48 protein-coding genes and 1 pseudogene (1 of these 49 running past the window's edge) are annotated in these 57,671 nt (G+C 63.3%); 30 read left to right on the forward strand and 19 right to left on the reverse strand.

All coding sequences use genetic code 11. The annotated features are described in order from the left end of the window. The first annotated feature begins 235 nt into the window (after positions 1-235). The 5 genes from FJV77_RS18300 to FJV77_RS18320 all read left to right on the forward strand — a co-directional run bounded on the left by FJV77_RS18300 (position 236) and on the right by FJV77_RS18320 (position 7,231). Complete coding sequence (locus FJV77_RS18300) at positions 236-1,525, forward strand: D-arabinono-1,4-lactone oxidase (RefSeq protein ID WP_142868169.1); 1,290 nt, start codon at positions 236-238, stop codon at positions 1,523-1,525. After that, on the forward strand, positions 1,522-2,694 hold the full coding sequence (locus FJV77_RS18305) for an alanine racemase (protein WP_142868170.1): 1,173 nt from the start codon (positions 1,522-1,524) through the stop codon (positions 2,692-2,694). Before FJV77_RS18300 ends, FJV77_RS18305 begins: the two co-directional genes overlap by 4 nt. An 80-nt stretch (positions 2,695-2,774) precedes the next feature. Then, the gene (locus tag FJV77_RS18310; RefSeq protein WP_142868171.1) at positions 2,775-4,487 is read left to right on the forward strand and encodes an aldehyde dehydrogenase family protein; all 1,713 of its coding nucleotides are present in this window, start codon (positions 2,775-2,777) and stop codon (positions 4,485-4,487) included. 49 nt (positions 4,488-4,536) lie between these two features. Further along, positions 4,537-6,189, forward strand: coding sequence for an FAD-binding dehydrogenase (locus tag FJV77_RS18315; RefSeq protein WP_142868172.1), 1,653 nt, complete (start codon positions 4,537-4,539; stop codon positions 6,187-6,189). Positions 6,190-6,466: 277 nt separating this feature from the next. Further along, entirely contained in the window at positions 6,467-7,231 is a 765-nt protein-coding gene (locus FJV77_RS18320; protein ID WP_185970375.1) for a hypothetical protein, read from the forward strand. A gap of 43 nt (positions 7,232-7,274) precedes the next feature. On the opposite strand, the gene FJV77_RS18325 is transcribed toward FJV77_RS18320, so the two are convergent. From FJV77_RS18325 to FJV77_RS18335, 3 genes are read right to left on the reverse strand one after another with little or no spacing between them, the layout of a single operon-like run. Beyond that, positions 7,275-8,807, reverse strand: a complete 1,533-nt coding sequence (locus tag FJV77_RS18325) for a hypothetical protein (RefSeq protein ID WP_142868174.1) — start codon at positions 8,805-8,807, stop codon at positions 7,275-7,277. Continuing rightward, complete coding sequence (locus tag FJV77_RS18330) at positions 8,804-9,931, reverse strand: cellulase family glycosylhydrolase (RefSeq protein ID WP_246691302.1); 1,128 nt, start codon at positions 9,929-9,931, stop codon at positions 8,804-8,806. Before FJV77_RS18330 ends, FJV77_RS18325 begins: the two co-directional genes overlap by 4 nt. Before the next feature lie 3 nt (positions 9,932-9,934). Then, positions 9,935-12,082: a GumC family protein gene (locus FJV77_RS18335; RefSeq protein ID WP_142868175.1), complete on the reverse strand. Its 2,148-nt coding sequence runs from the start codon at positions 12,080-12,082 to the stop codon at positions 9,935-9,937. 233 nt (positions 12,083-12,315) lie between these two features. Between FJV77_RS18335 and FJV77_RS18340 the strand changes: the two genes are divergently transcribed. Together FJV77_RS18340 and FJV77_RS18345 are read left to right on the forward strand one after the other, a co-directional pair. Next, positions 12,316-13,728, forward strand: a complete 1,413-nt coding sequence (locus FJV77_RS18340; protein ID WP_246691303.1) for a lipopolysaccharide biosynthesis protein — start codon at positions 12,316-12,318, stop codon at positions 13,726-13,728. Beyond that, on the forward strand, positions 13,725-14,819 hold the full coding sequence (locus FJV77_RS18345) for a glycosyltransferase family 4 protein (protein ID WP_142868176.1): 1,095 nt from the start codon (positions 13,725-13,727) through the stop codon (positions 14,817-14,819). Before FJV77_RS18340 ends, FJV77_RS18345 begins: the two co-directional genes overlap by 4 nt. Before the next feature lie 121 nt (positions 14,820-14,940). On the opposite strand, the gene FJV77_RS18350 is transcribed toward FJV77_RS18345, so the two are convergent. Further along, entirely contained in the window at positions 14,941-16,443 is a 1,503-nt protein-coding gene (locus FJV77_RS18350) for a hypothetical protein (RefSeq protein ID WP_246691304.1), read from the reverse strand. A gap of 258 nt (positions 16,444-16,701) precedes the next feature. Here FJV77_RS18350 and FJV77_RS18355 point away from each other — a divergent pair, with 258 nt between their 5' ends. Then, complete coding sequence (locus FJV77_RS18355) at positions 16,702-17,850, forward strand: GNAT family N-acetyltransferase (RefSeq protein WP_142868177.1); 1,149 nt, start codon at positions 16,702-16,704, stop codon at positions 17,848-17,850. Between the two features lie 198 nt (positions 17,851-18,048). Here the strand turns inward: FJV77_RS18355 and FJV77_RS18360 are convergent, their stop codons facing one another. Both FJV77_RS18360 and FJV77_RS18365 read right to left on the reverse strand, forming a co-directional pair. After that, complete coding sequence (locus FJV77_RS18360; RefSeq protein WP_142868178.1) at positions 18,049-19,275, reverse strand: FAD-dependent monooxygenase; 1,227 nt, start codon at positions 19,273-19,275, stop codon at positions 18,049-18,051. Continuing rightward, positions 19,272-20,177, reverse strand: a complete 906-nt coding sequence (locus tag FJV77_RS18365) for a WecB/TagA/CpsF family glycosyltransferase (RefSeq protein ID WP_142868179.1) — start codon at positions 20,175-20,177, stop codon at positions 19,272-19,274. The genes FJV77_RS18360 and FJV77_RS18365 overlap by 4 nt, the downstream gene beginning before the upstream one ends. A gap of 747 nt (positions 20,178-20,924) precedes the next feature. Here FJV77_RS18365 and FJV77_RS18370 point away from each other — a divergent pair. After that, entirely contained in the window at positions 20,925-21,977 is a 1,053-nt protein-coding gene (locus FJV77_RS18370; protein ID WP_185970371.1) for a Dyp-type peroxidase, read from the forward strand. Next, positions 21,974-22,444, forward strand: a pseudogene (locus tag FJV77_RS18375) (family 1 encapsulin nanocompartment shell protein); the annotation flags it as partial. The gene FJV77_RS18370 and the pseudogene FJV77_RS18375, both read left to right, overlap by 4 nt. Positions 22,445-22,485: 41 nt before the next feature. On the opposite strand, the gene FJV77_RS18380 reads toward FJV77_RS18375, so the two are convergent. After that, positions 22,486-23,433, reverse strand: coding sequence for a GlxA family transcriptional regulator (locus FJV77_RS18380; protein ID WP_142868182.1), 948 nt, complete (start codon positions 23,431-23,433; stop codon positions 22,486-22,488). Between the two features lie 87 nt (positions 23,434-23,520). On the opposite strand from FJV77_RS18380, the gene FJV77_RS18385 reads away from it, so the two are divergent. The 7 genes from FJV77_RS18385 (at position 23,521) to ugpC (ending at position 30,638) form a co-directional block, all read left to right on the forward strand. After that, positions 23,521-24,228, forward strand: coding sequence for a DJ-1/PfpI family protein (locus tag FJV77_RS18385; RefSeq protein ID WP_142868183.1), 708 nt, complete (start codon positions 23,521-23,523; stop codon positions 24,226-24,228). A 122-nt stretch (positions 24,229-24,350) separates the two neighbouring features. After that, the gene (locus FJV77_RS18390; protein WP_142868184.1) at positions 24,351-25,085 is read left to right on the forward strand and encodes a FadR/GntR family transcriptional regulator; all 735 of its coding nucleotides are present in this window, start codon (positions 24,351-24,353) and stop codon (positions 25,083-25,085) included. Continuing rightward, entirely contained in the window at positions 25,082-26,278 is a 1,197-nt protein-coding gene (locus FJV77_RS18395; RefSeq protein WP_142868185.1) for a PLP-dependent transferase, read from the forward strand. Before FJV77_RS18390 ends, FJV77_RS18395 begins: the two co-directional genes overlap by 4 nt. 26 nt (positions 26,279-26,304) lie before the next feature. Further along, positions 26,305-27,582: a sugar ABC transporter substrate-binding protein gene (locus tag FJV77_RS18400; RefSeq protein WP_142868186.1), complete on the forward strand. Its 1,278-nt coding sequence runs from the start codon at positions 26,305-26,307 to the stop codon at positions 27,580-27,582. A 213-nt stretch (positions 27,583-27,795) separates the two neighbouring features. Beyond that, complete coding sequence (locus tag FJV77_RS18405) at positions 27,796-28,719, forward strand: sugar ABC transporter permease (RefSeq protein WP_142868187.1); 924 nt, start codon at positions 27,796-27,798, stop codon at positions 28,717-28,719. Continuing rightward, positions 28,719-29,567, forward strand: coding sequence for a carbohydrate ABC transporter permease (locus tag FJV77_RS18410; protein ID WP_142868188.1), 849 nt, complete (start codon positions 28,719-28,721; stop codon positions 29,565-29,567). The genes FJV77_RS18405 and FJV77_RS18410 overlap by 1 nt, the downstream gene beginning before the upstream one ends. A gap of 3 nt (positions 29,568-29,570) precedes the next feature. Next, positions 29,571-30,638 (forward strand): sn-glycerol-3-phosphate ABC transporter ATP-binding protein UgpC, encoded by a 1,068-nt coding sequence (gene ugpC, locus FJV77_RS18415; protein WP_142868189.1) that lies wholly within the window; start codon positions 29,571-29,573, stop codon positions 30,636-30,638. Between the two features lie 25 nt (positions 30,639-30,663). Here the strand turns inward: ugpC and FJV77_RS18420 are convergent, their stop codons facing one another. Beyond that, positions 30,664-31,506, reverse strand: a complete 843-nt coding sequence (locus FJV77_RS18420) for an AraC family transcriptional regulator (protein ID WP_142868284.1) — start codon at positions 31,504-31,506, stop codon at positions 30,664-30,666. A 17-nt stretch (positions 31,507-31,523) separates the two neighbouring features. Further along, on the reverse strand, positions 31,524-31,763 hold the full coding sequence (locus FJV77_RS18425; RefSeq protein ID WP_142868190.1) for a hypothetical protein: 240 nt from the start codon (positions 31,761-31,763) through the stop codon (positions 31,524-31,526). On the opposite strand from FJV77_RS18425, the gene FJV77_RS18430 reads away from it, so the two are divergent. The 6 genes from FJV77_RS18430 to FJV77_RS18455 all read left to right on the forward strand — a co-directional run bounded on the left by FJV77_RS18430 (position 31,753) and on the right by FJV77_RS18455 (position 40,741). Then, on the forward strand, positions 31,753-33,219 hold the full coding sequence (locus FJV77_RS18430) for an alpha-glucosidase/alpha-galactosidase (RefSeq protein ID WP_142868191.1): 1,467 nt from the start codon (positions 31,753-31,755) through the stop codon (positions 33,217-33,219). The genes FJV77_RS18425 and FJV77_RS18430 overlap by 11 nt on opposite strands. Before the next feature lie 97 nt (positions 33,220-33,316). Further along, positions 33,317-35,428: an ABC transporter substrate-binding protein gene (locus FJV77_RS18435; RefSeq protein ID WP_142868192.1), complete on the forward strand. Its 2,112-nt coding sequence runs from the start codon at positions 33,317-33,319 to the stop codon at positions 35,426-35,428. A 102-nt stretch (positions 35,429-35,530) separates the two neighbouring features. Next, positions 35,531-36,538: an ABC transporter permease gene (locus FJV77_RS18440; protein WP_142868193.1), complete on the forward strand. Its 1,008-nt coding sequence runs from the start codon at positions 35,531-35,533 to the stop codon at positions 36,536-36,538. Continuing rightward, the gene (locus FJV77_RS18445; protein WP_142868194.1) at positions 36,539-37,672 is read left to right on the forward strand and encodes an ABC transporter permease; all 1,134 of its coding nucleotides are present in this window, start codon (positions 36,539-36,541) and stop codon (positions 37,670-37,672) included. Between the two features lie 10 nt (positions 37,673-37,682). Next, positions 37,683-39,350 carry an ABC transporter ATP-binding protein gene (locus FJV77_RS18450; RefSeq protein WP_142868195.1) on the forward strand — a complete coding sequence of 556 codons (1,668 nt, stop codon included), beginning with the start codon at positions 37,683-37,685 and terminating at the stop codon, positions 39,348-39,350. Positions 39,351-39,370: 20 nt separating this feature from the next. Beyond that, on the forward strand, positions 39,371-40,741 hold the full coding sequence (locus FJV77_RS18455) for an alpha-glucosidase/alpha-galactosidase (RefSeq protein WP_142868196.1): 1,371 nt from the start codon (positions 39,371-39,373) through the stop codon (positions 40,739-40,741). 33 nt (positions 40,742-40,774) lie between these two features. Here FJV77_RS18455 and FJV77_RS18460 read toward each other — a convergent pair whose 3' ends face one another. Then, positions 40,775-42,421, reverse strand: coding sequence for an acetolactate synthase large subunit (locus tag FJV77_RS18460; protein ID WP_142868197.1), 1,647 nt, complete (start codon positions 42,419-42,421; stop codon positions 40,775-40,777). Positions 42,422-42,698: 277 nt separating this feature from the next. On the opposite strand from FJV77_RS18460, the gene msuE reads away from it, so the two are divergent. Then, a complete protein-coding gene (gene msuE / locus FJV77_RS18465; protein WP_142868198.1) occupies positions 42,699-43,259 on the forward strand; it encodes an FMN reductase in 561 nt (186 codons plus the stop codon). 370 nt (positions 43,260-43,629) lie between these two features. On the opposite strand, the gene FJV77_RS18470 is transcribed toward msuE, so the two are convergent. Beyond that, a complete protein-coding gene (locus tag FJV77_RS18470; protein ID WP_142868199.1) occupies positions 43,630-44,661 on the reverse strand; it encodes a hydroxyacid dehydrogenase in 1,032 nt (343 codons plus the stop codon). A 199-nt stretch (positions 44,662-44,860) separates the two neighbouring features. Here FJV77_RS18470 and FJV77_RS18475 point away from each other — a divergent pair, with 199 nt between their 5' ends. Next, positions 44,861-45,916, forward strand: coding sequence for a LacI family DNA-binding transcriptional regulator (locus tag FJV77_RS18475; protein WP_142868200.1), 1,056 nt, complete (start codon positions 44,861-44,863; stop codon positions 45,914-45,916). Between the two features lie 95 nt (positions 45,917-46,011). Here the strand turns inward: FJV77_RS18475 and FJV77_RS18485 are convergent, their stop codons facing one another. From FJV77_RS18485 to pcaQ, 8 genes are all read right to left on the reverse strand, one after another. Next, complete coding sequence (locus tag FJV77_RS18485; protein ID WP_142868201.1) at positions 46,012-47,457, reverse strand: aldehyde dehydrogenase; 1,446 nt, start codon at positions 47,455-47,457, stop codon at positions 46,012-46,014. Between the two features lie 96 nt (positions 47,458-47,553). Further along, positions 47,554-48,339 (reverse strand): coniferyl-alcohol dehydrogenase, encoded by a 786-nt coding sequence (locus FJV77_RS18490; protein ID WP_142868285.1) that lies wholly within the window; start codon positions 48,337-48,339, stop codon positions 47,554-47,556. A 2-nt stretch (positions 48,340-48,341) separates the two neighbouring features. Continuing rightward, positions 48,342-49,406 (reverse strand): branched-chain amino acid ABC transporter permease, encoded by a 1,065-nt coding sequence (locus tag FJV77_RS18495; RefSeq protein WP_142868202.1) that lies wholly within the window; start codon positions 49,404-49,406, stop codon positions 48,342-48,344. Continuing rightward, positions 49,403-50,299 carry a branched-chain amino acid ABC transporter permease gene (locus FJV77_RS18500; RefSeq protein WP_142868203.1) on the reverse strand — a complete coding sequence of 299 codons (897 nt, stop codon included), beginning with the start codon at positions 50,297-50,299 and terminating at the stop codon, positions 49,403-49,405. The genes FJV77_RS18495 and FJV77_RS18500 overlap by 4 nt, the downstream gene beginning before the upstream one ends. Continuing rightward, a complete protein-coding gene (locus FJV77_RS18505; RefSeq protein ID WP_142868204.1) occupies positions 50,296-51,024 on the reverse strand; it encodes an ABC transporter ATP-binding protein in 729 nt (242 codons plus the stop codon). The genes FJV77_RS18500 and FJV77_RS18505 overlap by 4 nt, the downstream gene beginning before the upstream one ends. Beyond that, positions 51,021-51,761 (reverse strand): ABC transporter ATP-binding protein, encoded by a 741-nt coding sequence (locus tag FJV77_RS18510; RefSeq protein WP_281408588.1) that lies wholly within the window; start codon positions 51,759-51,761, stop codon positions 51,021-51,023. Before FJV77_RS18510 ends, FJV77_RS18505 begins: the two co-directional genes overlap by 4 nt. A 23-nt stretch (positions 51,762-51,784) precedes the next feature. Beyond that, positions 51,785-53,083 carry an ABC transporter substrate-binding protein gene (locus FJV77_RS18515; protein ID WP_142868205.1) on the reverse strand — a complete coding sequence of 433 codons (1,299 nt, stop codon included), beginning with the start codon at positions 53,081-53,083 and terminating at the stop codon, positions 51,785-51,787. Between the two features lie 296 nt (positions 53,084-53,379). After that, positions 53,380-54,297 (reverse strand): pca operon transcription factor PcaQ, encoded by a 918-nt coding sequence (pcaQ, locus tag FJV77_RS18520; RefSeq protein WP_142868206.1) that lies wholly within the window; start codon positions 54,295-54,297, stop codon positions 53,380-53,382. A 93-nt stretch (positions 54,298-54,390) separates the two neighbouring features. Between pcaQ and pcaD the strand changes: the two genes are divergently transcribed. The 5 genes in view from pcaD to FJV77_RS18545 are tightly spaced (at most 12 nt apart) and all read left to right on the forward strand, a layout consistent with a single transcriptional unit that may run on beyond the window. After that, positions 54,391-55,200 carry a 3-oxoadipate enol-lactonase gene (pcaD, locus tag FJV77_RS18525; RefSeq protein WP_142868207.1) on the forward strand — a complete coding sequence of 270 codons (810 nt, stop codon included), beginning with the start codon at positions 54,391-54,393 and terminating at the stop codon, positions 55,198-55,200. After that, positions 55,193-55,606, forward strand: coding sequence for a 4-carboxymuconolactone decarboxylase (gene pcaC, locus FJV77_RS18530; protein WP_142868208.1), 414 nt, complete (start codon positions 55,193-55,195; stop codon positions 55,604-55,606). The genes pcaD and pcaC overlap by 8 nt, the downstream gene beginning before the upstream one ends. After that, positions 55,596-56,351 carry a protocatechuate 3,4-dioxygenase subunit beta gene (gene pcaH, locus FJV77_RS18535; RefSeq protein WP_142868209.1) on the forward strand — a complete coding sequence of 252 codons (756 nt, stop codon included), beginning with the start codon at positions 55,596-55,598 and terminating at the stop codon, positions 56,349-56,351. Before pcaC ends, pcaH begins: the two co-directional genes overlap by 11 nt. Further along, a complete protein-coding gene (gene pcaG, locus FJV77_RS18540) occupies positions 56,351-56,965 on the forward strand; it encodes a protocatechuate 3,4-dioxygenase subunit alpha (RefSeq protein WP_142868210.1) in 615 nt (204 codons plus the stop codon). The genes pcaH and pcaG overlap by 1 nt, the downstream gene beginning before the upstream one ends. 12 nt (positions 56,966-56,977) lie before the next feature. Beyond that, positions 56,978-57,671, forward strand: partial view of a 3-carboxy-cis,cis-muconate cycloisomerase gene (locus FJV77_RS18545; RefSeq protein ID WP_142868211.1) — the 5' portion only. 359 nt of this gene lie beyond the right edge of the window; the window shows 694 of its 1,053 coding nt (coding positions 1-694); the start codon lies at positions 56,978-56,980; the stop codon falls past the right edge of the window.

Consider the following 57,671-nt stretch of genomic DNA (forward strand, 5'->3'; position numbering starts at 1 on the left):
TCCTGTTCGAGCCAGCCGAATGCAGAAACTTCTTCAAGGCTGCCGGATATGAGGCCAATTAATAGCGACACGCTTTAACCCGGACAACTCATGTGCTTACGACACGTGGCGTACCGTTCGATTGCCAGCTTGACAGAAAGCTGACAATGTATCATATCCAAAAAGCTGACTATGTGTCATATTATTCCGTGCGGCGATCAAGACCGGTCAAGCCGGCCGTTCCAGGGAGGCGATTGTGGGAGAGGCGACCAGCCAGTGGAGCAATTGGTCGGGCTATGTCACGGCCACGCCGCAGGCTTTTGCCGAACCGCAAACTCTCGATGCGTTGAGCGTCGCCATTCGTAATTCGCCGGGACCGGTTCGTTTCGCTGGCACGGGGCACTCCTTCACGCCACTGGTCAAGAATGACGGAACCATCCTGTCGCTCGACCGCTTCGAAGGCCTGAAGGCGCATGATCCCGAAAGTCTGACGGCGCGGGTCGGCGCCGGCACCAAGATCGGCACGATGGCCGAGCTGCTGCACGGCGTCGGCCAAGCGCTGCCGAATATGGGCGACATCGACAAGCAAGCGTTTGGCGGGGCGCTGGGCACCGCGACGCATGGCTCGGGCATCACACTCGGCGCCTACCATACGCAGCTCGAGGCGATACAGATCGTCGACGGGCGCGGCGAGGTCAAGGAGTTCGACCGCGCCAAGAGCCCCGACATGGTCGATGCCATGGGCGCCTCGCTCGGCGCCTTCGGCGCCGTCACCGAGGTGACGATCCGCAACATGGCGAATTACCGGATGCGGCACCGCCGCTGGACGGCGCCGATCGGCGATGTGCTGTCGCAATTCGAAAGCATCATGACGGCGCATCGTTCCGCCGAGTTCTACTACGTGCCGTTCTCCGGCCAGGCGCTGCTGATCGCCAGCGATATCACCGAGGCGCCGGCGACGGTGCGCCCGCCGACGGAAGACGACGATGCCGTCACCACGCTGAGGAAACTGCGCGACTATCTCAGCTGGTTCCCCTGGCTGCGCCGCCGTCTCATCGGCTCGGCCTTCGCCAAGGTGCCGGCCGAGGACTATGTCGAGGACTGGCTGAATGTCTTCACCTCCGAGCGCAACGTCAAGTTCAACGAGATGGAGTACCACCTTCCGTTCGAGGAAGGGGCGGCGGCGCTCGGCGAAATCATCGCGATGCTCGAGACGCGGTTTCCGGAGGTCTACTTTCCGATCGAAGTTCGCGTCGTCGCGCCTGACAACATCTGGCTGAGCCCGTTCTACAAGCGCCCGACCTGTTCCATCGCCATCCATCACGGCGTCGAGCGCGATCCGATGGCGTACTTCAACGCCGCCGAGCCGATCTTCCGCAAGCGCGGCGGCCGCCCGCACTGGGGCAAGATGCACAGCCTCAGCGCCAAAGAGCTGAGCACGCTCTATCCGCGCTGGAATGATGCCATGGCGGCGCGCCGGGAGATGGACCCGGACAACCGTTTCGTGTCGCCCTACATGGCCAGGCTGCTCGGCGTCGCGGGATGAACCTGACCGACACCTATTTCGCTGAACTATCGGGTGCGCTCAAGGCGGCCGGGATCTTCCAACCTTGCCTGGTGCTCGATCTCGACCGGCTCGATCACAACATCGCCGCGATCAAGGCGAAGTTCGCCACGGGCCTCGACCTGCGCATCGTCGACAAGTCGCTGCCTTGCCTGCCACTCATCGAGCACATCCGTGCGGCATTCGCGACCGACAGGCTGATGACCTTCCATCTGCCGATCAGCGCCGAAATGCTGAAAGCCTTTCCCTATGTCGATCTGCTGCTTGGCAAGCCGATGCCGGTCGACGGCGCAAGGCACGCGCTGACCAAGGGTGTTCTCGCCGGTCTTGGCGAAGCGACGTCGCGCATCGTCTGGCTGATCGATACGGAAGAACGGCTTGCCGCCTATGGCGCGCTTGCCGCCGAACTCGACCGCGAGCTTCGGATCTGCTTCGAGGTGGATGTCGGGCTGCATCGCGGCGGCATCGGCAACCCCGATGTGCTGGCGCGCGCGGTGGCCACATTGGCGAACTATCCACGGCTGAAATGCGAAGGCGTCATGGCCTACGAGGCGCATATCGGCCACATCCCCAAACTGCTGGGCGGACCGGTGAAAGCGCGCGCCAAAGCGGTCAGCCTGTTTCGTCAGTACGTTGCCTGCCTTGCCCCCGACCAGCGCAGGATCCTCAATCTTGGTGGCAGCAGCACCGCATTGCTTTACGACAGCTGGGTCGGCGCCAATGAATTGTCGATCGGATCGGCCTTCGTGCTGCCGACCGATTTCGATGTCCCCAGCCTCAGCCAGTTGCAGCCGGCTGCTTTCATCGCGACGCCGATCCTGAAGGTGGTCGACGTCCAGCTGCCGGGCCTCGACCAGCGCTCCTGGCTGCTGCAGAAGCTCGGCCTGCTGCCACGGCGCGGCTGTTTTCTCTATGGCGGCAAATGGATGGCAAAGCCGGTCCATCCCGCCGGGATGAAGACCGACAAGACGTTCGGCTTTTCGACCAATCAGCAATTCATGGCGCTGCCCAACGATGCCAATGTCGGACCCGATGACTACGCCTTCCTGCGTCCGACGCAGAGCGAATTCGTGCTACAGCAATTCGGTTCGATCCAGGTTTATTCCGGCGGCAAGATCGCCGCGCAATGGGCCGCGCTGCCGTCTTCGTAGGAGCAATTCCAGGAAAAGTGTGAAGCGGTTTTCCGTCCGGAATTGCGACAAACAAAGAGATCGAAGTGGAGGAGGATAGGATGGTCGCCAAGGCAGTCAAAACCCAGCCCGTGCAGCCTGAATGGGCCGCCGAACTCGACCTCGCGCTAGCCGATCTCGACGCCAGGAAGGACGGCTGGGCGCAGACCTCGAATAGCGAGCGGATCGCCTTGCTGCGGCAGATCAAGGGCCATATCCGCGAGGTCGCCGAGGCATGGGTCAAGACGGCGACGCGCAAAAAGGGCATTCCGACCGGCTCGCCGCTGGAAGGCGAGGAATGGCTGGCCGGTCCGGCGGCGCTGATGGACGGCTGCAGCCAGTTCATCCACACACTGAGCCTGATGGAGGGCAAGACATTCCTCGACAGGCTGCCGGTCCGCACTTTGCCCAACGGACAGGTGGCGGTGACGGTGGTTCCGAACTCGGTCTGGGACAAGGTGCTGTTCACCGGTCTGAAGGCCGAGATCTGGATGCAGCCCGGCGTGACCAAAGCCAACCTCGCCGAGAACACCGCATCGGCCTATGACGCGCCGGCGAGCAGCCGCAAAGGCAAGATCGGCCTCGTGCTCGGCGCCGGCAACGTCGCTTCGATCGCGCCGCTCGACTGCCTGCACAAACTGCTCGTCGAACACCAGGTCGTTCTTCTCAAGATGAACCCGGTCAATGACTATCTTATCGATTTCCTGCGGCCGGCGCTGCGGCCGCTGATCGAGTTCGGAGCGCTGCGCATCGTGCGCGGCGGCGCCGACGTCGGCGCTTATCTCTGTAACCACGATCTCGTCGACGACATCCACATCACCGGTGCCGCCGCCTCGCATGACGCCATCGTCTGGGCTCCCGGCGAAGAAGGCCGCAAGAACAAGGCAGCGGGCACGCCAAGGAACAGCCGGCGCATCACCTCGGAACTCGGCGGCGTGGCGCCGACCGTCGTGGTTCCCGGCCCATGGTCGAATGCCGACATCGCCTATCATGCCGAACTGATCGCGACCCAGAAGCTCAACAATTCCGGCTTCAACTGCATCGCCTGCCAGATGCTGGTGCTGCCCGAGAATTGGGACAAATCCGACGCGCTTCTGGCAGCGCTCGAAAAGGTCATGCAGAAGGCTCCGTCACGCCCGGCCTACTATCCGGGCGCCACCGAGCGCCTCGCCGCCTTCGAAGCGCATGCCGACAGCGTGCAGAAATTCGAGCGGCCCGGCGGGCCGGCCTGTGTGGTGGTGCCGTTCCGGCCAGGCACTGACGCCTATCTCGAAAATGCCGAAGTGTTCGCGCCGGCGCTCAGCGTCTTGCGGCTGCCGGCCGCCAACGCCGAATCCTATCTGCGCGCTGCTGTCGCCTACGCCAATGAAAAGCTGCACGGCACGCTGGCCGCCAATATTCTCATCCATCCCAAGACGATCGCCGAGATCGGCCGGCCGCGCTTCGAAGAGATCGTTGCCGAGCTGCGCTACGGTGGCATCGGCATCAATTCCTGGAGCGGCGTTCTGTTTGCGCTGCTGCGGCCGACCTGGGGCGCTTTCCCCGGTCACACGCTCGACGACGTGCAGAGCGGCATCGGCGTCGTCCACAACACCTATTTGTTCGACAAGCCCGAGCGCAGCGTGCTCGAAGCGCCGTTCCGCATCATGCCGAAGCCGGTATGGTTCCTGACCCACAAAAGGGCGCACATTGTCGGCCGGCTGATCACCGAGTTTCACTACCGGCCGAGCGTCCTGAAACTGCCGCGTATCATCTGGAACGCGCTGCTGGGCTAGCACAAGCAGGCGATGATAAAGACAGAAAGCCAAAGCGGGAGTTACGACAATGGCTGACGCGGATGCAATCATCGTTGGCGGCGGCCTGGCCGGCCTGGCCGCCGCCGCCGAACTCGGCGATGCCGGCAAGCGCGTGATCATCGTCGAGCAGGAAGGCGGCGGTTTTCTCGGCGGCCAGGCATTCTGGTCGCTCGGCGGTCTCTTTCTGGTCAATACGCCCGAGCAACGCCGCTTGCGCATCAAGGACAGCCGCGACCTCGCCTGGCAGGACTGGCTGGGCTCAGCCCAGTTCGACCGGCCCGAGGATCACTGGCCAAGGAAAGTGGCGGAAGCCTATGTCGATTTCGCCGCCGGCGAGATGCGGCCCTGGCTGCACGGCATGGGCATGCGTTGGTGGCCGGTGGTGGGCTGGGCCGAGCGCGGAGGCGCGCTGGCCAATGGCCACGGCAATTCGGTGCCGCGCTTCCATCTGACCTGGGGCACTGGGCCGGGCGTGGTTGCGCCGTTCGAAAGGCGCGTGCGCGAACACGTCGCCAAGGGGTTGATCACACTGAAATTCCGCCATCAGGTCAGCCGGCTGGTCAAGACTAACAGTGCGGTCACCGGCGTGGCGGGCGAAATCCTGGAGGCGTCCAACGTCGAGCGCGGCAAGCAATCGAACCGCACGGTCGTTGGTGACTTCGAACTCTCGGCCGGCGCGGTCATTGTCACTTCCGGCGGCATTGGCGGCAACCACGATCTTGTCCGCAAGGTCTGGCCGGTCGACCGGCTCGGGCCGGCGCCGAAGCGGATGGTCGCCGGTGTGCCGCACCATGTCGACGGCCGCATGGTGGCGATCACGCAGGACGCCGGCGGTGCCGTGATCAACGCCGACCGCATGTGGCACTATGTCGAAGGGCTCAAGAACTGGAATCCGATCTGGCCGAACCATGGCATCCGCATCCTGTCGGCGCCGTCGCCGCTATGGTTCGACGCGCTCGGACAACGCATGGAGGCGCCGTTCTTCCCGAGCTTCGATTCGCTCGGCACGCTGAAGCGCATCCTGTCGACCGGGCACGATTATTCCTGGTTCGTGCTGACCAAAACGATCGCGTCGAAGGAGTTCGTGCTGTCGGGCTCCGAGCAAAACCTCGACTTCACAAGCAAGGATTGGCGGGCCGTGCTGAAGAACCGGCGCGGCGGCAAGGCGCCGCCATCGGTGGCGGCGTTTCTGGACAAGGGCGAGGACTTCGTCGTCCGCGAAAATCTGGCTGATCTGGTCGCCGGCATGAACGCGCTCTCCGGCGACAAGCTGCTCGACTACGACCGGCTCAAGGCGCAGATCGTGGCGCGCGATCGCGAGGTCGAGCATACCTACTCCAAGGACGCGCAGGTCACGGCCATCCGCGGCGCCCGCAACTACATCGGCGACAAGATTTTTCGGGTGACCAAACCGCACAAGATACTCGACCCCAGACACGGGCCGCTGATTGCGGTGCGCCTCAACATCCTGACGCGCAAGACGCTGGGCGGCCTGCACACCAACCTCAATTCGCAGGTTCTCGACGGCGATGGCGAGCCCATTGCCGGGCTCTATGCGGCGGGCGAGGTGGCCGGCGGCGGTGGCGGCGGCTATCACGGCTACAATGCGCTGGAAGGGACATTTCTCGGCAGCTGCATCTTTTCCGGCAGGAATGCAGGCCGGCATGCGGCGGGCAGGTGACGCCCTTGCCAACCCTGCCATCGACGCCGAGACAGGCCATCATCGGGCGCCATGGCGGGATATTGCCCGACGACAGAGCAGATTGTTAATCGTCCTGCGCTATTGGCAGTCTGGGGGTGAATGGGTCTGGTAATCTGATCGTGTTCACGGGTCGACTATGGCAGTACTTGGCACCCTTCCTCCCGATCTCACCTGCCGGCCAATTCGCCAGGGTGATTGGGACGGCGTAGCCGATTGCCTGTGCCGGGGCTTTCCAGAACGCAGCCGCACCTACTGGATGCGGGCGCTTGCCCGTTTGTCGCAGCGACCCATCGTCGCCGATTTTCCACAATACGGCTTTGCCTTGGAGCACGCAGGCCGGATCGTTGGCGTCGTGCTGACGCTCTACGCCCGCTTCCCTGGCCCGGAAGGCGACGAAATCCGCTGCAACATTTCAAGCTGGACGGTGGACGAAGGATACCGTCCCCAGGCCATGAAGTTGATTTGGGCGATCCTCAGGCGGAGGGATGTGACCTTCACGAACATTTCGCCGGCGCCGGCGACCTTGAAGGCCAACAAGGCACTCGGCTTTCAGCTTTTTTCCAAGGGACAGTTTGCCTTCCTGCCCGCCTTGAGTTCGGGGCGGGGGTCGTGTCGGGTGCTTGAGGTTCGTCCCGATCTTGCCGAATTGGCGATGCTCTCCGACGGCGAAAGATACATCGTCCTGGAGCACGCCGCGCTGGGCTGCATCTCTCTGGTCTGCATTTGCGACGGGGTGGCGTCTCCGCTGGTGTTGATGCCGCGCCGAATACTGCATGGTCTCATGCCCTGCGCCCAGATCGTCTATTGCCGCTCCCTGGCGGATCTGAGCCGATGTGCCGGCGCCGTGGGGCGTTTTGTCTTGCGAAGGGGGATCCTGCTTTGCCTCGTCGACGCCAAGGAGCCTATCCCTGGCCTGTTCGGCCGCTACTTCGCAAACCGGGGGATAAAATACTTCAAGGGTCCGAAGCCGCCGGCGCCGGGCGACCTGACCTTCACCGAACTTGTGGTGTTCGGACCTTAATCGCCCTCTCTTTGTTTTAACGCAATTCCGGACGGAAAACCGTTTACACTTTTCCTGGAATTGCTCTTGCCGCCGCCAACTCGCGCCAGCGCGTGCCCAGCGACACACCGACAAGCAGCAGGCAGAAGCCGAGCGCCAGCGGCGAGTAGAAGGCTTCTTCCTGCAGCACGGCATTGGCCGAGATGGTAACGATGACGACGAAACCGAACAGGAAATCCGGGTCGCGGGTTTCGATCAACTGCCGCCGTGCCGCCATGGCGAGCGCCGCCAGGAAGCCGAAGAAAACCAGGCTGCCTATTCCCATCTGATAGAGCATGACGCCGACCGCGCTCTCGACGGGAACGGAGGCGACACCTTCCGCCTGGGCGTTGGCCCAGCTGAGATTGAGGCTGGTGCTCGACAAATTGCCGCCAAAGCCCAGTCCCTGTCCAAGCGGGTTGGCCAGGAAGTCGCGCAGGCCGGCTGTCAGGCCAAGCACGTGATAGTCCCCATGCGTCGCGCCATAGCCGATTGCCGCGGTCGTCCAGGCTAAAGCCAGGACTATGACGGCGGTGAGCGTAAAACCGGCACGGGAGGGGCTGTAGATCAGACGCATGGCGAGCGCGATGAGCAGCAGGAACGTCGCACCCTTGGAGCCGATGACGAGCAGCAGCGGCAAGGCCGCAATGGGCAGCAGCCAGCGTCCCCTGAAGAGCAGCCAGGCCGATATGATGCTCAAGCCATAGGCATAGCTGATCGGATGAAAATTCGGGCCGCCGACACGAAAGACGCTGGGCAGGATGTCGTTGAAGAACGGCGTGTTGAAGAAGGTCGTGGTCATCACGTCCTCAAGCCCGCGGAAAACGAAGCCGGTCTCCTGCAGCGCCTTCTCCCAGACGCCGGTCTCGATCTGCCGCGATATGCTGCGTTCGATGTAAAGGTCGCCATGGAAGAGGCTGAGGAAATTCATCGTGAAGATCAATTCCAGATATCCGTAGACGACCGCGCCGGCACCGAGCCACAACATGCTCTTGCGCAGGTCGACCGGATAGAGGCTGGCGGCGAGCACGGCGATGTGGAAGCAGGCAAGCGGCGTGATCGTGTTGCGGAAATAGACGACCGCATCCTTAGGCTGGCCGTGCACGACCCCCAGGGCAAGATAGAAGGTGATGGTTCCACAGAGCACGAGGCTGAGCAGCAGCCAGAAGCGCAATTCGATCAGGGCGCGCACGCGGTGCTGGAACGACGCGGCAAGGAAAATGCCGAAGGCGCTCATCAGGATAACGAAATTGGTACCGCGCAGCGAATCGAACGTATCGTTGTCTGGGATGTAAGGGGTGTACCAGGTGACCACGAGGTTCTGGTAGAGGAAGGCGCAGATGATCAGGACGGGAACGCCCGCGGGCAGGGCGTTGGACACAATTAGCGTCAGGAGGAAGGTCGCGGCAATGCCGAACGGGGTCCAGACGGCAAAGGCCGAAACCGTCAAGACAACAACGATCAGCGACACGCAGACATGCAGCAGTGCGTCGTCGCGCGGGGCTTCCAGGCTTTGCGCGCGCAGGCCGACTGGCCGATAGGCTCCGGTGACGCTCATAGCTGGCCCGCCTCGCCCAGGAGGGCAGCCATCATCGAGGCGTCGAAACCTTCCATGCTCAGCCTGCTGGGGATGAAGCCAAAACCCTGGTCGAGCTCCCAATAGGTCCAGCCGATATGGTTGGCTTCGGCGGCCTCACGCACGGCACGGACCCAGGCGGCGCGGCTTTGCGCATCGACGCAGAAATTGAGCACACCGAACTCGTTCAGCATCACCGGGCAGTCATGAGCCGCCGACCAGCGTGCGGCCTCGGCAAAGTTCGAAGCAATCGCGGCCGCCGTCCATGGGTTCGAAAGTTCTTTCTCGATCAGGGAAGCGGCCTCGTCGTCGCCGGCAGTGCGCAGTCTTGCGATGAGGTCGCGAACCGCAGGGGTCTCCCTTGTCGCGGGAAAGGGCAGGTTAGCCATGCGCGCCAGCGGCGAGGTATCCCAGTTCTCGCATTGATGGGTGAACGCCAACGGTGCGTAGAAATGGATGGCGGCGATCTGGTTGTCGTCGGCCAGAGGCGGCGTGTCGGCTATCTCCCATATGCCCTGGAAGCGTGCCGGGCCCCAGACCAGCGTGTGGCGCGGACATGTTGCGCGCAACGTCTCGGCGAGCCTGCCGCGCAGCGCCAGCCAGATGGCGCGCGCCATCGGCGGCTCGTTCAAAAGCTCCGGATAGACCGAAGCCGCCGGCAGATCGGCGATCACGGGACGCAAGGCCGTCCACGCCTGCACAACCTGTTCGCTTGCGGCCTCCGGATCGCGCTCGAAAGCGGCGTGAAGGTCGGCGGACGGGTGCATGTCGACGAGAACGGCAAAGCCCAGCCCGGCAAGGTCGGTGACGCCGTCACCGATACGGCGGAGCCCGGCCGTGTCGCCGGCCGAGATAAGATCGCTGTTCACCGGCAAGCGGATGGTTTCGAACCCCGACTGGCGCAGCTTTTCCAGCGTCGCAGTGGCGGGAGCAGTCCCTGCCTCGCGATCGAGCCATCCCGGAAGGTTGAAGCCGCGCGATGGAACGCTGCGCGCGGTCGCCGTGGCGGAGGCCGGAAAGGGGAGGGTGGCAAGCACAGCCCCGCCGGCCAGCGCGAGCGCTTGCCGCCGCGACATCACCGGCAGCGATGTCAGATCCGCCGGCACGGATCAGCTCCTCGCGGCCAAACTGCGGCGCCAATCGGCGGCGCCGGAAGGCTGCATTGGCGTGCGCGCGACCGGCTGCGCAGTCTGCGGTGCGATCACCAGTGTGGCGCTGCGTCCGATCTGGGCGACGCCCAGCCGTTGCGCCAACAGGGCGGCAGCGTCGGCTGCCTGCTCCGACGGGGTCAGCGCCAGAAGCGTCAGATCGGCCCGCGTGAAAAACTCCGGGGACCAGGCCTTTTCGCTGAAGGCCGGGGCGCTGACGAGGATGAAGTCGAAGGCGTTCCCAGCCTCGGTCAGAACGTCGCCCAAGGTCCGGCCGCCTTTTTGCCCCTGCGGGCTGCAGATGGCGGTCCTGAGGCCGCTGGCGCTGTCGACGAATATTCCGGGGCCGTGGTCCGCCGAAGCCGATGGCTGGCCTTCGATCTCAACGACCAGCACATTCTGCTCGACGCGCTGCAGGCTGATTCCGATCAATGCGCCGGCAAGCCTTGCCTCGAGGCTGCCGCGCGTCGAGGACACCGCCAGCACAAAGGGTTTGGGATGGTCGTGCAGGCGCAGGATGATCTGCCGCATCAGCTTCAGCACGTCGCGCGAAAGCGCCTCGTCGCCGTCCTGGAACAGTGAGGCCCTGATTGCCTTGATGCCTGAAAGCGCCGTGCCGCTGGCAGGCAGGCGGTATTCGCCCAGACTGGCCGGCAGCGGCTGCGGAGCCGGCTGGGCAGCGGCACGCGGTGCGTCCTGCCTCGGCTGGACCACCGGCACCACTTCTTCCCTGGGCGCCTGCGGTTCGTCTTCGGGCCGGCGGACCGGGCCGAACGCCAGAGCGAGACCGCATCCGGCGAGAAGTCCGAGAACCGCGCTCACCGGCAGCAGCAGGGCCGGCTTTGGCCATGTCGGCTGCAGTGGCGGCGAAGCCTTGGCGATCGTGCGCGCCTCGGAGGTCTGGACGCCCTCCATCTGCGAGGTTTCCTTGGCGCGCTTGAGATAGTCGTCGAGCACGCCGCGAGCGGCCTGGGCCTTGGAATCGAGCTGCCGCAGCTGCACCTGGGCAAGGCTCGAGTCGGAAGACTGCTGGCGCAAGGCTTCGAGCTTGGCCTGCAATTTGCCAACATTTTGCGCGGCAAGATCGTAGCTGGCCTTCAACTGCTGCCTGATGCGGTCGGCCTCGGCGCCCATGAGCCGGTTCATCCGTTCGAGCTCGGATCGCAGCCGAGCGATCGCCGGATGGCGCGGCCCATACATGGTTTCGAGATTGGCGAGTTCGGCGGCGCGCTGGTTATAGTCGTCGCGCAATTTTATGGCCGAGTTGGAGGACAGGATTTCCGCCAGCCTGGCCAGACCCGCAGGCGAGCTGCCCACGGCAAGCGCCTGATTGTAGCGGTCCCTTGCCTGATCGGCGTCGCCCTGGGCGGTGATCAGCTGCGTGGTCAGCTGGTCGAGCTGGAATTGCAACGTGCCGCCGTCGGTCGGATCGACGATCCTGTGCGTCGTCTTGAAATCCTCGACCGCGCGCTCGGCGTCGCTGACGTCCTTCTGCAGGCCCTTGATCCTTTCGTTGAGGAGGGAGTTCACATCGCTGTTGGCGCCTTCGCGTTCCCCGGCAAGGCCGGTCCGGTAGCGCTCGACGATGGCGTTGGCGATGCGCGCGGCCGTCTCCGGCGATTTCGAGGTAAAGCTGACATTGATGACATAGGTGAGCCCTTCGCGCTCCACCGTCACCGCTTTTTGAAAGCGCTTGAAGGTCGCGTCGCGCGTAGCCTTCTTGTCCGATCCGAATATGGAAAACAGCCGCGATACGAGGCCACGGCCCGAGAATTCGGGGTCGCTCTCCACTGTCTGACCGTTGAACACGTCTCCCAGCAGGTCCTGCGATTCGATGACGAAGACCTGGCTGGCAATGGCGGCGCTGTCGGAGCCGATGCCGGGAAGAACATTGTTGAAATTGGTGGAGCGCGAATCGCGCGGGTCGATCAGGATCGAGGCCGTTGCCGTGTAGCTCGGGCTGGTCACCAAGAGATAGAGCACCGTCAGCAGCAGCACGGCACCTGTAATGATAAAAATCATCAGGCGACGACCCCAAAGAATCGCCCACAGCGCCGCGATATCAAACAGGGGTGGAAGCGCGCGATCGTCGATGCTGGCAGGACTCATCATTTTTCCTCTGCAGAGTCACGTCACTCTACACCTCGCACTATTCCCCATTATCGTTAGCCTTTCGTTAAGGTTACCAAAGCGTTTCACCTTTGTATGCAGGTGTGCCGGTAACCATTCGTTGCGTTCGGGCTGGCGCTTGCGGGAGTTTTTGTTCTATTCAGGGACAGGTTTCAGGGTCGGTTCGGCTGCCGCGGGGGCAAGGCCATTGCCGGTCGTCACAGGAGCCGATCTTGGATGGCAACATAAGCGACAACAAAGCCGCAATGGCTGGGAGCGGCAATCCGGCAGCCGACATGCGCATGTCCATCCCCGCGCTCGCCAGGAGCGGGGCGGTCGCGGGTGTGATCAAGCTCGCCAGTGCCGGCCTGTCGTTCCTGATGTTCGTGGCTGTGGCGATGGTGATGGACGAGCGGCAGTTCGGCCTCTACAGCGCCACCTACGCCGGCGCCAGCCTGGTTTCTTTCTTTGCATCGGTTGGCCAGCAGAGCACCGTGCTCAGGTTCTGGCCGCAATATGCCGGCCTCGGCGACCTCAATTCGGCGCATGGCATGATGGCGCGCGCCATATTGGTGGCGCTGCTCGGGCTTGTCGTCTCCAGCCTGCTCATCCTGGTAGCGGGGTTTTTGCCGTTCGTCGGCGGCGGCACGCCCGAATGGCTATCACTGTGCCTGGCTGCCGCGGTGCTGTCGTTCTCGCTCGGCTGGTCGGAATTCACCTCCGGCGCCTTCCGCGCCAAGCATGCACTCATTTACGGCCTGTTGCCGCGCGATATCATATGGCGGGCAGCGACCATTGCCGCCATGCTTGGGTGCCGCTTCCTACATATCGAGATGGGTGCGGTGGCAGCGACCTTTCTGACCGCCGGGCTGCTCATCCTTTCGGTCGTGCCACAGACGGTGCTTCTGCTGCGCGAAACCGCGCGCGCCGAACGCGGCCCGCTCAGCCCAGCGCAAAAGCAGGAATTCAAGACGGTGACACTTGGCCTGTGGGGCGTCACCTCGCTGCCGCCGGCGCTCGGCCAGGTCAGCACCTTGCTGGTGGCCATGATCCTGGGGCCGGTGCCGGCCGGCGCCATCTTCGTCGCCGACCGGACAACCCGTTTCGTGGCGCTGGCGCTCAACGGCATCAACCAGGCGCTGGCGCCGCAGATTTCGAGCGCCTTCTACAGCGGCGACAGGGCGCATGTGCAGCGCATCACCAGCCTTGCGGCACTCGGCAGCTTCGCCATTGCGCTCTGCGTGCTGGCGGCGTTCTGGCTTTTCGGCGGCTTCATCCTGTCCATTTTCAATCCGGCCTATGACACGCCGACCATGCGCACGACGCTGGTCATCTTCGGCATCGGCGCGACTTTCGCCACCGCTTGCGGCCCGATCGAGATACTGCTGCAACTGACCGGCCTTCAGCATGCACTGTTCAAGGTGCTGATCGTCGTCAACGTGTTGGGGCTCGCCGCGACAGCAGCGACGACCTATTATTTCGGGCCGGTCGGCGCGGCGGTCACCATCGCCGGAACGGTGATTGCCTGGACTTCCCTCGCGGTGTCGATCGCACGGCGCCGAATAGGCATAAACCCGTCCATCTTCGGCCTTGCGATGGGCAAGGCGCCAGCCGTTTCCCGCCCTGTGCTTAGAGACCGTACGTGAAGATCGTGCAGGTCCAGACACAGGCGGAGGCGGCGGGTGCGCAACGCGTTTCCGACATGGTGGGTGAAGGATTGCGGGCGCGTGGCCATGATGTCCGCACCGTCTTCATGTACCGGAAGACCGACGCATTCGACCACGACGCCAGCGCCGATTTCATTCTTACCGAGCCGCCAAAAGGCTTGCCGGGACAGATCCGGGCGACCATCGGACTGGTGAGCTATCTGCGCAAGGCGCGGCCGGATGCCGTGATCACCTATCAGCATTATGGCAACATCTTAGGCACGATCGGCGCCCGACTGGCCGGGGTCAGGCACATCGTCGCCAACCAGAGCGGCGCACCGCACACCAAGGGCACCATGGGCCTGCTCTCCCAGATCGACAAGCTTATGGGCGTGACCGGCCTTTACCATGCAAACATCGTCAACTCGGCCTGGACCGAAGCCCAATTCGATCACTATCCGCAAGCCTACCGGCGCCGCCTCCATCGCATCGATCACGGTGTATCGGCGCCGCGTGAGCAATTCGACAAGGCGGCTGCGCGTGCCCGCTTCGGCCTGCCAGGCAATGCATGGCTTGCTGTCTCGTCCGGACGCCTGACACGGTCGAAGAATCAGATCCCGCTGGTCGGGGCACTTGAACGGTTGTCCGACATCCATGTAGCGCTGGCCGGCGTCGGACCGGAACTCGAGACGCTTGTTACCTTTGCGAAGGAGCGGGGCGTGGCGGACCGGTTGCATCTGGTCGGCGAAGTTCCGCCGGCACAGATTTTCGAATTCCTGGCGGCGGGCGATGTCTACGCCTTTCCGTCGACGAGCGAGACCTTCGGTCTTGCCTGTGTCGAAGCGGCGATTTCCGGGCTGCCGGTGGTGGCGAGCAATCTTGCAGTGATGCGCGAGGTGCTGACCGCGCAAGACGGCGAACCGGCTGCGATCTTCGTCGAGGCCGACGCCGCCGGCATGGCCGAGGGGCTTGCCGAGATGATCGCCAGGCCGGAGCTCATGACCAGGCTTTCGGCGGCCGGGCGGCGGCTTAAGGACAAGTACTCGCCGGCCCAAATGTGTGCCGGCTACGAGGCGCTACTGCTTTCCTAGAGCGGTTCACCGTTTCATGGAAACGTTCAACCGCTCAATCTCTTTGTTTTCACGCAATTCCCGAGGGAAAGCGCTGCGCGCTTTTCCCGGGAAAACCGCTCACACTTTTCCTGGAATTGCTTCAGCGCCTCCGCACCGCCGCGATCCCGTCGATCACTTCCAGCTTGCCGGCCCGGTTGAGCGTGTGGATTTTCGGGTATGGCCAGTCGCCATCTGCAACGATCGGCCGGGGTGCTGAAAGCCGCACCGTCTGCAGGTCGAGCTGCAACAGTTCGGACAGGCCGAGGCCACCGCCATAGCCGAGCGTTCCGTCCTGTACGGGAAGAACGATACGGCCGTCGCGGCTGTGTACGAAAGCGCCGCCCGGACGCGCCACGCGATGGTCGATCAGGATTGGATTGCCGGCATGTGGCGTCCAGGGGCCGGTGAGGGCAGGGGCTGAAAACACCACCAATGTGTCGGAGGTGCTGCCGTATCCGTCGCGGTCGGTGGCGAACAGCCAGAGCAGCCCGTCATGCTCAAGCAGCGTCGCGTCGGAAATCTCGCCCTCGACCAAAACGGTGTCGGCGGTCCAGCGATCCGGGAAAGCTGACGCGCGATAGAGGGTGAGCTTGCCGCTGGCGCTGGCTTCGGGAAGCATCCAGATTGCCCCGTCGCGCTCGAATAGCTGGGGATAGGAGAGGTGGTGCGGTTCCTCCAGCACCACCCGTGGCGCCTCGGGAACGCCGTTCCCATCAAACGCAACGACCGAGATGACAGCCTTACCGGTGGCGTGGGGATAGTCCTCGACGAACAGGAACGACCGGCCCTGCCATTCGAACGGGAATGGGTCGGCATAGAAATGGTCGTCCGGGTCGGGCAGCACCGACCAGCCGCTGCCCAGCCTGCCGGTTTCCACGACACCGGGGGTATCGGCAAAGCGGTAGCCGACCCGCCAATGCGCGTGGCGATAGCTGACGCGCCGGATGATTTCACGGCCAAGCCGCGGCAGCGCCGAACCGAGATAGGCGGGCGGGAATTGCGTTGCCGGAGCGCTACGAGCTTCAGACGACGGTTCGTTCTGCAAGGGCCGGCCGTCGGCAAAAGCCTTGGCAAGCGAGACGATCAGGGTAATGGCGCGTGCGAGCACATCTTCCGTTCCGAGCGCCACCGATTCCCGCTTGTCCACCATCGGCCGTGCCTGGCCGACAACTTTTCCATCAAGGACGGCCTCGATAACAGGCAACTTTCCGGCCGCGACAACTGTCGCCACTGCAAGATCGGACCGAGACCCGTCGAACAGGAGGCCAATGGTTGGAACATCGGATCGCGGCGCATTGCCGGCAAGGTCCAGCCTGAGTGCTGCGGGCCGGCCGGCCGGCTGGATTGGGATCTCGTTCAGCGCCGCTGCCAGATTGGGACGGCGGCGCCGAAACAGGCGTTGTTCGAAAGCAAAAGCGGCTTTGGCCGACCCTGGCCAGCCTGCCGTTCCCGGCTGCTGCAGTACGGCGACATCGTGGCCGTCCGATCGCAGCCGCTCCACGAGAATCTTCTGCCACAGGCGCGGTGCAGATTGTGGAACAATGACGTCGATCGCCAGCATGTCGTACCAGTTCGCGATTGTATCGGGACCCGGCCTGGGCATTTGAAGAGAAATGACCGGTACAAACAAATGACTGACTGAAAAAACTTACCTTGCGGTTACTTGCAAGTCTGGCCATCCGCTTTACGGGAAGAACTTGACCAATCCTGCCGCACAGCCGCGCAATGTTGGATTGACGACAGATATGCAATCACCGCTTGAGGCTCCGCATATACCAAGTTTCTAACATTCATGCGGTTGACCTTGACGTGGAACGCAAGACAGCGTCGATAGACCATACCCAGCCGGTTCGGACCATACATGTTTGAAGTCACAGTCGAGGATTCGTTCGATTTTCGTTCGAAGGAATATGCCGAGCTTTTCGCAAGCTCGGCCGCGACCGCTTTTCAGCACCCCATCTGGCTCGCCTTGCTGTACGAGAAGATCGTCGGGCATGGTGCGGCCACGCCGCTGATCATCGTCGTGCGTGCAGGCGGAAGACTGGCGATGGTCCTGCCGCTGGTCAGGCGTCGCTATACGCTGCTGAAAGTCGTGGAATTCGCCGACATGCGTGTTTCCGACTACATATCGCCGGTCGCCGACGAGGAGACGTTTTCGCGTATCGCGGCAGATGGCCGTACTGTGGCCGCCATCCGAAAACATCTGAAGCCCTATGACCTGCTGCGCATCGGCAAGCTGGCCGACCGCTCGCTGCCAATCGAGCGCCTGTTTGGCATCGACAAGCGTGAAAGCATGGGCATGAGCGCCTATTCCAGCAAGCTCGAGACGACATTCACGGCGTGGCGCGAACACCAACTCGACAATTCCTATCGCAAGGAACTCGACAAGAAGTCGCGGCAACTCGGCCGGATGGGCCAGGCGCGTTTTGAATGTTCGGATAGTATCGACGCCATCCGGACGACATTCGATGCGCTCAAATTGTACCGCGGCAAGCGTTTCGACGGCAGCGACGGCCCGGCCGACCTGTTGCAGTCGCCGTCCTATTTCGAGTTCTATATGGCCGTGGCGGCCGAGGGATGTGGCGGCTTTGCCCGCACCTACACGTTCTGGATGGACGATCGGGCGATCGCCGGCGCGCTCGGTCTCGCACATCGCGGCTCGCTGCTGGTCATTCTCGGCGGCTTTGACGAGGCGGGTTACCGGAAGCAGTCGATCGGCAGCCTGATGTTCGAACAGATCGCCCGCGACTGCATCGAGCGCGGCGACCATTCGCTCGACTTCACGATTGGCGACGAACCCTACAAGGTTACCTTCGGTGGCCGGCCATCGCCGATGTGGCAGATTTTCAGGGCCGGCAGCCCGCTCGGCTATGCCGCGCACATGACCGTCGAGAAACTGCCGGCGGCCAAGGCGCTGGCGCGGCGGTTGGTCGGATCACATGGCAAGAAGCCCAAGTCCGGCCGTACCGTGCTGCCGCAGGCGCCCAGCGACGAGGCGGCCGGTTCCTAATGCATGTCGCTCAGAAGTGTGCTGCGGTTCTGGGACAACGACATGCATCAAAACAACGACTTAAAGCGCGTCGCTTGAATCCGTTTCAGCGCGACGCGCTTTAGAACAATTACAGGAAAAGGTTGAAGCGGTTTTTCGCGGGAAAAGCGCGTTAGCGCTTTCGCCGCGGAATTGCGTAAAAACAAAGGTAGAGCTGTTTCAGGTCGTGGCTTCTATGCCTGGCTTTCTGAAACTCCGCAGCCTGGCGGCGAAAGCGGGGCTTAGAGTGTCGATCCTCTGCATGACGCGGCGGCGGCTGAAATGAAGCTGCCGGTGCACGCGCCAGCGCAGGTCCGTGTCGATGGTCAGGCTGCGGCGAAAATCAGCCATATTCAGGCCGTGTTCGTCCATCGCCTGCTTTACCGGATCGTCGTAGAATGTCGCGATCTTGGCCGCCGTCATGCCGGGCGAAGCCATCCACTGCGGTATATGCACCGTGCACAACCGTTCTACATCGGTGAGCAGCCGGCTGACGCCGGTTCCGGCGGCCGGACAAGAGGTCTGATAGGCATCGCCGATCAAAACGATACCGTTGCGCACACAGTTCTGCGCCACGGTGATGTCGGTGAGCCAGCTGTCGACACGGTTGATGACTTCGAAATCGCCGAATGTCTTAAACAGCCCCGGCAGTGTTTCGATGAGCGTTTCCCGAGGACGTTCGCGCAGCGCCTTCACCCAGGGATCACGGTGATCGCGGAAGACGAACAGATTGGCGCGCGTGACGTCGGCGGCGGGAAACAGGGTCAGGTAGTCGATGCCGTCGGAGACCCGCTCGCCGTAGTAGGTGACGGCCGCGTGCTTGAAGGCGCTTATTCCCACCGGGCGCAGATTGAAGCCGAAGGTCAGTGACTGCTTCTGGTGAACGAAATGGCGCTCGATGCCGACGTCACGCTTCAGAATATCGCCCATGCCGGTGGCCAGCACGAGCAGCCGCGCCGTCACGTCGTGATGTTCGAGGATCGACACGCGCTGGCGTTCCGCTCCTGTCTCCAGCCCGTTGACGCGGCCGGAGATGAAGCGAACGTTTTCGGGCAGCTCGGCACGCATGGCAGCTACGAGGTCATCGTAGAAAATGCCATAGTGGCGCGCACGCGTGCGGTCGAGGACACGCCCCCTGCGAATGTTGACAATGTCGTCGAAGGCCACGGCCGCCGTCGAAAGCCTGTCCAGAAGGCCAAGCCGGCGCAGTTTTTCAATCTGGTCGCCGGCGACTTTCTCGACGCGGAATTCCTTGGGAAAGACCGAATGGCGATCGATCAGGATGACGCTGTAACCGGCCCGTGCGAGCACATTCGCCGCAATGGTGCCGGAAAGTCCGGCGCCGACGATGGCGATCTCGGCATCGGTCCCTTCGGGCAGCGGACTGTGGCGGTGCTCAGCCATCATTTGGAATACCTCAATAGGGCGTAGACGGCGCGAGGACTGGTCGTGAAGTAGCGCCAGAAAAGCCTGCGCGGCTCCATCATCACACGCCAGAGCCACTCGAAGCCAGCCTTCTGCACCCATAGCGGGGCGCGCCGCACCTTGCCGGCGATATGGTCGAAAAGCCCGCCCGACGTCTTGATCAGGCCGACATTGTGGAGCCGCGATGCATAATCGCGGATAAAGATCTGCTCGCGCGGCACGCCGAGGCCCAGCCACAATATATCGGGCGCAAGCGCGTTGATCTCGTCGAGTTTCCTTTCAAGCGCCTGGCCGGCCAGAAAGCCGTGACAATTGCCGGAGATGCGCAGGCGAGGATATTTGGCGCTGATGCGGGCGACAGCCTTGTTGTTCTCCGCCTCCGTCGAACCCAGCAGGTAGAACGTCGTGCCTTCCTGTTCGGCGAGCTTGGCCACATCATGGAACAGGTCCGTGGTGGCGACCCGCTCCGGCAGGTGCACGCTGCACAGCAGGCGCGAGGCGAAAACCAGCGGCTGGCCATCGGCGAAGATCTGGTCGGCCTGGCGAAATAGCCGGGCGACCTCCGTGTTCTGCCCCACCTGGGCGATGACATCGCCATTGGCGGAGGTGAAATAATAGGGGCGGGTGTTGGGCAGATGCTTGCGCGCCGCCGCGATCATCAGCCGGGCGGCGTCTGGCCGGTCGATCACGGTGATCGGCAGGCCGCCGAGCACAACCGTCGGCAAGGCGGGAAGCTGCGCGCCGGTTGTCACGCCTGCGGATGCGGTCTCGCCAAGCGAGCGGGGATGGGAAGCCTCACCTGCTGCGGACGCCTCGGGGCGCCGCGCATCCGCTTCGCGGATCGCGCTCTTACCCTCTTGAGACTTTTTTGAAACGTCGCGCATCGTGGAAGTTACCCATTTCGAAGTATTCTAAGTAAAACGAGGGGAAAGTTAAGCGATACGTTAATAGTTAGTTAACGGGTAAATTTTTCATAAAATTGCCAGATAAATCAATGTGTTGCATCGCCGCAGCGAAGCGTTGTCAAAATCGCCAAGAAGGGACCATTTCAGGTCGAGTTTGTTTTTTGGTGCTGGAGCAAAAAAACCAATTGGATCAACGCGCTCTTTGCATTTTGTCGGCCTACAGAATTCGATTGCAGTGTGGCGGTGAGTTTGGCGTCGCGAACGCCTACGCAGCCGCCGGACGACATGGAAATGTCGACGCGGCCTCTGCCAAGAAAAGGTCGATGAGAACCGGATTTCCGTCACGTTCCATGGATAGCGATTGCTTTAGATTAGATGTCGAAAGCATCAACAGATCCAATGTTTGCAAGCAACCGCTGCTAGTAAAACTATGTTGTTCTGGTTGCATTTACTTGCAGACATCGTTCTCGTGCCATGCGTCGAGAATTCGACGCCGCTGCTTTTCATAACCCGCTTCGCTGCCCGCGATACCGGTAGTCGAAGGGCCGGCGCATCGTGAGGCAGTCGGATCAAAAATCCTTCCGACCTATCCCTTGGAGGGACGCCCGTTGCGGCGGGAATACCGTATCGTCAAGGGCAGGCGCAAGCGCCAAATCCTGTGAACCAACCTGAGTAAGATGCTGCTTGATTCAGGCACCGCGTCAGAGGATACCGAACGGATCAAGCATGGAGTCCAGTTTGCCAGCCGTTGTTTCGCAACCGGTCGTCGCCCTTTTGACGCGGGCCGCGATTTTTCTTGTCGTTACGCTCAAACCCGGCCCCGAACACGACGCGACCGCACGCGGCCTGTGTGCCGATCTATCCGCACTCAAGCGAGCGGTCGGCTTTCGCGACCTCGAGGGCGGGTTGTCCTGTGTGATAGCAATTGGCTCCGACGCGTGGGACCGGTTGTTTGCAACCCCAAAGCCTAGGGATCTGCATCCGTTCCGCGAGGTCCGCAGCCAGCATCACGCTGTTTCGACGCCGGGCGACATGCTGTTTCATATCCGTGCGGCGCGAATGGACCTCTGCTTCGAACTAGCGACGCAGATCATGGCGCGGCTTGGTAGCGCTGTCGCCACGACGGACGAGGTGCAGGGCTTCAACTATTTCGACAACCGCGATCTGATCGGTTTCGTCGATGGCACCGAGAACCCGGTGGACCAGGGCGCGATCGACGCCACCATCATCGGCGAGGAGGATCCCGGCTTTGCCGGCGGCAGCTACGTCATCGTGCAGAAATACCTGCACGATCTGGCGCGCTGGAACGAGGTGCCGGTGGCGGAGCAGGAGAAGATCATCGGCCGGACCAAGCTTTCCGACATCGAACTCGACGACGCGGTCAAACCGACATCGGCGCACAATGCGCTGACGTCGATCACCGAGGATGGCGAGGAGTTGGAGATCCTGCGCGACAACATGCCGTTCGGCGATGCAGGCAAGGGCGAGTTCGGCACCTATTTCATCGGTTATGCGCGCTCGCCGCGGCGCATCGAGCAGATGTTGGAGAACATGTTCATCGGCCGCCCGCCGGGCAATTACGACCGGCTGCTCGACTTCAGCCGCGCGGTGACCGGCACGCTGTTTTTTGTGCCGTCGGCGACTTTTCTCGAAGATGCTGCGGCGGATGCGGCTACTGCTCCGCCCGCGGCCCAAACCGAGGCGACGGATCAAACCCAGTCACGCCCGCGCGATGATTCCCTCGGTATCGGATCTCTCAAGGATGTGAGGCAGACATGAACGCTCTCTACCGGGAACTCGCTCCCATTTCCGACGGCGCTTGGGCGCAGATCGAGGACGAGGCATCGCGCACGCTCAAGCGACATCTGGCGGCGCGGCGCGTCGTCGATGTCGTCGGCCCGAAGGGTTTTGGGCTTTCCTCCGTCGGCACCGGCCATACCAAGCCGATCGCGGCGCCAGGCGAGGGGGTTCAATCGACCCAGCGCGAAGTCAAGGCGCTGGTCGAGTTGCGGGTTCCCTTCGAACCGACACGCCAGGCGATCGACGATGTCGACCGGGGCGCCACGGATTCAGATTGGTCCGCAGTGAAGGAAGCGGCGCGCAAGATCGCTTTTGCCGAGGATCGCTCGGTGTTCGACGGTTACACCGCCGCCGGTATCCAGGGCATTCGTGAAGGCACCAGCAATCCGGTCGTGGCGTTGCCGGCCAATGTGATGGGCTATCTGGAAGCGGTTGCCCAGGCGGTCCACGGCGTCGGCCACCACGTTGATGGCGCGAGCAGTCGCGATCAGAAACGCTCGCGATAGGCGCGCGGATTGGTGCCCAGCACGCGCAGAAACCCGCGCCGCATCGTTTCTTCCGAGCCGAAACCGCAGCGGCGTGCCGTCTGGTTGACGGGCTGTCCCCGCTCCAGCATCCGTCGCGCCGCCTCGATCCGGATTTCCTCGATCGCGCGGGCAGGTGTCCGGCCCGTGGCCTCGCGATAACGCCGCGAGAAACTGCGCGGGCTCATATTGGCGTGGTCGGCCAACTGCGCCAGCGACAGGTCACCGGCCAGATTTTCGAGGATCCAGCCATGCAGCCGATCGAAGCGCCCATCGCCTTGCTGCAGCTTGAGGGTCTGGCTGAATTGCGCCTGGCCGCCGGGACGTTTCAGGAAGACCACCAACTCGCGCGCCACCGCGAGCGCCGTATGCCGGCCAAGGTCTGCCTCGACGAGGGAGAGGGCGAGATCGATCCCCGCCGTTACGCCGGCGGACGTCCAGACATTGCCGTCACGGATGAAGATCGGATCGGGTTCGAGGCGGACTGCTGGAAAGCGCCGGGCGAACTCCGCGCAACGTCCCCAGTGGGTCACGGCGCGACGGCCGTCGAGGAGGCCCGCCTGCGCCAGCAGCATGGCGCCGCTGCAGACCGAGGCGATTCGCGTGGCATCGCGCGAGCGCCTGGCGATCCATTCGACCAGCTCGGGATCGTCGCAGGCCGCGTTGACGCCCCATCCGCCGGGCACGATCAACGTATCGATCTCACCTCCGTGTGTCGGCAACGCTGAGGCCTCCAGCACGAGGCCGGCCGATGTCCTGATCCGCGGCGAGGCGGCAACGACCGTGACCTCGTAGGGCGCTGGTTCGCCGGTCTGCCTCTTGAGGTCGTTGGCGCTGGCAAAAACCTGAAGCGGTCCGCTGACGTCGAGGAGCTGGATGTCGGGATAGGCAAGCACTTCGATACGGCGCATTGGGTTTTGGCCTGAAACGAGGGGTGAATGGCAATCGTGCCAAAACATGATGCCCTAGATTGCCTGAAGTCAACCACGGAGATTTCCATGACCCTTCGTTTCGGCATCCTCGTATTCCCCAACGTCCAGCAGCTCGACCTCACCGGTCCCTATGAAGTCCTGGCAACAGCCAAGGGCGCGGAAGTGGAATTGATCTGGAAGGATCGCAATCCGGTGATGTCCTCGACACGGCTGTCCCTCACGCCAACGGCGACCTTCGACGATTGCCCGCCTCTCGACGTGCTGTGCATTCCGGGCGGAGGCGGCGTCAACCCGCTGCTGGAGGACCAGACAGTCCTCGATTTCGTCTGGGAGCGCGCGGCACAGGTGCGCTACATCACCTCGGTGTGCAGCGGGGCGCTGGTGCTCGGCGCGGCCGGGCTGCTCAAGGGCAAGCGGGCGACCACGCACTGGTATGCGCATGATTTCCTTGAAGAGTTCGGGGCGATCCCGGTCGATGAGCGTATCGTGGAGGACGGCAAGCTGATCACCGCCGGCGGCGTCACTTCCGGGATCGATTTCGGGCTGGCGCTGGTTGCAAGGCTGCTTGGACAGGAGGAGGCCGAGATCGTGCAGCTCTCGCTCGAATATGCCCCGGCTCCTCCGTTCCAGTCGGGGACGCCTGCCGAGGCTTCGCCTGCCGTGCTGGCGCAGGCAAAGGAGCGGCTCGCGGGTTCGAGGCGGGTTCGCGAGGAGATGTTTGCGCGCTGGCGCGCCGCTCGCGCAGCCGCCGAACCGGCGCGCATCCACGGCTGAAGCGGCAGGGCCGAAGGCGCACATGGTCGTCCTTCGGCCCAGCTGCGTTTCCGCTGTTGACACGTCTGTTCGTCTGTGCAGAAATTGGTTGGACCATTGAACCACTTTGAGTTTGCACAGGCGTGACCGAATTCAGCCTTCCGCCGATCCAGACGACGGCCCGCGACGATGCGGTGCTGAAGGCGTTGGCCGGCTTCGTCATGCGCGAGAAGCTGGAACCCGGCGAGAGATTGCCGACCGAACGCATCCTCGCCGAGCGCCTGAAGGTCAGCCGCAACACCGTGCGCGAGGCGCTGACGCGCTGGGAAGGGCTTGGCCTGGTCGAGCGCCGTCAGGGCTCGGGCACCTACCTCAAGGCCGCCGTCTCGCTCGACATGCTGCACATGCCGCTGACGCTCGCCGGCGGCAATGACTTCACCGGGCTGATGCGCACGCTGGAAATCCGCCGCGCACTGGAAGCGGAAGCCGCCGCGCTTTGCGCCGTCCGTGCCGACGAGGACGATCTCGCCGAGATCGAACGCAAGCTCGACATCATGGAGGAGGAGTTTCTCAACCGGGCCGGCATGTCGTCGGAAGAGGACTGGGAATTCCATCAGGCGATCTACCGCGCCTGCGGCAATCCGCTGTTCGAGCAGATCATCGCCGCCATGCACGAGCTGTTCCACCGCTTCTGGGAACATCCGCTCGGCGTGCGTGATTTCGGCCATGCCAGCTTTCCCTACCACCGCACCATGTTCAACTGCATCGCCGCGCACGATCCGGAAGGCGCCCGGGCCGAGGCGCTGAAGCTGATCGCCACTGTCGAGGACGACCTGAAGCGCGGTGCGGCCAACCTCAAACTTTCGGACCGCAAATGAACGAGCACAGCTTCGACCCAGGCATTTCCGGCAGCGACTATCTCGCCGAAGCGGCGACGCTTCTGGCGCATGACGATCCGTTTCCCGGCAATGCCGTCGTGCCGCCGATCTACCAGACCTCGCTGTTCACTTTCGGCAGCTATGCCGAGATGGCCGACACCTTTGCCGGCCGCCGCAAGCAGCCGATCTATTCGCGCGGCGACAATCCGACGGTGATGGAGTTCGAGTCACGCGTTGCAGCCCTTGAAGGTGCGGAAGCCGCGCGCGGCTTTTCCAGCGGTATGGCCGCGATCAGCTCCACGGTGCTTGCCTTTGTCGGCGCCGGCGAGCGCATAGTCGCGGTGCGCAACTGCTATGGCGACGCCTACAGGCTGTTCGAGCGGCTGTTCCCACGTCTGAACATCAAGGTCGATTATGTCGACGGCTCGGATCCGGACGCGATTGCGGCGGCACTGCCCGGCGCGAAACTGCTTTATCTGGAAAGCCCGACCTCGATGATGTTCGAGCTGCAGGACATCGCGCATCTGGCGCGACTGGCGAAAGAGCAGGGCATCGTCACCACCATCGACAATTCCTGGGCGACGCCGGTGTTCCAGAAACCGATCCTGCACGGCGTCGATCTGGTGCTGCACTCCGCCTCCAAATATCTCGGCGGCCACAGCGATACCGTCGCCGGCGTGGTGGCGGGCTCGGCCGCCCACATCAAGCACATCAACGACCAGACCTATTCCCAGCTCGGCGCCAAGCTGTCGCCCTTTGAAGGTTGGCTGCTTTTGCGCGGCCTCCGCACGCTGCCGCTCAGGCTGCCGCATCACATGAAGAGCGGGCTGACCATCGCCGAGCGACTGAAGGCACATGACAAGGTCGAGCGGGTCAATCATCCCGCCTATTCCAACCACCCCGGCAAGAAGACGCTTGCCGGCTATGCCGGGCTGTTCTCCTTCGAAGTGACGGAGGATGTCGACATTCCGGCTTTCGTAGATGCGCTGAAATTCTTCCGCATCGGCGTCAGCTGGGGCGGCCATGAAAGCCTGGTCGTGCCGGCAAAGGCCTCGCTCGAGCAGACGCCGGGTCTCAATTCGATGGCGCGCTTCGGCGTCAGCCCCCGAACCATCCGCTTCAATGTCGGATTGGAAAGCGTCGAAGACCTCTGGGCCGACATCGCCCAGGCCTTCGACAAAGCAAAAAAATAACTGGGTTCAAAATGGGAGTTCTGAACATGAAAAGACTGACAGTCATGCTTGCCACAGCTGCCGGCCTGGCGATTTCCGCCAGCGGCGCGCTGGCGGACACCACACTCAAGCTGGTCGAGGTCATCACCAGCCCGCAGCGCACCGAATTCCTGAAGAAGCAGATCGCCGAGTTCGAGGCCGCCAATGCGGGCGTCAAGGTCGAGGTGGTCTCGCTGCCCTGGGGCCAGGCGTTCGAAAAATTCCTCACCATGGTGCAGGCCGGCGATACGCCCGACATCGTCGAGATGCCGGAGCGCTGGATGGGCCTCTACGCCACCAACGGCCAGCTCGAGGATCTCGGCCCCTACATGGCCAAATGGGACGACGCCAAGACGCTCGGCGAGCGCGCCAAGCAGTTCGGCTCGACCGTCAACAACACCCAGTTCATGATCCCGTACGGCTATTATGTGAACGCACTGTTCTGGAACAAGAAGCTGTTCAAGGAAGCCGGTCTCGACGGCCCGCCGGCGACGCTCGACGACTTCATTGCCGATTCAAAGAAGATCTCGGCCATCCCGGGCAAGTACGGCTATTGCCTGCGTGGCGGGCCGGGCGCCTTCAACGGCATGCACATGTTCATGAACATCGCTCAGGGCAAGGGTGGCTACTTCAACGAGGACGGCACCTCGACCATCAATGAGGAAGGCTCGGTCAAGGGCCTGCAGATGCTGGCTGACATGTACAAGGACGGGCTGGCGCCGAAGGATGCGGTGAGCTGGGGCTTCAACGAGACCGTCACCGGCTTCTATTCCGGCACCTGCGCCATGCTCAACCAGGATCCGGACGCGCTGATCGGCATTGCCGACAAGATGAGCGCCGACGATTTTGCCGTGGCGCCGCTGCCGGTCGGACCGAGCGGCAAGTCCTATCCGACGCTGGGCTATGCCGGCTGGGCGATGTTTGCCAATTCGCAGCACAAGGACGATGCCTGGAAGCTGATGGCGACGTTGTTGTCGCCGAAGGACAATCTGGAATGGGCCAAGGAAGTCGGCGTCGTGCCGATCCACAACGGCGCCGACCAGGACGCCCATTTCAAGACCGAGCAGTTCAAGGGCTGGTTCACCGAGCTCAGCGACACCTCCAAATATGAAATGGTGACGCCGCCGACGCATCTGGAGAACCTCGGCAACTTCGTCGACCAGGTGGCGATCAAGAATTTCCAGGAAGTGCTGCTCGGCCAGAAGTCGGCCAAGGACGTTGCCGATCAATGGGCCGCGTTCCTGACCAAGGAACAGCAGGACTGGCTGGCCAAGAACAAGAAGTAGGCGCGTCTTCTTCCTTCTCCCCGTTTACGGGGAGAAGGCGGGATGAGGGGCAGCGCGAGCACCCCAAGGCTGGCGCTGCCCCTCATCTGCCTGCCCGTCCTCCGCCACAGCTGCGCTGCAGCTTTGGAGGGTGGACCGGCATCTTCTCCCCGCAAACGGGGAGGACGCTTGTCGCCAATCCCGGCGCTCCTCCAGGAGACGATTCAGCACCCGATGACCTATGCCGTGTCCGAAATACGATCCGCAGGCCGGCCTCGAAAGAAGCGGCTGACGCATGCCGCCATCGAGCCCTGGCTTTATCTCTCGCCGGCGATTGTTCTGCTGGTCGTGGTGCTGCTGGTGCCGCTGATCATCGGCATCAGTTATTCCTTCCGCAAATTCTCCGCCTTCAAATCCGAATATGTCGGCCTTGGCCAATATGAGGCGATGCTCTCCGACCAGGTGCTGGGGCAGGCGCTGGTCAACACGCTGTGGTGGACCGTCGCCAGCCTGTTCTTCCAGTTCTTCCTCGGGCTTGGCCTGGCGCTGCTGCTCGACAAGCCGTTTGTCGGGCGCAAGTTCGTGCAGGCGGTGGTGTTCCTTCCCTGGGCGGTGCCGTCCTTCCTGTCGGGCCTGACCTGGGCATGGCTGTTCAACCCGATCATCGGGCCGCTGCCGCATTGGCTGTTTGCCCTCGGCCTGAAGGCAGAGCCAACCAATGTGCTGTCCGATCCGGCCACCGCCATGTGGGGGCCGATCGTCGCCAACATCTGGTTCGGCATCCCGTTCTTCGCCATCACGCTGCTGGCGGCGCTGAAGTCTATCCCGTCGGAACTGCATGAGGCGGCGGCCATAGACGGTGCCTCGCCGTGGCAACGTTTCACCAAGGTGACGCTGCCTTTCCTGGCGCCGACCATCGTCATCACCGTCATGCTGCGCACGATCTGGATCGCCACCTTCGCCGATCTGATCTTCGTCATGACCGAAGGCGGGCCGGCCGGCTCGACCAGCACGGTGCCGGTCTATATCTATGTCAGCGCCTTCAAGTCGCTGGACAAGGGCTATGCCTCGGCGGTCGCGGTGCTGCTTTTGGTCCTGCTCATCGCTTATGCGATCGCGCTGATCGCCATCCGCCGCTTGCTGGTGAGGCACGTCTGATGATCGCCGGACGCTCCACCTCCTCGCGCATCTTCAGCGGCATCGGCCTCTACGCGGCGATTGCGACCTACATGATCTTCGCGCTGTTCCCGATTTTCTGGACGCTGAAGATTTCTGTGACGCCGGAGCGGCTGCTCTATTCCGAAGGCATCACTTTGTGGCCCTCGGAAACGACATTCCACAACTTCATCACCGTGCTCGAAGCCTCTGATTTCCCGCGCTATTTCCTCAACAGCGTCATCGTGTCGGTGTCGACAGCGGCATTCGTCACCGTCATCGCCACGCTCGCCGGCTACGCCATGTCGCGCTTTACCTTTCGCGGCAAGGCGACATTGGCGATCATGCTTCTGCTGACGCAAACCTTCCCGCTGGTGATGGTCATCCCGCCGATCTATCGCGTCATGGGCGAGCTTGGCCTGACCAACAGCCTGGTCGGCCTGATCATCATCTATACCGCCTTCAACACCGCCTTCGCCACCTTCCTGATGCAGTCCTTCTTCGACGGCATTCCCAAGGACTTGGAAGAGGCCGCGATGATCGACGGCTGCACCCGGGCGCAGGCGATGCGCAAGGTGATCGTGCCGCTGACACTGCCCGGCATGGGCGCGACGCTCGGCTTCGTCTTCACCGCCGCCTGGAGCGAATTGCTGTTCGCGCTGATGCTGATCTCCAGCGACGACCAGAAGACGTTCGCCGTCGGCTTGCTCACTTATATCGGCAAGTTCGCCGTCGACTGGGGGCAGATGATGGCGGCGTCGATCCTGGCGCTGATCCCGGTCTGCATCTTCTTTGCCTTCCTGCAACGCTATCTCGTCACCGGCCTCACCGCCGGCGCGGTCAAAGGATAATCGATGGCTTCCGTCACGCTGCAAAAAGTCGAGAAGGATTACGGGTCGCTGCGCATCCTGCACGGCGTCGATCTCGAGATCGCCGATGGCGAGTTCGTCGTGCTGGTCGGCCCGTCCGGCTGCGGCAAGTCGACCTTGCTGCGCATGATTGCCGGGTTGGAAGAAGTCTCGGGCGGCGAGATCCGTATCGGCGAGCGGCTGGTCAACGACGTCGCGCCGAAGGACCGCGACATCGCCATGGTGTTCCAGTCCTACGCGCTCTACCCGCATATGGATGTGTCGTCGAATATGGGCTTCAGCCTGCTTCTGAAGAAGGCGGAGAAAACGACGATCGACGGCAGGGTGGGTGCGGCCGCAAAGCGGCTGGGGCTCGACAGTTTCCTTGGCCGCCTGCCGCGGCAATTGTCCGGGGGGCAACGCCAGCGCGTGGCGATGGGCCGCGCCATCGTGCGCGATCCCAAAGTGTTCCTCTTCGACGAACCGCTCAGCAATCTCGACGCCAAGCTGCGCGTGCATATGCGCGCCGAGATCAAGGCGCTGCACCAGCAGCTGAAAACCACTTCGGTCTACGTCACGCACGACCAGATCGAAGCCATGACCATGGCCGACCGCATCGTCGTCATGCATGACGGCTATGTCCAACAGGTAGGCCATCCGCTCGAACTTTACGACCGGCCGGTCAACACCTTCGTTGCCGGTTTCATCGGCTCGCCCGGCATGAACTTTTTGCCGGCGACCGTCGCCAAGGCTGGCAAGGTGGATGCGGTGCTGGCCGACGGGCAGAAGCTGAGATTGCCCGATGGTCTGCCGCTCAAGGATGGCGACAAGCTAACTGTCGGGTTGCGGCCGGAACACATCCAGCTCTCCGAGGATGGTCCGCTCAAGGCCGAGGTCGAAGTGGTTGAGCCGCTCGGCCTGTCGACGCAGTTCTATGTCAGGTTCGCGGGGCAGCTGGTCTGCGTCTTCGTCATGGGGCGCAGTACCATCCGGCCGGGCGACACGGTGCGGCTGTTCGCCGATCCGGCGGCGCTGCACCTGTTCGATCCGGAAAGCGGCAACCGCATTGGGTGAGAGTGCCTGAAGCAGGCAGTCCCTCCTACCGGTGGTTGCCCAGGCTGGCGTACATGCCGGTGGTGCGGAACTGCGTCGGGTTGATGCCGTAGAGCCGGCGGAAGACTTTTGAAAAATAGTTGGCGTCCTCGAAGCCGCACAATATGGCGACCTCCTTGACAGGCAGGAAATCGGCCCTGGTCAGAAGTTTCGCCGCCCGCTGCAGCCGCTGCTGCAGCACGAATTCGGCCGGCGGAATGCCTTCGCTCTCGGCAAAACAGCGCGAGAAATGCGCGCGGCTGAGGCCACTGATTTGAACGAGGTCGGCCACCGGCAAGGGCTTGTCGAGATTGGCGTTGATATGATCGATGACCGGCTGCATGGCGCTCTGTTTCTCGGTGAAGGCGTGCGAGCCGAAGACATCGTCATAAAGCGCCATCGCCGCCTCATAGGCGATTGCCGAAGCCGACCCCGGCGAAGCGCCGCCCTTGATCAGGCGCAGGCTGCAATCGGCGAGATGATCGACCGTCTCCGGCTGCAGCCGGAACACCGGCCCGGATACGCTAAGAATGGATTTGTGGATGCGCAGCGCCTCCTCGCCATTCATCGAGATCCAGAAATATTCCCAGCGGTCGCCTTTCTCCAGCCAGTAGCGATGGTTGTGCGGCACCAGCACCAGCAGTGTGTCGTTGGCCTGCAGGCGGTAGTTGCGGTTCTCATAGCGAAGCTGGCCGGTGCCGCTGATCGTGTGCTGCAGCACGGTAAATGGTGTCTGGCCGCGCTTGCGCCCATCCCAGTCGTAGGTCACGCTTTCGCGCACCTCATAGCCGGTGCTGGTCGGCATGGCATGCAGGCGCTGGCGGCCGCGCGGCAGCGAGATGGTGCGCATCAATTGTCCGTTGGCGATCAGATCGCGTAGCACAAAATTACCCTCGAAAGCATAATCGTTCTCTGGCCGCGCCCTGGAATAACGGCATAATCCAAATCCTGAGAACGCGAAAGACCCGCGGTCGAGGAGCGGGCGGGAGGAGAAAGAGCCGGAAATCCGGCTTCAATGGCATGCGCGCCTTGGCGCGCCGCCATATGCTCCTCCTTTGCTCCTTGCCTGGCATTCGATTGGATCGAGGTGAAGGTGATGAGTTTCAAAATCGCTATTATCGGCGCCGGCAGTGTCGGCTTCACCAAGAAGCTGTTCACCGACATTCTGTGCGTTCCGGAATTCAGCGACATCGAATTCGCGCTGACCGATCTCAGCGAACACAATCTCGGGATGATCAAGGCTATCCTCGACCGCATCGTCGAGGCCAACAAGCTGCCGACCAAGGTGACGGCGACCACCGACCGCCGCAAGGCGCTGGAAGGCGCGCGCTATGTTATCAGCTGCGTGCGGGTCGGCGGGCTCGAGGCCTATGCCGACGACATCCGCATTCCCTTGAAATACGGCATCGACCAGTGCGTCGGCGACACGATCTGCGCCGGCGGCATCCTCTACGGCCAGCGCAACATTCCGGTCATCCTCGACTTCTGCAAGGACATCCGCGAACTCGCCGAGCCGGGCGCGAAATTCCTCAACTATGCCAACCCGATGGCGATGAACACCTGGGCGGCGATCGAATATGGCAAGGTCGATACGGTCGGCCTCTGCCACGGCGTCCAGCACGGCGCCGCACAGATCGCCGAAGTGCTCGGCGCCAAATCGCCTGGCGAACTCGACTATGTCTGCTCCGGCATCAACCATCAGACCTGGTTCATTGACCTCCGCCTCAACGGCCGTAAGATCGGCAAGGACGAGCTGGTCGCCGCCTTCGAAGCGCATCCGGTGTACTCGCAGCAGGAAAAACTGCGTATCGACGTGCTGAAGCGCTTCGGCGTCTATTCGACCGAAAGCAACGGCCACCTCTCCGAATATCTGCCATGGTATCGCAAGCGGCCGGACGAAATCACCCGCTGGATCGACATGTCGGACTGGATCCACGGCGAAACCGGCGGCTATCTCCGCTACTCCACCGAGACGCGCAACTGGTTCGAGACGGAGTTCCCGCAATTCCTCGAAGCGGCGTCGAAGCCGCTCGACGCGTCGAAGCGCTCCAACGAGCACGCCAGCCACATTCTCGAAGCGCTGGAGACGAACCGCGTCTATCGCGGCCACTTCAACGTCAAGAACACCGGCATCATCACCAACCTGCCGCAGGACGCCATTATCGAGTCGCCCGGCTTCGTCGACCGCTTCGGCATCAACATGGCTTCCGGCATCACACTTCCGGAAGCGTGCGCGGCCACCTGCATTTCGTCGATCAACGTCCAGCGCATGTCGGTGCATGCGGCGATATCAGGCGACATCGACCTGTTGAAACTCGCCGTGCTGCACGATCCGCTGGTGGGTGCGGTGTCGACACCGGAGGAGGTCTGGCAGATGGTCGACGAGATGGTTGTCGCCCAGGCGCGCTGGCTGCCGCAATATGCCGAGGCCGTGCCGGAGGCGAAGGAACGGCTTTCGAAATCGAAGGTCAAGACCCGCGACTGGGCGGGAGCGGCGCGGCGCAATGTGCGCTCGATCGAGGAATTGCGCGCCGAAAAGACGGCGCTGAAACAGGCCGGCTGAGAATGCTTGCAGGCGGACCGCGGGAGGCCGGCTCGCCGATCAGTCGTCGTGAAGTGATGCAGGCAGCAGCAGACGTCGAAACATCTGGGAGGAGACTATGAGGAACTTTCGCAGAATTCGCATTCTCGCCGGGCGCAGAATTGGCATTCTCGCCGGCATGGCGCTGAGCGTCTCGGCATCGGCGCTCAGCAGCGCATACGCATCGGAGCCGACTGTGCCGCCGGTGCCGGCGCAGTTTCCAGCCGAGGGCAAGATCAAATACGTCGCCCGCGATTCCATCCTGGAATTCAAGGCGCTGCCCGAATATCACGAGCCCGACTGGGTCACCGAGAAATACGTCAAGACCGGCAAGCTGCCACCGGTCAAGGATCGCTTGCCGAAGGAGCCGCTGGTGTTCAAGACCAGCAACATGGCGGACGGCATCGGCGTCTATGGCGACACCATGCGCCACGTCATTGGCGGCCGGCCGGAGGGCTGGAACTATGGCGCCGGCCAGACGCAAGGATGGGGCGGCATCGACATCGGCCTCTCCGAATGCCTGACGCGCACCGCGCCGCTGTTCCAGGTCGAGGCCAAGGACACCGAGCCGCTGCCGAACCTGGCCAAAAGCTGGGACTGGTCGAAGGACGGCCACACGCTGACGATGCACCTGGTCGAAGGCGCCAAATGGTCTGACGGCGTTGCGTTCAATGCCGACGATGTCATGTTCTATTGGGACGACGAAGTGGTCGATCCCAATGTCTCGCCGTTGAACGGCGCCACAGCGGAAACCTTCGGTGTCGGCACGACACTGAAGAAGATCGACGACTACACCGTCGAATGGACGTTCAAGGACGCCTTTCCCAAGCAGTATCTCTATGCCATGGCCTATGGCACTTTCTGCCCCGGCCCCGCGCATATATTGAAACCGCAGCATCCGAAATATTCGAAGAACACCTACGATCAGTTCAAGAATGCCTTCCCGCCGGAATATATGAATATGCCGGTGATGGGCGCCTGGGTGCCGGTGGAGTATCGGCCCGATGACATCATCGTCCTTCGCCGCAATCCCTACTACTGGAAGGTCGACGAGAAGGGCAACCAGCTGCCCTATCTCAACGAGCTGCACTATAAACTGTCGACCTGGGCCGACCGCGATGTCCAAGCTGTTGCCGGGGCCGCCGATTTCTCCAATCTCGAGCAGCCGGAAAACTTCGTCGCTTCGCTGAAGCGCGCGGCGGACAAGGACGCACCGGCCCGGCTCGCCTTCGGCCCGCGCCTGATCGGCTACAATCTGCGCATGAATTTTTCCGCCAATGGCTGGGGCAATCCGGACGAACGCGGTCAGGCGATCCGCGAGCTCAACCGCAACGAGGACTTCCGCAAGGGCATCACCATGGCGCTCGACCGCAAGGCGCTCGGCGACTCGCTGGTCAAGGGTCCGTTCACCGCCATCTACCCCGGCGGCTTTTCCTCCGGCACCAGCTTCTATGACCGCAACTCGACCGTCTACTACCCCTTCGATCTCGAAGGCGCCAAGGCGGAGCTCGCCAAGGCCGGCCTCAAGGATACGGACGGCGACGGTATCGTGAACTTCCCAGCCGGCACCGCCGGCGGCAAGGATGTCGAGATCGTGATGCTGGTCAACAACGACTACACCACCGACAAGAGCCTTGCGGAAGGCGTCGTCGGGCAGATGGAGAAGCTGGGCTTGAGGGTCGTGCTCAACGGCCTCAATGGCACCCAACGCGATGCCACACAATATTCCGGCCGCTTCGACTGGCTGATCCGGCGCAACGAGCAGGAGCTGACCTCCGTCGTGCAGAATACTGTGCAACTCGCTCCCGTCGGCCCCAAGACCAGTTGGGATCACCGCGCGCCGGAAAGCGGCCAGGTCGACCTGATGCCTTTCGAAAAGGATCTCGTCGACATCGTCAACAAGTTCGTCTCCTCGTCAGACAATGACGAGCGCGCCAGCCTGATGAAGGAGTTCCAGAAGATCTCTACCGAGCATGTCTACAATGTCGGCCTAACGGAATATCCCGGCGCCTTGATCATCAACAAGCGCTTCTCCAACATCCCGCAGGGAACGCCGATCTTCATGTTCAACTGGGCCGAGGATTCGATCGTGCGCGAACGCGTGTTCGTTGCCGCCGACAAGCAGCAGAAATACGAACTCTTTCCCGAGCAGCTTCCTGGCAAGCCCGGCGACAAGGGCCCGACAAACTGAGTTTCCTCCCCTGGCTGACGCCCGGCCGCGCTGCACGCGCGCCCGGGACGGAGTAAGGTCAGCGGCAGAGAGACCCGAAACCGTCAACAAGGAGGCGAAACGGTGCTGCGATTCCTGGCCATGCGCATAGCATCCGCAATACCGGTTCTCGTCATTTTGAGCCTGGTCACCTTTGCCATTATCCAGGCGCCGCCGGGCGACTATGCCGACTATATCCGCTCGCAGCTCATCAACCAGGGCGGCGCTTCTTTTGCCGAGGCCGACGCGCAAGCGCAGGCCTACCGCGTCGAGCATGGTCTCGATAAACCGCTGCCGGTCCAGTACCTGAACTGGATCGCCGGCATCGTCACCCGCGGCGATTTCGGCTACAGCCTCTACTACAACAAGCCGGTCGCCGCCGTGGTCGGCGAGCGGCTGCCACGCACGCTGCTGCTGGCGCTGGTCTGCCACCTGCTTGCTTCGGTGCTCGGCATCACCTTCGGCATCTGGGCAGCGACGCGGCAATACACCTGGATCGATTCGACGCTTTCGGCCATTTCCTTCCTCGGCATGACCGTGCCGCGCTTCCTGATGGCGCTGATCATCGTCTATCTCCTGGTCTTCCAGTTCAACGTGTCGGAGATCGGCAGTTTCTTCTCACCGCAATATGGCGGCGCGCCGTGGTCGTGGGCGAAGTTCGCCGACCTCGTCAAACATGTCTGGCCGGTGGTGGCGATCGCCACCTTTGGCGGCCTCGCCTACAATATGCGCGTCATGCGCGGCAATCTGCTCGATACGCTCAACGCCCAATATGTCGAGACGGCCAAGGCCAAGGGGCTCACCGGCGGCGCCGTCGTCATGCGCCATGCCGTGCCCAATGCGCTGCACCCGCTCATCATGTATCAGGGCGTGGTGCTGCCCTACATGCTGACCGGCGAGATCGAGACGGCGATCATCTTCGCGCTGCCGACGGTCGGGCCGGCGATTGTCGGTTCGATGGCGGTCGGCGACGTCTATGTCACGGCGACGTTCATGATGGTGCTTTCGGCGACGCTGATCGTCGGCAACATCATCGCCGACATGCTGCTTGCGCTGCTCGACCCGCGCGTGCGCCAGTTCGGAGAGAGCTAGATGCTGGCACGCGACCCATCTCCGCCGCCGCCGGCCGAAGCAACAGCGATTCCGACACCGCGCGGCAATGAGAGCTACATGGCGCTGGTCTGGCGCCGGCTGAGGCGCTCCTGGACCGGCATGGCCGGGCTGATCCTTGTCGTGCTTCTTGTGCTGATGGCGCTGTTCGCCGATTTCTTCGCGCCGATGGACCCTAAGGCGACCGATGTCGCTTTCGCCCCACCGCAAGTGATGAGTTTTCACGACAAGGACGGCAATTTCGTGCTGCAGCCGCGGGTCTATGCGCTGGCGGATTCGGCTGACCTCGACCCGGTCACCTTTCAGCCGGTCGTCGGGCCGGACTACGAGCATCCGCGCCTGCTCGGCTTCTTCGTTAAGGGTGCCGAGTACCGGCTGCTGGGGCTGATCCCCGCCAACCGGCATTTCTTCGCCTCGACCGACGGCCAGCCGGTGCATCTCCTCGGCACCGACAAGTTCGGCCGGGATGTGCTTTCGCGCGCCATCCAGGGTTCGCGCGTTTCGCTGATGATCGCGCTGACGGTGGTGTTCATCATCACCGTCATCGGCACCACGGTCGGCATGGTCTCGGGCTATTTCGGCGGCCGGTTCGATGTCTGGGTGCAGCGCTTTGTCGAGTTGGTGCTGGCCTTCCCGCAACTGCCGCTTTATCTGGCGCTGACGACGCTGATCCCGGTGACCGCGCCGACCAACGTCTTCCTCGCCTTCGTCATCATCGTCATGTCGGCGCTCGGCTGGGCGCAGATGTCGCGCGAGGTGCGCGGCAAGACGCTGGCGCTGGCGCGGATCGACTACGTGCGCGCCGCCATGGCGGTCGGCGCCACCGACATGCGCATCATCATGCAGCACATCTTTCCCAATGTGATGAGCCACGTCATTGTTGCCGTGACCATCGCGATCCCGACGGTGGTGCTGCTTGAAGCCTTTCTTGGTTTCCTCGGCTTCGCGGTGAAACCGCCGCTGATCTCGTGGGGTCTGATGCTGCAGGACACCGCGACCTATTCGGTCATCGGCACCTATCCGTGGATCCTGTCGCCGGTCGGCTTCGTGCTGATCACCGTGTTTGCCTTCAACGCGCTGGGCGACGGCCTGCGCGATGCCGTCGATCCCTATTGAGGTGACCAGGATGACCGTCGCGCTCGCAGCCACCTTCGCACCAGCCGTCCGGCTCGACCATGCCGGACGCCACGACCAACCGATCATCGATGCCCGCAACGTCGAGGTCGCCTTCAAGGTCGAGCACGGTGTCGTCGAGGCGGTAAAGGATGTCTCGTTCCAGCTTTATCGCGGCGAGACGATCGCTATCGTCGGCGAGTCCGGCTCGGGAAAGTCGGTGACGGCGCGCACCGTCATGGGGTTGCTGTCAAAGCGGGCCACCGTCTCTGCGAAATCAACCGTCGACTATTGCGGGCAGGACATACTGAAATTTCCGGAGAGCGCACGGCGCAAGCTGCGCGGCAACCGCATCTCGATGATCTTCCAGGAGCCGATGAGCTCGCTCAACCCGATCTATACGGTCGGCAGCCAGATTGTCGAAGCAATCCGGGTGCACCGCAAGGTGAGCCGTAGAGAGGCCTGGGCGCGGGCGCTCGAGCTGCTGCGGCATGTCCAGATCCCCGAGCCGGAAGCGCGCATCAAGCAGTATCCGCACCAGATGTCGGGCGGGCAGCGCCAGCGTGTGATGATCGCCATGGCTTTGGCCAACGACCCCGATGTGCTGATTGCCGACGAGCCGACGACGGCGCTCGACGTCACGGTGCAGGCGCAGATCCTCAACCTGATCCGCAATCTGCAAAAAGAGCTCAGGATGGCGGTGATCCTCATCACCCACGACCTCACCGTGGTGCGGAAATTCTCCGACTATGTCTATGTCATGCAGTATGGCGAGATGTGCGAGCACAACGTCACCGAGCGTCTGTTCGCTGACCCGCAGCATCCCTACACCAAACGGTTGCTCGCCTCCGAGCCACACGGCAAGCCACAGCCGCTGCCGGAGAACAGCGGCACCATCCTCGAGGCCCACGACATGCGTGTCTGCTTCATGCTGCGCCATGGCAGCTTCCTGAAGCCGGACTGGCGCGAACTCGTCGCCGTCGACGATCTCGGCCTGAAACTTTGCCGCCACGAAACACTTGGGCTGGTTGGTGAATCCGGCTCCGGCAAGACCACGTTCGGTCTCGCTCTACTCAAACTTACCGATGCCAAGCGCGGCGAGATCAGCTTCGACGGCCAGCCGATCCAGGGCCTGTCGCGCACCGAGATGCGGCCGCTTCGCTCACGCATGCAGGTCGTCTTCCAGGATCCGTTCTCCTCGCTCAATCCGCGCATGACGATCGGCCAGATCATCGAGGAAGGGTTGGTCGTCAACAGGTTAGGGGCGACGCGGCGCGAGCGGGTCGAGCGGGTGCGCGACGCCCTGGTCAGCGCCGGCATGCCCGGCAACATCCTGTCGCGCTTTCCGCACGAATTTTCCGGCGGCCAGCGGCAGCGCATCGCGATTGCGCGCGCCATCGCGCTGCAGCCCGAATTCATCCTGCTCGACGAGCCGACATCGGCGCTCGACCTTTCGGTGCAGGCGCAGATCATTGACCTGTTGCGCAAGCTGCAGGACGAACGCGGCTTGAGCTACCTCTTCATTTCGCACGACCTGAAGGTGGTGCGCGCGCTCTGCCACCGCGTCATCGTCATGCAGAACGGCAAGATCGTCGAACAGGGACCCGTCGACGAGGTCCTCACCCATCCCAAGACCGCCTACACCGAACGGCTCGTCAGGGCCGCCTTCGACGTGGCGTAGCAAAGTGCCGGAGGTTTAACGTGGCAAGACATCCCAGGATCACCTTCATTGGCGCCGGTTCGACCGTGTTCATGAAGAACATTGTCGGCGACGTGCTGCAGCGGCCATCGCTGTCGAATGCTACGATCGCGCTGATGGACATCAATCCGCAGCGGCTGGAAGAGAGCGCTATCGTCGTCAACAAGCTGATCGCGACGCTCGGGGTGAAGGCGAAGGCCGAGACCTATTCCGACCAGAAGAAGGCGCTCGCCGGCGCCGACTTCGTCGTCGTCGCCTTCCAGATCGGCGGCTATGAGCCGTGCACCGTCACCGATTTCGAGGTGCCGAAGAAGTACGGCCTGCGCCAGACAATCGCCGACACGCTCGGTGTCGGCGGCATCATGCGCGGCCTCAGGACCGTACCGCATCTGTGGAAGATCTGCGAGGACATGCTGGCTGTCTGTCCGCAGGCGATCATGCTGCAGTACGTCAACCCGATGGCGATCAACACCTGGGCTATCGCGGAGAAATATCCTGAGATCAAACAGGTCGGCCTTTGCCATTCGGTGCAAGGCACGGCGATGGAGTTGGCGCACGATCTCGACATTCCCTACGAGGAAATCCGCTACCGCTCGGCCGGCATCAACCACATGGCCTTCTATCTCAAATTCGAGCATCGCCAGCCGGACGGCACTTACCGCAACCTCTATCCGGACCTGGTCCGCGCCTATCGCGAGGGCAGAGCGCCGAAGCCGGGCTGGAACCCGCGCTGCCCCAACAAGGTGCGCTACGAGATGCTGACGCGGCTCGGCTATTTCGTCACCGAAAGCTCGGAGCATTTCGCCGAATACACGCCCTATTTCATCAAGGAAGGGCGCCCCGACCTGATCGAGAAATTCGGCATTCCGCTCGACGAATATCCCAAGCGCTGCATCGAGCAGATCGAGCGCTGGAAGGGACAGGCCGAGGCCTATAAGTCGGCCGACCGCATCGAGGTCGAGCAGTCGAAGGAATACGCCTCCTCGATCATGAATTCGGTGTGGACCGGCGAGCCGTCGGTGATCTACGGCAATGTCCGCAACAATGGCTGCATCACCTCGCTGCCGGACAATTGCGCAGCCGAGGTGCCGTGCCTGGTCGATGCCTCAGGCATCCAGCCGACCTATATTGGCGCGCTGCCGCCGCAGCTCACCGCGCTGATCCGCACCAACATCAACGTGCAGGAACTGACGGTGCAGGCGCTGATGACGGAAAACCGCGAGCACATCTACCACGCGGCGATGATGGACCCGCACACGGCGGCCGAACTCGACCTCGACCAGATATGGTCGCTGGTCGATGATCTGCTCGCCGCTCATGGCGACTGGCTGCCGGCCTGGGCGCGTGGGAGCGCCAAAGTCCGGGCGGCCTGATCGCCGCTGCTGCTGCGGCCTCTCCCTGCGTTGTCAAGCGTGCGGCGGCGCCGGCAGCCGGTGGCGCAGTTCCTCGACCAGGACGCGCTCGTTTTCCGAATAGTCGATCGGGACGACGACGAGATGGACGCCGCCCGCGGTGAACGCCGTTTCGAGCGTCGGCTTGAGGTCGGCAATGGCGCCGACCCTAGTGCCCCTGGCGCCATAGGCTTCGGCATAGCGGACGAAATCGGGGTTGCCGAAGGTCATGCCGAAATCGGGAAACTGGTCGACCGCCTGCTTCCAGCGGATCATGCCGAAAGCGTGGTCCTCGATGATCAGCACGATGAGGTTGAGTTTCAGCCTGACGGCGGTTTCCAGTTCCTGGCTGTTCATCATGAAGCCGCCATCGCCGCAGATCGCCATGACGCGCCGCCCGGGATAGAGCATCGCGGCGGTCATCGCCGAAGGCAGGCCGGCGCCCATCGTGGCCAGCGCGTTGTCGAGCAGCAGCGTGTTGGCGACCCGTGTGCGGTAGTTGCGCGCGAACCAGATCTTGTACATGCCATTGTCGAGCGCCAGGATGCCGTCCGCCGGCATCACCGCGCGGATATCATGGACCAGGCGCTGCGGCGTGAAGCGATCCTCGGTGGCGCGGGCGGCAATGCGGTTCAAGATGCCTTCGCGCAGCGGCAGGAGCGCTTGCGCGTTGGGGATCTTGCCCTCAAGGCGATCGGCAAGCAGCCTGAGCGAGGCGCCGATGTCGCCGATCACTTCGGTCTGCGGGAAATAGACCTGTTCGACATTTGCCGGCTGGTAGCCGACATGGATCACTTTCGGTCCCTTGTCGCCCATGATGAAGGGCGGCTTCTCGATCGTGTCGTGTCCGATGGTGATGATGAGGTCGGCCTGTTCGATCGCCTCATGCACATAGTCGCGCTCGGAAAGCGCGGCCGTGCCCATATAGAGCTCGGTCCCGCCGGGCACCGTGCCCTTGCCCATCTGCGTGGTGAAATAGGGAATGCCGGTTCGCAGCACGAACTGAGCGAGGTCGGAGGTCGAGCGCGGTCGCGAGGCGGCGGCACCCAGCATCGCCAGCGGACGCTGCGCCTTGATGATCATCTCCGCGGCACGGTCGAGCGCCAGCGGGCTCGCCAGAGGCAGCTCGACCGGATGCGGCGGGATCAGCGCGACATCGTCGCATTCCTCGGCCGCGATGTCCTCCGGCAGTTCCAGATGCACCGGCCCCGGACGCTCCTCCTCGGCAATGCGGAAGGCTTCGCGCACCACGGCGGGAATTGTCCTCGGCGAGATGATCTGACGCGACAGCTTTGTCAACGGCTTCATCGCGGCGACGATATCGACAATCTGGAAGCGAGCCTGGCGCGACGACCGGATTCCCTTCTGCCCGGTGATCATGATCATCGGCATGGCGCCGAGCAACGCATAGGCAGCACCGGTCGTCAGGTTCAGGGCACCAGGCCCGAGCGTGGTGATGCACACACCTGGCTTGCCGGTGAGCCTGCCATGGGTGGCGGCCATGAAGGCTGCCGCCTGCTCATGGCGGGTCAGGATGAGCTGGATCGAGGATTTGCGGATGGATTCCACGACATCGAGATTCTCTTCGCCCGGAATGCCGAAGATGCGATCGACGCCCTCATTCTCGAGAGCGGCTACAAGCAGGTCTGAACCTTTGGGCACGAAGCGTCTCCTGGGCGAAGTGGCGGCTAACCGCGTCGGGATATGGTCAGACATAGTCCCGAAAAAGCCCTAGCGCGAGGCACGGCCGCCGCCAACGTCGTTTTGCCTTACAGACCGTTCTGTTTCCGCGGCCTGAGACCAGCGAGCGTTTCGGGCAAACGGAAAAAAAATTCCCTAGGGATGGCGCTGGGCGACCAATCCTTGCTTCTTGCGACAGGCGCAAGCCTGTAAATAGGTATGAAGCGGGCCTGCCCGCCGCGCGAGAGGTGCCCAGAATATGCCCAATCCAACCGTCGTCGGATTTTCCGGCAATTTCACCCGGCCGTCCAAGACGCGCGGCTTCGTCGACCAGGTCGTCAGGGATATTGCGCGCCAGCATGGCTTGTCGGCGAGCACCTATGACATCGAAGACCTCGGCCCGTCGCTGGGCGCAGCCAAATGGGCGCGCGATCTCGATAGCCAGGCGCGGGCAATTTTCGACAGCGTCGTCAATGCCGATGTGCTGGTGGTCGGTTCGCCGACCTACAAAGGCAGCTACACCGGCCTGTTCAAGCACTTTTTCGATCTGTTCGATCCGGCTTCCTTGCGCGGCAAGCCGGTGGTGCTGCTTGCCACCGGCGGCAACGATCGCCATGCGTTGATCGTCGAGCACCAGTTGCGGCCGCTGTTCGGCTTCTTCGAAGCGCTGACGCTGCCGACAGGGATCTACGCCACGGACAAGGATTTTTCCGACGGCGTGCTGAGGGCCGAACCGATCCTGAAGCGCGTCGAGCAGGTTGTTGGCGAGGTCGGGCTGGTGCTGGCCAATCGCTCGGCCGCCGGCGTCGCTGCCGGATAGAATGCAGCGAGCAGGTCGCCTCCAGCCTTAACGGCTCGGGAATGAAAAAAGGCCCGCCACCGACGCGAATCGTGACGGGCCTCCTTGGAGTACGCCGGGCCACCCACCGCCCGACTGCTTTCAAAACTATCCGGCGGAAGGATCGTTCCGCGAGATTCCTGCAAGTCCTCACGTCATAGCCAAAATCAACACCCCGCCGGCTAGGCCTGGCGGGGTATTGATTGGAGGGTCTGGATCGAATGGGAGCGATCCGGTTGAAAAACGCCAATGCCGAGCAAAGGTTCCCGCGCTCGCGGTCATCGTGAGCGGCGACGACAAAGGGGCTTGGCCCAACTCCGAAATCCAATTCAGGACCGATTTGTCGCGATAACTAATTCCTGTCAGCCGGCTTGGAGCGCATCCTCGACACCGTCTCGCGCTCGGCGCGCTTGGAGCGCAGCGGGGGCAGGCCGCGGTCGATCAGGTCCATGTCCTCCAGCACCATGTCGCCCATGCGCTTGAAGGCGATGTCGAGCGCGCCGGCGCGGTGAGCGGAGCGCAGGAAGCCGGGCATGGTGCGGACTGGGTGATCCTGTGCCAGCGGCTCTTCGGGAAAGACATCGCTGGCGGCAAGGATGTGGCCGCTCTTCACCGCTGCCATCAGAGCAGGGAAGTCGACCACGCCGGCGCGGCTGAGCAGGATGAAGGCAGCGCCCTTGCGCATCGAGGCAAAGGCATCGGCGCCGAGAAAGCCCTGGTTCTCCGAGGTCACTGAAGCGACGACGAAGACGAAGTCGCTCGATGTCAGGACATCGTCGAGCGAGGCCGGCTCGACGCCATTGTCGATCAGGATCGACGGCGGCAGCCAAGGATCGAAGACTTTGGTGCGGGTGCGAAAGCCCGACAGAAGTCGGTTCAGCGCGCGGCCGAGATCGCCGAAGCCGATAATGCCGACATCGGCCCCGGAAAGCAGCCGCGCGGTCTGGTTGCCGTCGCCGCCCCACAGCTCCTCGCCCCTGCGGAACGCAAGGTCGGCATCGACGATGTTGCGGGCGAGGTTGAGCGCCATGGCAAGGCCGAGTTCGGCCACCGGCTCGGCGAAGACCAGGCCGGTGGTGACGACATGGATGCCGCGCGCAAACAGCGTCTCATAGGGCATGTTGTTGACCAGGTTGGTCTCGACATTGAAGACGCAGCGCAGCGCTTTCATTGCCTCCAGCGTCTCGGACGAGATCGGCGGCTGGCCGATGATGTAGCGGGCTTCGGCCAGCACATCGGCCGGCAGTTTCGCCACGCCGTCGGCCGTCGTCTCGACAATGCGGTAGTGCGCCTTGAGGCGCGCCAGCTGTGGCGGGGTGAAGATCAGCTCGAGCGTGCGTGGTTCCGGCGCGCTGATGCCCAGCGGCAAGGCCTTGTTCGGCATGACTATCCCTCCCGGCGCGACCCGCATCGCGTATTTTTGCTTTGCACTTGTCGTTATCCCAAAACCGCATCACACTTTAGGGCGACATGCGCTCAACGGGTAAAATACCCACGATTAAACGATTTACAACTTCGAAAAATCGATTTACTCATTCTCCAGCGGACGGAATGCTTCAGTCCGCGCGTCGGGAGGAGAACCAATGGCGCACAGGCAGGACCAGCAGCGGCGTGCGTCGATCCACGACGTGGCAAGCCGCGCCGGCGTGTCTGCCGCCACCGTCTCCAAGGTCATGGCCGGCGTCATCACGGTGAAGCCGGAGAATGCGCAGCGCGTCTTGGAAGCCGTCGAGCAACTGGGTTACCGCGTCGACCCGCTGGCCTCCGACATGCGCCGGGCCAAGCGCCGCATCATCGGCGCCATCATGCCCGAGTTCGAAAGCGAGTTTTTCGGCCAGATGGTCACCCAGCTCGAGGGCCTCGCCGAGCAGCGCGGCTACACGCTGGTGGCGGCGTCGAGCCGTGAATCGGAAGCGCGTGAGAAGGAAATCCTCGCCCGCATGCATGACTGGCGCGTCGCCGGCGTGGTGCTGGCGCCGGTGCGCAACGAGCATGGGCCGGCGGCCGAGTTCATGAAGGCCAATGGCATGACCGGCGTGTTGATCGACCGTGTGTTGTCCGACGACGCCTTCGACACGGTGTCGGCCGACAGTGCCGCGGCCAGCGCCGAAGTGGCGCGCGAACTGATCGCCAAGGGCCATCGCCATATACTGGTCGTCGGCCTCGGCGAGCAGGCGGCGACGGTCCGCGCCCGCCTCGACGGGTTTCGCACCGCCGCGCTCAAACTGGCGCCGGATGTGCGCATCGATGTCGTGCTCGCCGAAACCGGTGTCGAGCCGCTGCGAGCGCAGTTGCGCGAGTATTTCGCCAAAGGCGAGCGGCCGACGGCCGTCTATTCGCTGTTCCTCAAGGGCACGCTGGTGGCGCTGTCGGAATTCCGCCGGCGCGGCTGGCATTGCCCCAACGATATTTCGCTGGTCGGCTTCGACGACGCCGAATGGATGCAGGTGACATGGCCGGCCATCGCCGCCGTTGTGCAGCCGGTGCGCCAGATCGCCGGCCACGCCATGGAGGCGCTGTTTGCAAGGATTGAAGGTGGGGAGGGGCCGGCGATCGCGCGGCTCGAGCCTTGCCGGGTTTTGATGCGGGAATCCGTTGGCTCGCCAGGTGTGGCGGCCGGTGGCGGACAATCCCGATGATGTCATCGGCGTCGGCCTGCCGTTCCTGCGCGCGGAAGCGAGGAAGGCAGGGCTGACGCTCGGCAGATAATCATCTGCCGAAGGCGTTGTATCAATCAGAACGGATAGTGCTGGGCGGGATCCTCGATGGTCAGCCAGCGCAGGTCGGTGAATTCGGCGATCGAGGCCTTGCCGCCGAAGCGGCCATAGCCCGAACCCTTGACGCCGCCGAACGGCATTTGCGCCTCGTCGCCGACGGTCGGGCCGTTGATGTGGCAGATGCCGGCTTCGATGCGCGCAGCAACGGCAAAAGCGCGGCGGATGTCGCGGCTGAAGACGGCCGACGACAGGCCGTATTCGGTGTCGTTGGCGACGCGCACGGCCTCGTCCTCGCCATTGACGCGGATCACCGGCTTGACCGGCCCGAAGGATTCTTCCGAATAGACGCGCATCGCCGGCGTGACATGGTCGAGCAATGTTGCTTCGACCACGGTTCCGGTGCGCTTGCCGCCGGCCACCAGCTTCGCGCCCTGGGCGACGGCGTCGGCAACCAGTTCTTCCATCTTGTCGGCGGACTGGCTGCTGATCAGCGAACCCAGCACGACATGGCCGCGCGGGTCGCCGGCCGGCAATCCAGAGGCGCGGGCGGCGAGCTTGGCGACGAATTCGTCGGCGACCTTTTCATCGACGACCAGCCGCTCGGTCGACATGCAGATCTGGCCCTGGTGCATGTAGGCGCCGAAGGCAGCCGCATTGACCGCGGCGTCGATGTCGGCATCGTCGAGCACCACCAGCGGCGCCTTGCCGCCGAGCTCAAGCAGGGCCGGCTTCAGGTGTTTGCCGGCGAATTCTGCGATGATCCTGCCGACCTTGGTCGAGCCAGTGAAATTGACGCGCCTGACCGCAGGATGCGCGACCAGCGCCTCGACAATTGCCGCCGCATCCTTCGGGTCGTTGGTGACGACATTGATGACGCCCTTGGGCAGGCCGGCCTCGACCAGCACCTGGCCGATCAGCCGGTGCGTGCCTGGGCACATTTCGGAGGCCTTCAGCACCACGGTGTTGCCGCAGGCGATCGGCATGGCGATGGCGCGGGTGCCGAGAATGACCGGGGCATTCCACGGTGCGATGCCGAGGCACACGCCGGCCGGCTGGCGGATCGCCATGGCCAGCGTGCCGGGCTTGTCGGAGGGGATGACCTCGCCCGAAATCTGCGTCGTCATCGCGGCCGCCTCGCGCAACATTTTGGCGGCCAGCATGACGTTGAAACCGGCCCAGGGGCCGGTGGCGCCGGTCTCTTCCATCATCAATTTGGTGAATTCGCCGACCTTGGAATCCATCACATCGGCTGCCTTGGCGAGCAAGGCGCGGCGTTCGCCCGGTCCGGTCTTCGACCAGGTCTTGAAGGCGGTGGCCGCAGCTTCGACGGCCGCATTGGCATCGGTTACGCTGGCGGCTGCGGCGCGCGTCGCCAACTTGCCGGTGAACGGGTCCAAGCGCTCGTAAGAGGCCGAACCGGACGCATCCCTTTTGTCGCCGTCGATCAGAAGTCCGATATCCATTGTTTTCTCCCTCGCTCGCCGTCGAGCGCCTTTTCTATCTTGTTGTTGACCATGATCTAATCCGAAAACCGGGTTCCCACTTTTCGGGATCGTGGTCTAGAAGCCGAGCACTTCGGCGTTGATCGATGCTTCGAGGCCGCCGTCGACCGGCACGTTGGCGCCGTTGACCCAGCGCGCGCCGTCCGAGCACAGGAACAGCACGACAGGCGCAATGTCGCCCGAGGTGCCGGTGCGTCCGACCCGGGCGATGTCGCTGTCGACGCGGGCGTCGCCGAGCACGCTGCGGAACTGTTTCAGGATCGGTGTCTCCACCGGGCCGGGGCTCACCGCATTGACGCGGATGCCGCGGCTCCTGAACAGGTCCTGATGCGCGGCGCGCTGCGTCCACAGAAGCAGCAGTTCCTTGGAGACGGGGTAGCCTTCCTCGTTCTTCACCTGATGGTCGGCGACCACTTTGGCGACATCGGGAAAGCCCTCGATGCCGACCATCGACGCTGCACGGTTGAGGTTGGCGCGCCAGCCATAGCCGGCGATCGAAGCGACGTTGACGATGGTGCCGCCTTCGCGAAGTCGTGGCGCGAGACCTTCCGAAAGTGCGCGCAGACCGTAGAAGTTGACAGCCAGTGTCGACACCGCGCCGGTGTTGCCGGAGAGGCCGGCGACGTTGCAGAGCGCGTCGATGCGCTGCGGCAGGGATGCGACGAGATCATCGACGCCGGCCTTGGACGAGATGTCGGCCTTGACGAAACTGCCGACTGTTGCTGCCGGCTCGCGCACGTCGACGCCGATCACATCCGCGCCAAGTTGGCAGGCGAGCTCCGCCGTCCGCGCGCCGATGCCGGACGCGACACCGGTTATGAGAATGGTCTTGCCGAAAAGCATGGTCACGCTTTCTCCCGATGTGCTGTTGCCTGTTGCGATGTTGGCACGGTGTCGCTGTCGGTGGCGTTTGCCGGCAGCCTGACGCGATAGCCGACCGGCAGCAGGCGCAGGCCAAAGCGCTCCTCCAGCGTTCCCCATAGGCCGCGCGGCAGGAACAGCGAGAACAGCACCGCGGTGGCGCCAAGGCCGATGAGATACCAGACGCCGGTGCCGCCGAACCAGGTCTCGATGAGGAAGAACAGCAGCGCGCCGAGAATTGCGCCCTCGAAGGTGCCGATGCCGCCGACCAGCACCATAAAGATCATGTAGGCAGTCCACTGGACGTTGAAGTAGGTTTTCGGCTGGAAGGTGATGGAGGTGGCCAGCCACAGCGCGCCGGCAATGCCGATGCCGAAGGCGGCGAGCACGAACAGAAGCCGCTTGGTGCCGGTGACGCGTACGCCGACCGACGCGGCGGCATCCTCATTGTCCCTGATAGCGCGGATGGCGGCACCCGTGCTGCCGCGCAGCAGGCCGAACAGGATGGCGAGCAGCGCGGTCATCGCGGCCAGCGCCAGCCAGTAGATCGTCGCCCGTCTGGCGCCGGCGTCATAGACGTTGAGCGAAATCAGCGACGTCCCGGTTTCGCCTTGCACCAGCCGGTCGAGATTGACCAGGAGATGGGTGAGGGCCGCGATCACCCACATGCCGATGGCGAACTCGCCATTCCTCAGCCGGAGCATGAACAGCGACATCGGCCAGGAGATCGCGCCGACGATGATCGCCGAGACGAACAGCGAGGCGAACGGGTTGAGGCCGGCATCGGCCAGGCGAATGGCGAAATAGGCGCCGAGGCCGAAGAACACTTGCTGTCCCACAGAGACCAGGCCGCCGAAGCCGGCCAGCGCATTCCACATCGCCGCCAGGATCACATAGATGAACAAGGCGGTCATGCGGTCGACCGCGCCGGCCGACAGGAATTGCGGCGCATCGGCGAGCAGCACGATGATCACGACGACCGCGATCGCCGAGATGCGCGAGGCCGGGGTGCCGCGCTCGATGACGGGAGACGTTGAAACTGCGCTCATGTCGTCTTCCTCGCTGGCAGGCGCAGCAGGCCACGCAGGCCGAGGCCGGACGTGGAGAGCCGGATGAACAACACGATCAGGAAGGCGACATGGCCGCCGATCAGGAAGCCTTGCGGATGCACCTGCGCGCCGAGCGTCTGGGCAAGCGCCAGCACGATGCCGCCGAGAAGTGTGCCCCACAGAGAGCCGGCGCCGCCGATCACCGCCGCCTCGAAAGCGAACAGCAATTGCGGTGCGCCGGTATAGGGATCGAAGGTGGCGCGCATGCCGAGAAAGGCGCCGGCAAGACCGACGGTGACCATGGCGATGGCCGCGGCAAGGGCGTTGGCGCGGCGCGCGTCGACGCCGACGAGACCGGCCGTATCGGGATCTTCCGAGGTGGCGCGGATCGAGCGGCCAAGCCTGGTGCGGGTCAGGAACAGCTGCAGCCCGCCGAGCAGGGTGACGGCGGCGGCGAACATGATGACGGCAAGCTTGCCGACATAGATGCTGCCCGGCCACTCCCAGGAATCGTAGGACAGGCTGCCGATATAGGGCGCCAGCGACCGTGTGTCGGCGCCGAATTGCTCGAACAGCGCATTGTCGATGACGATGGCGAGGCCGAATGTGGTGAGGATCGGCAGCAGCGCGCCGCCGCGTGCGCTGCGCTCGAGCAGGAAGCGTTGCAGCGCCCAGCCGATCGCCGCCATCAGCGGCAGGACGATGAGCAGGCCGACGAAAGGCGAGATGTGGAAGCGTGAGGCGAGCCACCACAGCGCATAGGCCGAAAATACGGCAAGGCTGCCATGCGCGAGGTTGATGATGCGCATCACCGAAAACATGAAGGAGAGGCCGCAGGCGATCAGCGCGTAGTAGCCGCCGAGCAGAATGCCCTGGACGATCTGGTTGCTCATGCCGGCACACTCCCGGCGCTTTTCCTGTGCAGGCCGAAATAGGCCTTCGTCACCTCGTCGCGCGAGACGCCCTTGCTCGAACCCTCGAGCGCCACGCGTCCTTCGAGCATGCAGATGACTTTGTCCGAGACCGAGAGCGCGCGGTTAAGGTCCTGTTCGACCAGGATGATCGTCGTGCCGGAACTGATCAGGCCCTGCAGCGAGGCGTAGACGCGGTCGACCACCAGCGGCGACAGGCCGAGCGAGACCTCGTCGAGCAGCAGCAGCTCGGGATTGCTCATCAGCGCGCGGCCAATTGCGGTGGCCTGCTGCTCGCCGCCGGAGAGATGCCCGGTCTTGGCGTGGCGGCGCGGCTTCAGATTGGGAAAGGTGTCGAGCACTCGTTCCACGCTCCAGTCGCCGGGACGGCCGGCGGTCTTGCCGAGCAGGAGGTTCTCTTCGACGGTCATCTGAACGAACAGCTTTCGTCCCTCGGGCACCAGCGCGACGCCCATGCCGACGCGCTTGTGCGACGGCACGCCGGTGATATCGGCGCCGTCCAGCAGCACACGGCCGGCTGTCGGCTGATGCGCGCCGGCGATTGCCCTGAGCAACGTCGTCTTGCCGGCGCCATTGGCGCCGACCAGCGCCAGCGTTTCGCCGCGCTCGATCGCAAAGCTCACACCGCGCACTGCCTGTAAGAGGCCGTGCCGGACAACCAGGTTCTCGATTGCGAGCAGGCTCATTTCGGGCCTCCACCGAGATAGGCGCGCACGACTTCCGGATCGGCCATCACCGCCTGCGGCTCGCCGTCGGCGATGATCTTGCCGGCATCCATGCAGATCAGCCGCTCGGCCACCTGCAGCAGGATGTGGACGATGTGCTCGATCCAGACGATGCCGATCTTGCGCCGGCGCAATTCCTTGATCGTGTCGACGAGCTCGCTGGCCTCGCCATCGGTCAGTCCGCCGCCGATCTCGTCGAGCAGAAGCAATGTCGGTCTCGCCGCAAGCGCGCGGGCCAGTTCCAGCCGCTTGCGGTCGAGCAGGCCGAGCGTTTCGGCCCGCCGGTTGGCGACGCCCAGCATGCCGCACAGTTTCAGTGACGCCAGCGCCTCCTCATAGGCCTCGTCGCGGGCGAGACCGGCGCCATGCGACGCGGCGACAAAGACATTTTCGAACGTGGTCATGCCGCTGAACGGCTTCGGCACCTGGTGCGTGCGCACCAGGCCGAGACGACAGCGCTGCGTTGCCGGCATCGCCGTCACGTCGCCGCCCTTGAAGGCAACGGTGCCGGCACTCGGCGGAAAGGCGCCTGAAAGGACGCTGAGCAGCGTCGTCTTGCCGGCGCCGTTCGGGCCGACAATGCCGACCGCCTTGTCGGCCATCATGGCGAAGTCGATATCGTCGAGTACCACCAGCGCGCCGAAGCGTTTGTGGATGCCGGCGGCGCTGAGGATCGCAGCGTTTGCTGAACCGTTCACGATGCGATCCCCGTAACCGTCGATCAGCCGTTGTACGGCTGGAGCTTGGCTTCGACCGGCACCTTCGGATCGGTGGCGTTCTCGGTCACCACATAGTCGAGCGGGAACTTGCTGCCTTCCTTGGCGGCCACCCACTGCGTGCCGATGATCGGGCCGGGCGAGACATTCGCGACCGGGCCGCTGGTGAAATCGACCTTGCCGATCATGGTCTCGGTCTTGAGCGTGCTCAGCGCCTTGGCCACCGCCGCCTTGTCCTTGGCGTCGGTGCTTGCCTTGAGGGCTTCGAAGCCGGCGTCGAGCAGCGACATCGAAGCGCCGAGCTGCTGCGTCCATTGCTTGCCGCTGGCGGCCTCATAGCCATCGGCAAGTTCGGCTCCCGAAACACCGGTCAGCGGCGACTTGTAGGGGAAGGCCTTGTGCCAGTAGGCTGCGCTCGAAATCTTCATGCCGAGGTCACCGAGCGCCTCGATGTCGGACGGGAACAGTCCGGTCTTGGCGACCTGGGCGATCTTGATTTGCCGGGTTAGGCCCTGCTGCGCCGCCTGGCGCCAGAAGGCGGCGAAATCCGGCGGGATCGGGAAGGAGTTGAAGATCTCGACGCCTTCCTGCTTGAACAGCGCGATCTGCGAGGAATAATCGGTGGTGCCGGTCTCATACGCGCCGGGATCGACGATGGTGAAACCTTGCTTGGCCAGCAACGGCGCCAGATGGGCGCGGATGGCGTTGCCGTCGGCGTCGTTCGGATACATGACACCGACCTTCTTGTTGGTCTCGATCAGGTTCCACTGCGAGACATAGGCCCTGAAGAACTCGTCGACGCCGAAGCCGAAATGATAGGTCCACTTGAACGGCGAGGGCGCGCCTGGCTTGGCGCCGCGGCCGAAATACCAGGCTTCCCAGGGCATGACCGTTGACAGGCACGGCACGCCGGCGGCCTCGCAGGCGTCGGCGACCGGATTGATGACCTCGGGCGTCGACACGGCGAGCATCAGGTCGATGGCCTGGTTGTTGATCAGGTCCTTGGCGAGCTGTCCGGCGCGGGACGGATCGGACTGCGTGTCCTGGTCGAGGATCTCGACACTGTATTTCTTGCCGCCAAGTTCGATGCCGTTGGCCAGCGCCTTGCGGGCAAGGTCGAGCACATAGCCGTCGGTCTCGCCGAAGCCGGCGAGCGGCCCGGTGCGCGGGCTGACGAAGCCGACCTTTAGCGTGTCGGCGGCTTGCGCGAAAGCTTTGCCGCGGCTGAGCGCAAGGGCTGCGCCGCCGGCCAGCGATGTGGCGATGAACTGGCGCCGCGAGACGCCGGATTTGCTTGAGGTCATGCTGATATTCCTCCCTTTCCTGGCGGTGCCTGGAGGCGACCGCCGGCCTGCTCAAAATCGGTGCCGCCCTTATTCAGATCGGATATCGCCCCGGCTGGCTCTGAAGCGGCAGCGGAACGCCGCCAATGCCGATAACGGCACGATTTCGATCCTCCCATCGTCACAGTGCCCTAGGTGTTTGGTTTGGTAAAATGATATTTTGCGGTGTTTCGTTAACCCTGGGGTTACGATAATTGCACCCGGGATCGCGTCGCCGAAACTGACTGTTTGCTGTGCCGGCGCGAAGGACGACTGCCTCAGCTGCCTCGGCGGGCTGCCTCGCGGATGGTTTTCAGCAGGATGGCGAAGGCCGGCGAGGGGGCCGTGTCGGTCCGCATCGTCAGCCCGACAGGTCCCTTGGTTTCCTCGGTATTGACCGGCAGAGCGACGAAGGCGCCGCTGGAGATTTCATTGGCGACGACGCCGGTCGAGATGATCCAGACGGCATCGCTTTGCCGCAGGAAGGCGCGGCCGAAGGAATCCGAGACGGTCTCGATTTCGGTCGCCGGCGCGGTCATACCATTGGTGATGAACAGGCGGTCGACGAACGGGCGGATGACCGATTCCCGGGTCGGCATCAGCACCGGAAACTCATCGAGGCGGGCGAAGATGTCCTGGCCCGGCTGCGCCAAGGGGTGGCCGGCCCGCACCACGAACAGAACCTGTTCGGAATAGAGATGCTCGAAGAAGAAGCCGGTCATGTTTTCCGGTGCCGCCAGCCGGCCGACAACAAGATCGAGCGCGCCGACGCGCAACTGTTCGAGCAGGACGGCATTCTCACCGGTGACGATCTTGATCGCCGCTCCCGTATTTTCACTCAGGAACAGACTCATGGCGAGCGGCATGACCCTGGCCGACACTGTGGGCAGCGCGCCGATACGGATCGGATGGCGGTTGATGGCGCCGTCCTGGCGGACGGAATCGACGCCACGCTTCAAGGCGGTGATCGCCGTTCCGGCATGACCGAGGAAGATTTCGCCGAGCCGTGTCACCCTGATGCCGCGGCCGTCGCGTTCGACGACTGCGATGCCAAGCGCCTCTTCCAGTTCGCGCAGCGTCTTGGTCACCGCCGGCGGACTGACGTGAAGAAAGTCGGCTGCCCTCGCCACGCTGCCTTGCCGCGCTACCTCAAGGAAAGCCTGCAGGTGACGGAACCTTATGCGGCTTTCGGACATGGTTCTCATAACCTCCCAGTTAATGAAACGGCGCAAAATATCATTTTACCAAACCAAATGCCTTGTGCAATGTGAACACGGAGGATCGAAATCGTGCCATTCGTCAACATTGGCGGCATCACGCTGCACCATCGCAACTTCAAGGCGAATGGGAACGCGCGGCCAGTCGTGTTTATCAATTCGCTCGGTACCGACTTCCGCATCTGGGACGAAGTGGTGTCTGACTTGAACGCTGACATGCCCTTGCTGGTTTACGACAAGCGCGGCCACGGTCTTTCCGACATTGGCGGCATCGCCTCGATCGACGATCATGTCGACGATCTCTCCGGCCTCATCGATCATTTCGGGCTGACTAATGTCGTGCTCTGCGGCCTGTCGGTCGGCGGCCTGGTCGCGCAAGGGTTCTATGCAAGGCGGCCCGACATAGTCGAAGGTCTCATCCTGTGCGACACGGCGCACAAGATCGGCACCGCCGACAGCTGGAACACCCGAATAGCAACCGTCGAAAGCAAAGGCATCCAGGCCATCGCCGACGCAGTGCTTAAACTGTGGTTCACCCCGGCCTTCCACGCGGACCGTATCGCCGAGCTTGACGGCTACTGGAACATGATGACCCGGCAAGCCGTCGCCGGTTATGTCGGCACCTGCGCCGCAGTGCGCGACGCCGATTTCACCGAGGTCGCTCAGGCTATCGCGATTCCTACGCTTTGCGTCGTCGGTGACCAGGACGGCTCGACGCCGCCGGACCTGGTTCGCTGGCTGGCAGAACTCATTCCCGGCGCGCGCTTCGAGATCATTCGGGATGCCGGCCACATTCCTTGCGTCGAGCAGCCCGGTGCGCTGACCGCCCTGATCCGAGAATTTCTCGCGTCGCTTCCTCAGAGAAAGCAGATCCATGGATGAAGTGTCCAAGACCATGACCAGATACCGGACCGGTCTGACGGTGCGGCGCTCGGTGCTCGGCGACCCGCATGTCGACCGCAGCGAGGATGCCGTCACCGATTTCGACCGGCCGTTCCAGGAGCTGATCACCGAGGCAGCCTGGGGGACGGTGTGGGCGCGGCCGGGTTTCAGCAAGCGCGAGCGCTCGATCGTGACGCTGGCCCTGCTCGCCGCACTCGGTCATGATGAAGAGGTCGCCATGCATGTGCGCGCCACCGCCAACACCGGCGCCTCGCGTGACGACATCTGCGAAGCGTTCCTGCATGTGGCGATCTACGCCGGCGTGCCGGCGGCCAACCGCGCCTTCAGGATCGCCAAGGAGGTGTTTTCGGAAATGGACGGAAGCAGGAATGGCCATGCCAGCTGATGCGGGCTCGAACCGCAGGCCCGAGACCGGTGCCTTCTTCCAGCGCGACCGCAACTGGCATCCGCCGGCGCTGACGCCGGACTACAAGACATCGGTGCTGCGCTCGCCGCAGAAGGCGCTGCTGGCCTTCGACAACACGGCGTCGGAAATCACCGGCCCGGTGTTCGGCCACGCCATTCTGGGCGAACTCGATGCCGACCTCATCCACAATTTCGCCAAGCCCGGCGAGAGCGCTATCGGCGAGCGCATCATCGTCTATGGGCGGGTGCTCGACGAGCGCGGCGTTGGCGTCTCGGGCGCGCTGCTCGAATTCTGGCAGGCCAATGCCGGTGGCCGCTACCGCCACAAGAAGGACGGGTATCTGGCGCCGCTCGATCCGAATTTCGGCGGCTGCGGCCGCACCATCACCGACGATGAGGGCGGCTATGCCTTTCGCACCGTCAAGCCCGGTCCCTATCCCTGGCCGAATGGCCCCAATGACTGGCGTCCCTCGCACATCCATTTCTCGGTGTTCGGCCACGGCTTTGCGCAACGTCTGATCACGCAGATGTATTTCGAGGGCGACCCGCTGATCTGGCGCTGCCCGATCGTGCGTGGCATCCGCGACAGGGCGGCCGTCGAGACGCTGATCGCCGCACTCGATATGCAGGCGACGATCCCCTTCGACGCGCGCGCCTACAAGTTCGACATCGTGCTGCGCGGACGCCGCGCCTCGATGTTCGAAAATCGGCCGGAGGGCAATTGATGGCACAGTCGCTCAGCCGGCTGAAGGAGAGCCCGTCGCAGACGGCGGGGCCTTACGTGCATATCGGGCTGACGCCGAATTTCGGCGGCATCGGTGGCGTGTATGCCAGCGACCTCGGCGCGACCATGCTCAACGACAAGACCAAGGGCGAGCGCATTGGTTTGCGTATCCGCGTGCTCGACGGCACCGGCACGCCGCTCCGGGATTCCCTGATCGAAATCTGGCAGGCGGATGCGAAGGGGTTCTACAATTCGCCAGCCGAATTACGCGGCGATGCCGATCCGGATTTTCAGGGGTGGGGCCGTCAGCCGACCGACATGGAAACCGGCCTGTGCAGCTTCGAGACGATCAAGCCGGGCCGCGTGCCGTTTGGCGACGGGCGGCTTATGGCGCCGCATATCAGCCTGTGGATAGTGGCGCGGGGCATCAACATCGGCCTCCACACACGGCTCTATTTCTCCGACGAGCAGAAGGCCAATGCCGCAGACCCGATCCTCGCCCGCATCGAGCACAAGGTGCGCGTGCCGACGCTGATCGCCGAGCGGCAAGGTGATATCTATATTTTCGATGTCCATCTCCAGGGGGAGAAGGAAACGGTCTTCTTCGACAGCTAGGAGACCCTTCGCATGACCGTATCGCCCTTCGACCATCCGCTGCTGTCCGGCCTTCTCGGCGACGAGGAGGCGGCACGGTATTTTTCCGCCGACGCGGAAATCGCCGCCATGCTCGATTTCGAGCGCGCGCTGGCGGAAGCGGAAGCCGAAAGCGGGATCATCGGCAAGGACGCCGCGGCGGCAATTGTCGCTGTCCTGTCGTCCTACAAGCCGGATACCGCGCGGCTGCGCGCCGGTGTGGCCAAGGACGGCGTGATCGTGCCCGAACTGGTGCGCCAATTGAAGGCAGCGGTCGGTGCGCCGCACGAGACCAGCGTGCATTTCGGCGCAACCAGCCAGGATGTCGTCGACACTGGCCTGGTGCTTCGGCTGCGCCGCGTGATCGACCATCTCGATCTCTTGCTGATTGAAAACATCGTGCGGCTTACGGCGTTGGAAGAGCGTTTCGGGGGCAGGACATTGACCGGGATGACACGGATGCAGGTGGCGATCCCAATAAAAGTGTCGGACCGCGTCGCAGCGTGGCGGGCACCGCTACAGCGGCATCAGCAGAGATTGTCGCAACAGTCGCGACGTTTGCTCGTAGTGCAATTTGGCGGCGCCGCCGGCACGCTGGAGAAGTTCGGCGACAAGGGCCCCGCGGTGCGCGCGGCTCTTGCCGCAAAGCTCGGCCTTGGCGATGCGCCGCAATGGCACAGCCAGCGCG

Origin of the sequence: Mesorhizobium sp. WSM4306, from assembly GCF_007003975.1 — a bacterium.
GTDB lineage: Bacteria > Pseudomonadota > Alphaproteobacteria > Rhizobiales > Rhizobiaceae > Mesorhizobium.

Excerpts from the sequence above, each read along its gene's own strand:
- msuE (WP_142868198.1), top strand. The coding sequence starts at position 42,699 with ATGCCCAATCCAACCGTCGTCGGATTTTCCGGCAATTTCACCCGGCCG.
- FJV77_RS18490 (WP_142868285.1), bottom strand. The coding sequence starts at position 48,339 with ATGCTTTTCGGCAAGACCATTCTCATAACCGGTGTCGCGTCCGGCATC.
- FJV77_RS18430 (WP_142868191.1), top strand. The coding sequence starts at position 31,753 with ATGAGTTTCAAAATCGCTATTATCGGCGCCGGCAGTGTCGGCTTCACC.
- FJV77_RS18370 (WP_185970371.1), top strand. The coding sequence starts at position 20,925 with ATGGAGTCCAGTTTGCCAGCCGTTGTTTCGCAACCGGTCGTCGCCCTT.
- FJV77_RS18515 (WP_142868205.1), bottom strand. The coding sequence starts at position 53,083 with ATGACCTCAAGCAAATCCGGCGTCTCGCGGCGCCAGTTCATCGCCACA.
- FJV77_RS18385 (WP_142868183.1), top strand. The coding sequence starts at position 23,521 with ATGACCCTTCGTTTCGGCATCCTCGTATTCCCCAACGTCCAGCAGCTC.
- pcaQ (WP_142868206.1), bottom strand. The coding sequence starts at position 54,297 with ATGTCCGAAAGCCGCATAAGGTTCCGTCACCTGCAGGCTTTCCTTGAG.
- ugpC (WP_142868189.1), top strand. The coding sequence starts at position 29,571 with ATGGCTTCCGTCACGCTGCAAAAAGTCGAGAAGGATTACGGGTCGCTG.
- FJV77_RS18305 (WP_142868170.1), top strand. The coding sequence starts at position 1,522 with ATGAACCTGACCGACACCTATTTCGCTGAACTATCGGGTGCGCTCAAG.
- FJV77_RS18500 (WP_142868203.1), bottom strand. The coding sequence starts at position 50,299 with ATGAGCAACCAGATCGTCCAGGGCATTCTGCTCGGCGGCTACTACGCG.
- FJV77_RS18380 (WP_142868182.1), bottom strand. The coding sequence starts at position 23,433 with ATGCGCCGTATCGAAGTGCTTGCCTATCCCGACATCCAGCTCCTCGAC.
- FJV77_RS18435 (WP_142868192.1), top strand. The coding sequence starts at position 33,317 with ATGAGGAACTTTCGCAGAATTCGCATTCTCGCCGGGCGCAGAATTGGC.
- FJV77_RS18495 (WP_142868202.1), bottom strand. The coding sequence starts at position 49,406 with ATGAGCGCAGTTTCAACGTCTCCCGTCATCGAGCGCGGCACCCCGGCC.
- FJV77_RS18420 (WP_142868284.1), bottom strand. The coding sequence starts at position 31,506 with ATGCGCACCATCTCGCTGCCGCGCGGCCGCCAGCGCCTGCATGCCATG.
- FJV77_RS18320 (WP_185970375.1), top strand. The coding sequence starts at position 6,467 with ATGCGGGCGCTTGCCCGTTTGTCGCAGCGACCCATCGTCGCCGATTTT.
- FJV77_RS18505 (WP_142868204.1), bottom strand. The coding sequence starts at position 51,024 with ATGAGCCTGCTCGCAATCGAGAACCTGGTTGTCCGGCACGGCCTCTTA.
- FJV77_RS18350 (WP_246691304.1), bottom strand. The coding sequence starts at position 16,443 with ATGCCCAGGCCGGGTCCCGATACAATCGCGAACTGGTACGACATGCTG.
- FJV77_RS18450 (WP_142868195.1), top strand. The coding sequence starts at position 37,683 with ATGACCGTCGCGCTCGCAGCCACCTTCGCACCAGCCGTCCGGCTCGAC.
- FJV77_RS18310 (WP_142868171.1), top strand. The coding sequence starts at position 2,775 with ATGGTCGCCAAGGCAGTCAAAACCCAGCCCGTGCAGCCTGAATGGGCC.
- FJV77_RS18445 (WP_142868194.1), top strand. The coding sequence starts at position 36,539 with ATGCTGGCACGCGACCCATCTCCGCCGCCGCCGGCCGAAGCAACAGCG.
- FJV77_RS18325 (WP_142868174.1), bottom strand. The coding sequence starts at position 8,807 with ATGAGCGTCACCGGAGCCTATCGGCCAGTCGGCCTGCGCGCGCAAAGC.
- FJV77_RS18400 (WP_142868186.1), top strand. The coding sequence starts at position 26,305 with ATGAAAAGACTGACAGTCATGCTTGCCACAGCTGCCGGCCTGGCGATT.
- FJV77_RS18470 (WP_142868199.1), bottom strand. The coding sequence starts at position 44,661 with ATGCCGAACAAGGCCTTGCCGCTGGGCATCAGCGCGCCGGAACCACGC.
- FJV77_RS18395 (WP_142868185.1), top strand. The coding sequence starts at position 25,082 with ATGAACGAGCACAGCTTCGACCCAGGCATTTCCGGCAGCGACTATCTC.
- FJV77_RS18410 (WP_142868188.1), top strand. The coding sequence starts at position 28,719 with ATGATCGCCGGACGCTCCACCTCCTCGCGCATCTTCAGCGGCATCGGC.
- FJV77_RS18315 (WP_142868172.1), top strand. The coding sequence starts at position 4,537 with ATGGCTGACGCGGATGCAATCATCGTTGGCGGCGGCCTGGCCGGCCTG.
- FJV77_RS18355 (WP_142868177.1), top strand. The coding sequence starts at position 16,702 with ATGTTTGAAGTCACAGTCGAGGATTCGTTCGATTTTCGTTCGAAGGAA.
- FJV77_RS18475 (WP_142868200.1), top strand. The coding sequence starts at position 44,861 with ATGGCGCACAGGCAGGACCAGCAGCGGCGTGCGTCGATCCACGACGTG.
- pcaG (WP_142868210.1), top strand. The coding sequence starts at position 56,351 with ATGGCACAGTCGCTCAGCCGGCTGAAGGAGAGCCCGTCGCAGACGGCG.
- FJV77_RS18335 (WP_142868175.1), bottom strand. The coding sequence starts at position 12,082 with ATGAGTCCTGCCAGCATCGACGATCGCGCGCTTCCACCCCTGTTTGAT.
- FJV77_RS18360 (WP_142868178.1), bottom strand. The coding sequence starts at position 19,275 with ATGATGGCTGAGCACCGCCACAGTCCGCTGCCCGAAGGGACCGATGCC.
- FJV77_RS18405 (WP_142868187.1), top strand. The coding sequence starts at position 27,796 with ATGACCTATGCCGTGTCCGAAATACGATCCGCAGGCCGGCCTCGAAAG.
- FJV77_RS18485 (WP_142868201.1), bottom strand. The coding sequence starts at position 47,457 with ATGGATATCGGACTTCTGATCGACGGCGACAAAAGGGATGCGTCCGGT.
- pcaC (WP_142868208.1), top strand. The coding sequence starts at position 55,193 with ATGGATGAAGTGTCCAAGACCATGACCAGATACCGGACCGGTCTGACG.
- pcaH (WP_142868209.1), top strand. The coding sequence starts at position 55,596 with ATGCCAGCTGATGCGGGCTCGAACCGCAGGCCCGAGACCGGTGCCTTC.
- FJV77_RS18365 (WP_142868179.1), bottom strand. The coding sequence starts at position 20,177 with ATGCGCGACGTTTCAAAAAAGTCTCAAGAGGGTAAGAGCGCGATCCGC.